The organism is Extibacter muris (assembly GCF_004345005.1).
Taxonomy (GTDB): Bacteria; Bacillota; Clostridia; order Lachnospirales; family Lachnospiraceae; genus Extibacter; species Extibacter muris.
Window position 1 is genome coordinate 1 of the sequence record NZ_SMMX01000014.1, and the last position, 56993, is coordinate 56993.

The following is a 56993-nucleotide window of genomic DNA, read 5'->3' on the forward strand; positions in this document are numbered from 1 at the left end:
AGCTGAAATTCCATGATAAAAGTACGGAGATTAGAAGAATATCCGAAAAAAAGACCCGAATACGCCGATAGGCACTTGAAATCCATCGGTATCTGTAGTAATCTTAATGCATGGAGTATTGAGCTCTGCGAAAAGTATAGGGATATTTCATTATAATATGGTTCCCCAATATGCAAATAAAATACTGGCACGATGGCTGTAAATCTAAGCGTGCGCAATGTCGGGCTCTCAAGTTTCCATAGACGTATACGACAGGGAGGTTCAAGTATGATATATCATTATCCATTAAGAAGACGCAGATTGCTGAGATATATTCTCTCCATCTGCGTAATCGTGCTCATGTTCTGCAGTATTTCCACCTCCGTTTTTGCGGAAGGCGCAGAGAGCAGCACGTCCGATGAGGTGGGACAACAGCCTGTACCATCTGTTACCAATGATTCTGATCCGGAAGGAGAGACAGAGGCAGCACAAGCTGACGCCAGACAGGAGGGCGATGTCTCGACGCTGGCAGTCAGCGGCCCGAAGGAAGTCCGGGTTGGAGAGCAGATTACGCTCAGACATACATACGGGAGAGGCTGGAATCAGGGGACGGAAACATACACCATCCAGGTGACGGCAAATGACGGAACATACCCGCTGTACATCTATACGTTGATTCCGGGTGTCCAGGAAGGCGACTATCCGAATCTGGACAAGGTGTGGAATGGGATGGGGGTCGGCAGTGTGAGCGGCGTGAATGCGCCATCCTCATATCCGATCGGAACCATCGTGGATAACGGGTACGGGCAAAATGGCGTTTCCATTGATTATAACGAAGCACAGTTTCCTGCCATTACAGTTGACGGGAAATCCTATCAGTATGCACAGAAGGACGAACAGAAATACCAGGAAGGCTATTATACGGTTAACTGGATCAGGCTGAATGCTTCTGACGGCGCAAATGCAGGGGGCAATAACAAGAACCCGGTCGTCAGCAGCGGTATAATGACGTTCCATCTGGACGGCGTGGTTACGTTAAATGAAAGAGACCGTTATACGGTGAATTTTGCACTGAAAGATGCGGGACAGGAGACCTTCTCTATCGTGGATCCGGAAGTGTACAGCAAGCGTGTGGACGCCGGATTCGCGGCGAGCCAGCTGAAACGTCCGGATACGAACAAACCTCAGAAATATCCCCAGACAAAAGTGGCGGATGGGAAGACCTATACGCTGGACGGATGGTATAAAGACGAAGCATGCACGATTAAGGTGGACTGGGATTCGGAAACAATCAACCGGAATACGACCTATTATGCAAAGTATATACCAGCCGGCAAAGCGGTAAAGGTGACAAAAGAAGTGACAGGAGGCCTGGGTGACATCGAGAAGGCTTTTACGTTTACCTACAGCTATGCGGATGCATTCGGAGCGCCGCAGTCCGGGCAGTTCAGCCTGAAGAATGACGGCATGTATACCATTCCCGATGTTCCTGTTGGTGCCGTACTTACCTTACAGGAGACGAATGCAGAGGGATATGCGACTTCCGCACAGTATGGAGCAACAGGCGCAGCCGCTTCCGAAGATAAAGCAAGCGATGTAAAAACCATGCAGGTTACGATTGACGCAGAGCATGACTTGGTTGTGGTGACAAACTGTAAAGACTATACGCCGGATACGGGAGTTGATTTAAAATCCACGCCATATATACTTCTGTCTGCTCTTGTGATGGCAGGAGCGGCCGCGCTGATCGCCCGCAGATACAAAAGACGGCATGTTTAAAAGACGGAGGACGGCAGCAGAAGTGAAGACGACCAGGAATAAGCAGAAACGTGGAGGGACAACAGGACCATTACAGGCGTCCGGCCGTGCGGCAGGCGCTGAGACACGGCCTGTGAACAGGGAGCAGGAAAAGCTTATTGAGTGGATGCAGACAGTGAAGTTTCGGAACGTGCTGATCGGCGGGGTAGATGAGGCCCAGGTATGGAAAAAGTTAGAGGAACTGAATCAGCTCTATAACGCGGCGATCCGGGCGGAACGTGCGCGTTATGATGCCCTGCTCGGCGCCCATAAAGAGGCTTCCAACACGCTGCTTCACAAGTATAAGCGGAAATTGGCAGAGCAAAGTTCTGAGAGGAGCAGGCGGGAAGCCGGGGCAGAGACAAATGAAACGGATAGGAGCAGAGAAGATGCATGCAGATAAAACACCTGACTGCTCACACGTCATCCGGACACGGCGGAATCAGGCGGAAATAAAGAGAGGCTATGTCAGCCTGGCTGTGCATGCCACATTGCTGGCGGCCCTCGGACTTCTCTTGTTTACCCGTGTATTCCTTATTACCCGGGCATCAGGCAGCGACATGTTTCCGGCGGTGAGGGACGGAGACCTTCTGCTTGGCTTCCGTCTGGAAAAAGAATTTTTAAAAAACGATGTAGTTGTCTATGAGGTGGACGGCAAACAGCGGATTGGCCGGATACTAGGAAAAGAGACAGATGTGGTTACATTAGATGATACAGGCTCATTGCTTGTTAACGGGACGGTACAGGCAAATGAAATCTTATTCCCGACGTATGCAAAGGAGGGGATGGAATATCCTTATCAGGTTCCGGAGGGCTGCGTGTTTATTCTGGGAGATTACCGGACGCAGGCCGAGGACAGCCGCGATTTTGGCTGTATAAGACTGGAGGATGTGAAGGCGAAAGTGATTACCATTCTCCGTAGACGGGCAATATAGCCCCTGGTTGTATATAGGCCGGACAATAGACGGTTTATATAAATAAAATATAATTATGGAGGTACCTTTCTATGAAAAGGACAAAAAAATTATTTGCAGTTCTTCTTACGGCAGTCATGACGGTTTGTATGGGCGCTACTGCCTTTGCTGCCGATGAGAAGCCGACGGATACGGCGTCAGTCACGATTAAGAAAAATTACGTTGCAGCCAATAAAGGCACTACTTCACCGGCAGAAACATTCACACTGGCTCAGGTTGAAGAGGGGCGCGTAACAGACGGTGACGCGGCATCTGCCCCGGCCCTTGGAACGATTACAGGAGCAGCCTTTGCCGAGGGCGAAGCATCAAAGGAGGGTGCGCAGGCTGATATTATCGTGGATCTTCCGCAGTATACGAGTGTCGGCGTATACGAATATACGCTGAAAGAGATTGCCGGCACAACCGCAGGTGTCACTTATCACAACGGCAATATCATTCTGAAAGTCACTGTCATCCAGGCAGAAGGCGGCAGGCTGAGAGTAGCGGCCGTGCATACAGAAGAGGCGGGTGGTGAGAAAAACGACACATTCACCAATACATATTCTGCCGGAACGCTTAGTGTGAAAAAAGAAGTAACCGGCAATCTCGGCGATCAGGATAAGTACTTTACATTCAAGGTGAAATTAGAAGGAGAGCAGGGCAAAACCTATGCGGAATCCTATGCGGTTACCGGTGGATCTTATGGGGAGAATCCCGAACGTGTAAAAGTTGGGGAAGAGGCTACGTTCCGGCTCAAACACGATGAGACAATCAGCATTGCCAACCTGCCCTATGGAGTGAAGTATACAGTTACCGAAGAGAAGGCGGACGGATACACCACCACAAAAGCAGGAGATGCAGGAAGCATCCGTTCTGAACTTGCCACAGCAAGCTTTACGAATGATAAGACAGGTTCCGTCGATACAGGAATCCATCTGGACAGCCTGCCTTATATCTTAGTATTGGCCGCAGTGGCTGCTGCCGCCGCCGTATTGATTGTCAGAAGGCGCAGGATAAGTGATTGATGACAGGAAAGTTAAAGTGAGGAAGACGGTATGAAAGCCTCAAAGATGTTATTAAAAGCGGCAGATTCCATTGTCCGCGGGGCGGCTATTCTCTTTCTTGTGGCCGCTGGCCTCTACTCGGGTTATGCATTATGGGATAACGCACAGGTATATGCGGCCGTGGATGATATCCAGTCCGAACTGCTGAAGTTGAAACCGGATGCCGCGGACGATAGAGGGGCTTCCTTTGAAGAGCTGCGTAAGCTGAACCCGGATGTATGCGCATGGCTGACACTGGACCACACAAACATTGATTATCCGGTCTTGCAGGGAAAAGACAATCTCAGCTATATCAATACGGATGTATATGGAAACTTTGCCTTGGCGGGGAGCATTTTTCTCGACGCCGGATGTGATAATACCTTCCGGGAACAGTATTCCCTGCTGTACGGACACCATATGGCCAACAATAAGATGTTCGGAGATCTGGATCTGTATGAAGACGAGGCGTTCTTTGACAAGAACACCACGGGCGAGCTCATACTGCCGGACCGCGCTTACAAGCTGGAGATATTCGCCTGTCTGCGGGTTCCGGCATCGGACGATGTCATCTTTACGCCGCAGCGGTGGAAGACAGACAATAGGGGCCTGACGGATTATGTGAAAGACAATGCGATGCATGTCCATACCGGCACCATGGAACAGATCGGGACATCGGAAGCATTTTCGCAGATTCTGGCGATGTCTACGTGCTCTTCGGAGTATACGGAAGCGAGAACAGTTCTTCTGGCAGTTATGGAACCATATTCATCGGAATAGTAAGGAGGAGATGAAAACGAAGAAAAGAAGAATTCCCTCGGTGTTCCTGCTGACGGCTCTCATTCTGGCAGCTTTTCCGGTTACGGCTCTTGCGGCCAAAGCGGCAGAAGTGAAGATACCTGTCAGAGTGGAGCTGTCCGACGAAACACCGGCTCAGGAAGAAACGTACATAGTAAAACTCGAGGCGCGCGATCAGGCCCCCATGCCGGAGCAGGATATGATAAAGGTCACCGGAACCGGCATAGCAGAGTTTCCGGCCATCCACTATACCGCCCCGGGCATCTACTGCTACAAAGTCAGCCAGCAGGCCGGCACCCATGGACGGGGCCATTATGACGGAACGGTTTATTATGTGAAGGTCACCGTTACCAATGCAGAAGACGGGGGGCTTGAGACAGCGGCAGCAGTACATACGGACCCCGCAATGACGGGTGAAAAGCAGGATATTGTTTTTCATAATACATATGATGCGGCCCCACAGCCGCCAAAAACAGATACGTCTGATACACCGGGAACCTCCGCCAAGAAAACAGCGGATTCCGCCAGGACAGGAGACACCGCAGACGCGCTTTTATTTGGGATACTGTCGGGAATATCAGGGCTTTTCCTGTGTCTGGGGGCAGTCGTGAATGTTAGGAAGCGCCGAAAAGAAAGGTCGGGGCAGGCGTGAACAGGAGGATATTAACTTTTATAGAAGAAGCAGCGCTCACGAAAGCGCTGCTTCTTCTATAATTATTATGGGTCGTGACCCTGTTGAGTACGCGAAGCGTACGAAATATAAACCACCCGCTGCTTGTTGTCAAAAGATACGATGTCCCATGTGTCGAGGTAGCAGGAAATCTGGCTGACCTGTTCCGGCCTGATAGCTTCTACCGTCAACTCCGCTATCCGTGTCAGTAGTTCCTGTTTTCGCCCGTCCAGTTCCGTTATCTTCACATTCACATAGGAGAGCAGAACATTGTTTGCGCCTGTCAGACTGTCCACCAGCTTTTCAATCTCCCTGTCCACATCAGCAAGTTCTACTTGCAGGGCGGCAATTTTCGGGTTAGCCTTTGCTGCTTTCTTTCTGTCCGTCAGCGTCTTGTAGCTGTCCAGTTTCTTTACCATCAGCTTCTTTGTGTTGATACCGTCCACTTTGAGCTGTACTCTTTGTCTGAAAGACCAGTACGCCAGCAATCCCGAGCGGCCTTGCCGGGTTGCCCTTGTGCTTCTCAAATCGCAAGATTGCGTGTTGTGCCATAAGCTCCTTTCCCCATTCCTTTCCTATCTGGGACTTTTCCACAGGGAAAATCCCGCCGGAATTATCTCTGATAGGATTTGAATTGATAAGATATAAATAAATCATTTTAATTTCTGTATTTCTATATACCGTCCGATTTCCGTACTTCAAGAGGATTGATTATCGTACTCCATAAGTACGGTTTTCAGCCCTCCGGCGTTCCATAACCGGATTTCTTGAAGTCGGCGTTTGGAACCGCTTCATAGGATTTTGGGTAAATGCGGTTGGGTTTTCCACAGCCCTGCTCCTGTATCTCCACAAGCCCCGCATACTGCAATTCCCGCAAGGTATTGACTGCCTTTTGCCACCCACAATGGAGCAGAGCGGCCACCTCGCAGATTGGGTAATACAGGTAAATACGCCCGTATTCATCCGTCCATCCGTTTTTCCGGGATAACTCCGTCCGGCGCAGGATAAACGCGTACAGCACCTTTGCTTCGTTGGACAGGGGCGTGAATGTAGGGGCTTCAAAGAGAAAATCGGGTAGCCGTGTGAAGCTGACCGCTCCCCCCGGTTCTGCCCTCTGGAAGCCTTGCATATCAAGGACTTTTCAGCCCCTAACTGTCCACTCTCGACCTCCTTTTCCGTTCACTTTCTGTTTCCTGCCGCCGGTGAACTCTGGCGGCGCAGTCGGGGCAGTATTTCTCATGGTTGGACTTCGGGACGAACACGCTGCCGCAGACCGCACAGCGTTTCAAGTCCCGTCCCTGGTAAATCTCCGCTTCCAGTGTCCCCGCCAGCGGCAAGACCGCCCAACGGAACCACTTACAGCAGACCGAGAAAGAAATCATCTGTGGGCAGGTGTAGGTGTCCCAGTTGTTAAGGGCGATACAATTCCCGTTTTCCTGTTGCCGTTCTCCCCGAAAAGGCCTCCTGCCCCATTCCTGCGGCGTGTTCAGGCGTTGGCACGCTCCCCGGACTTCGGGACAAGTTGTACCGAAGCTGGCTCGTTGCGGTGCTTCCCCTGCCGGGGTATTCCTTTTCAGCCGGTCATTCTGTTTTCAAGGTGCTGTCCACCGATGAACTACCCTAAGTCTACACAAAGAAATGCAATTCTCGGAATCTTGCGAGAATTGCATTTTGATGAAGTTTACACTTTGAGAATTGCGTTTTTGCAATTTTTCTGTATAATGGAGGTATGCTGAAGAGGTGCGTATCTATGGCTTTACCCGGAACACCCGGACAGAGGATTTCCGACTTGTGCAACGGAAACCACATCACACAAAAGGAACTTACGAAAAAATAGGTGTTTCCGCTTCGCAGTTGAGCCGGATTGTCAGCGGGGAAACAAAGACGGTCAGCAGCGATATTCTCATAGGGGGTGCAAAGGAATTTAAGGTGTCTACCGACTACATACTGGGCTTTTCTACCGTGAGCGTCCGAAAAAGCTATGACATCTCCGGGCTGGGCTTGTCCAGCGGTGCAGTCAGAGGGCTTGTAACGGGAGAGGTAGATGTGGAAATCCTTAACCGCTTGTTGGAACATAAATATTTCCCCAGTTGATAAATCTGATACGGATTAATTTTGAGGACGCGGCGGCAAGGGGCGTTATGGCGAGAAACCAACTCATAGATATGGCAACGGCTTTCCTGTCCGATTTAATGAAAGACCACCCGGAACAGCGGGCGCGAGCAAGGCAAGACAGGCAGTTTTGAACGCACAGAAGATAGGCGAGCATGAAGCGGAAATCGAGAAAATCAAGAGCGTGTTTATATCTATCCTGCGGGATATTAAGAAAGATATGGACAGTGGAGAACAGCCGGGAGAAACCGTTACCGCCACCATACTTCAAAATATCCAAAACACCGCAAAGGAGCAGAAGCAGGAGCTACGCACTGTTGATGATGTGACGGCGTTGGTTGCAGAACAGATAGAGAAGGTCATGCCACTGGACGAGGAAACAAGCGAACAATTCCAGCAGTTGATGAAGAAGATGATTGAGCAGGCGGGGAAGGAAAGGACAACAACCTATGAAAATGCCAAGAGAAAAGATTGATATGATTATGTTTGCCCCTTGCGGAATAAATTGTAAGGTTTGTTATAAGCACTGTTACCACAAAAAACCGTGTGCCGGTTGCTTGAACAGCGACAAAGGAAAACCGGAGCATTGCCGCAAATGCAAAATAAAGGATTGCGTCAGAGAAAAGACCTTATCCTATTGCCTTGAATGTTCCGAATACCCATGTAAGCTGATAAAAAATCTTGAAAAGAGCTACAACAAGCGGTATCAGGCAAGCCTTATGGAGAACAGCGAATTTGTCCGTCAGCATGGTTTAGAAATATTCATGGAGAGACAGAAAGAGAAATATACTTGCCCGAAATGTGGCGGAATTATTTCAATCCACGATGGAGAGTGTAGCGAGTGTAAGACTAAAAAGAATAGATAAATCGGGAGTTGCAGAGGTACATGATGAATAATAAAGACATTGTAAAATATTTCTATGAAGTTATTGTTTCAGAAAATCTACTTGATGAGCTTTCTAAATACATATCAGAGGATTGTGTGCAGAGAGCTGGTGAAAAAGGTATTTTTATAGGAATAGACGGAATGAAACAACATCTTTTAGCATTGAAAAAAACTTATCCAGACTATACTATGAAAATTATTCGTCAATATGTAGCAGATGATTATGTTATTTCGGAATTTATTATGAGAGGAACACACAAAGGAGATTTTATCGGAATAACACCTACAAATAAGGTTTTGGAGATTACAGGAGTGGATATTGATAAGGTTATAAACGGAAGAATTGTTGAACATGGTGGTGCTGCGAATACTTTTGAAACCTTTTTGGAACACCGCTTAATTAAACCTGTATAAAATACAAATCTAAATTTACGGAGGTATTCTGCATGGAAGTCAAAAAAAATAGATGAGTTACAAATCAGTTGAGGGTGTACAGTCGTTTAGAGCTTTTATCGAAGATAAAGAAATTATTCAAACATTAGAATTTTGGGGAGCTTATGATTACAATGAGTTAAAAGGTGTTATTGCTACAAATGAGAATAGAAAACACATTTGCTGTTTTTTTGTAATACCGAAATACTCAAACAGTGCCATAAAGAATTAGATGGTAATAAAGCTGTAGGTATAGATAAAGTGACGAAAGCAGAGTATGGGGAACATCTGGAAGAAAACATAACAAATCTTGTAGAGCGGTTGAAGAACAAGGCGTACAAGCCGTTACCATCTTTAAGGGTATACATACCTAAGAGCAATGGGAAAATGAGACCGCTTGGTATCGCTTCCTATGAGGACAAGATTGTGCAGCTTGCAGTGAAGAAGATACTGGAAGCTATTTATGAACCGAGATCCCTGAACTGTATGTATGGATTCAGACCAAACAGAGGGTTGAAGTGCTATAATAAAGTTGTAACGATAGTGGCTAATAAGATAAAAACAATGAGAAAAGAGGTTCTTATCATGCCACAGAATTACACACCAGAGTTTAAAAAGAAGATTGTCCGTCTCCACGAAGAAGAAGGACGCACTTACAAAAGTATCACATCTGAATATGGCGTCTCAAAAGCCAGTATCTCCAAGTGGTGCAGCCAATTACGCGAAGAATGCCAGACAAGCCCGGAAATAAAAGAAGAATACGATTATATGAAAGAAATGCTTAAGCTCCGCAAAGAGAATGAAGAACTCCGTAAGGAGAACCTCTTCTTAAAAAAGCGGCGGCATTCTTTGCAAAAGAAATCGATTAGAGGCTTATCGGTTTATTGAAAAATATCATAAAGATCTAGGGCTGCGCTGGCTGCTGCGGCGATTGAATATCTGTCCCAATGCTTACTATAACTACCGGAAACACCGGAAGGCTGATTTCTGTACCCAAAAATCTAAAGTACAGGCGCAGATCCGTGAGATTTACCACAAGCACAATGGCGTGGACGGATACCGGAGCATGGCCGTTTATCTGGCACGCAAAGGGTTCCGTTACAGTCCTGTGACCATTCATAAGTATATGAATAAAGAGATGGGGCTGTATGCGATTGTCCGTCCGAAAAAGCCGGAGTATATGCATGGGAAGCCACATAAGGTATTTGATAATAAGCTGGCCCAAGACTTCACTGCTGAGCGGACGAATCAAAAATGGTGTACAGATATTTCAATACCCTAAAGAATGAATGCACGAATCTATATGAATTTCGTACCGAGGAGGCGCTCTATCAGACTGTGGAGGAATTTGCATATGTCACTTATAATTACGTGCGTCCCCATAGTTTCAATGGGTATCAAACACCTTATCAGGCTCGGATTGCGTAAAAAGATATTTTTAAGCCACAACTGTTACAAAAAGGTTTGACCACAACAACTGCAAAGCTGCAATGTCACGCCGATGCTGGCGCTTGGAACCATTGCAGATGCCTTATTTTTAGGTTCCATGGGTATGCTGACCTCGGCGGTTACGAGAAACACAGTCATCGGATACATGCCGCCGCTGCTGTACTATGCGCTCAATATTGGTATGGGGCCAAAGCTGGGAAGTTTTTATCTGTTCTCTATGGTTACAGGCAGCTACACAGCAAAGCTGTGGCTGTTTGCTACAGGAATTCTGATGATTGTAGCAGCGGTATTCTATCAGAGGTTGCGTAAGCGGAGTGCTTAATAGAAGGGCATCAATACACAGTGGTTCACTGTGTGTTGATGTAGCTTTTTTGTTGTATTTGCTTTAGAATACAGTCCTTGATATCTATATGAAATCCTAACAAAGGTAAAGAAATTTTAAGATAATGTAGAAGTTTTTAAAAGATTAATTTGATAAAATAAGTCTGCAACAATTATTCAATCTTTACATCGAAAGGAGAACAAAATGAAAAACAGAGTAAAAAAAGTTCTTATGCTGACAGGAATCCTGTGTATTATGGGTGTTTTTCTTTGTGCATGCCAAAATACAAAAGAAGTTCCAGATGAAAATCAAGAACAAGAGGAGGTAGGCGGAACAACTTCCGGAGATAATGCAGCAGAGGATGCTTCAAACCCTGAGCCGGACATACAAGATACAGACGATACTAATAAAGAAAACCAGTCTGAAGCAAATGATGGAGAAATTACAACCACTATTCCCAACTTAGAAGGAACAATAAAGGACATTCAGGGGAAACAGCTTACTGTGGTAGAAGCTATTACAGAAAAAGGCGATAACAGCGGAGATGTTATAGTGGGACCAGGGAGCGGTGATGATTCCGAATTCAACAAGATCACGGTTACATATGATGATAATACAGTGTTTGTGATAAAAAACATTTACGACGGTGGTACTAGGTCCGAGTCTGAAAATGGAACAGTATCCGATTTGGCAGCGGGACAAATGGTGGAAATATGGGGAACTTCTGCGGCAGATGGTCTGCAAGCAACACAAATCTGCATTGTTAATGTGGTGTCAGACTGATTGATAAAAGAGATGGTATCCTTTTTGTCAAATGGATTATGTTAGATTACAGGATTTTGTAAGAAGTCAACAGACAGCCATTATAGGAGGCTGCCGACTCATTGCAGAACATACCGCTTTCAAAAGCAAAATTGCTCTTACCTTGGTCGGCTTATATCCAATTTTTCTGAAAAAGGAGGACAAATGAGCGAAAGATATACATATTTAAAATTCTCTAAGAAATTGAGATATCGTATTTTGCGTGGCTATTATAAACCAGGAGAAATGCTGCCATCCATTCGGCTCTGGCAAAACAAGAAAATTATAATCCGGCTACAGTTCAACGGTCTCTTGAAATTTTGACACAGGATGGTTTGATTGTCTGTAAAGGCACATTTGGATTTCAAGTAAAGGATGATTATGTGTTTATTGAGAATGAACGCATAAAGGAAACTCATGTTGCCAAAAATCAGTTGATTTCAGGACTCACTGCATTGGGTTTATCAAAACAGGATATTCTGCTTCTTATCAAAAAATGCTATGTTGAGTGTGAAAATATGAATTAGTGGACAGAAATATTAGTGTATTTTGGGATATGAAACTGTATTGTCATTTTAGAATGATATGGATAAAGGCAAATAAGAGAAATGATGCGGAATTGGTGATATCCCGATAACTATACTGCAGTTTTCTTGTATGTTTCAGATATCTGAAGTATAATAAATGCAGGAGGGATGGAAATGAATTATTTCACTGCTGCAGAAATGGCAGATAAATGGAAGATATCCAGCCGTATGGTTGCTTATTATTGTGAATCCGGAAGGATAGAGGGCGTTGTAAAAAAAGGAAAGACATGGTTTGTTCCTACTGATACCCCAAAACCTCTGGATAAGCGATATTTCAGAGACATTATCAAAGCGAAGGAAAGCCAGGCAACTGGAGACACACTTGCTGCAGATGCCGCGGAATCGGCGGTTTATCATACGAAAGATATTTTTGAACATTTGGGTCTTACCCGTGAAACCCTGCGGTATTATGAGGAAATTGGACTTATCAAGCCGAAAAGAGGGCAGTATAGCAGATACCGTGAATTTGACCTGTTTGATATGTCCCGTCTGATGGCGATTGATTTCTATAAGAAACGGGGATTTTCACCGGTTGCTATCAAAGGAATACTGGAGGCGGAAGAACCGGAGGAATATGCAATAAAGCTTCAGCAACAGTCAGATAGTCTGCAGGAGCAGATTGACCGGCTTTCCCAGATGCAGAAGCGTCTGAAGGAGACACAGCGATTCTATGAGGAATTTTCAGAGAATCTCGGAAAGCTTGAGATCCGGGATCTATCGCCATATTATGTAGCGGAGCGGTTTCCTTCCGTAGCGTCCTTTGGAGAGTACAGGGATAAAGTGTTGCGGTTTCTCAACGTAGAGAACGAGGATATTCTTTCAAGCTTGGTTCGGACGCTTACTTTTGATGAAACAGGTTACAAAGGCTCTGAAATGTATGTAGTAAAGCCCGCCGGAAAAGCTGATCATGAAAAGCAGAATGTCTATCTGGAGCATGGAAAATGCCTTTATGCTACATTGCTTGCAGACAATGATGACACTTCGGTTCCTGAAAGGATGTTTTCTCTTTGCCATGCATGGGCAAACAAAAATCAGGCAGTGTTTCGCGGCATGGTGTATATCTTTGTCCGTATGGCCATGCAGAATGAGGATGCGGACAAACACATTTACGAAGTATGGGTTCCTTTGAAATAAGATTAAAAATAAATTGCGCTTCCCTCTTGACTTGGGGGTTCCCACCGACCTTACAGTATTATTTGTAGGGCCGGTGTTTTTTCTTCGGCCATATGGAGCAGAAGGGAGAAAAAGAATGCGGCTGCTAATTATCAATACATTGCCCAAAGATCATCCAGCGGCGGAAAAAGCAATCTGCTGCCTTACAGAAAAGGCATCGGAGTGTACGACATTCTATACGGAAGATATGAGGATAACGCCTTGTATTGGGTGCAATGCCTGTTGGTTAAAAACGCCAGGTATTTGCGCTGTCAAAGACGATTACGAACAAATTCTGAAGGCTTACCTGCAATATGATGTTACCCTATTCATTTCTGATACGGCGCTGGGATTCGTTGATTATAAAATGAAACATGTAATAGACCGGATACTGCCTATGGCGACCATGTATACAAGAATTGAAAACGGGCAGACACGTCATGTCACCCGTTATAATAAAGAATTTCGGTTCGGGCTTTTGTATGCGGGTAAGGGAAACCAGGATTATTTGGCACATTGGATGAGCCGGTTTTGCCTGAACTTTCATGGAATCAGTCTGGGTGCATTTCCGATTGAAGCGTGGGAGGAGGTGTGCGCATGCATTTCGTGATAGTCAGCGGCGCTGCCCGTACCCAGTCTAAGAGCAATACAGCGAAGATCATCGTAGCCTTTTGTGAGGGCTTGCATAACGGTGGGAATACATCGGAGATTTGGTATCTCTCAGACCGAAAACAGTGGAAGAGTGCAAAGACAGCTTTTGAAGAAAATGAGAATATCCTGTTTGCCTTGCCGCTCTATGTGGAGAATGTGCCGGGAATCATGCTGGGGTTTTTAGCAGGTCTGTCCGCAAAGGAACAGCCGAGAACCCGGGTATCCTTTCTCCTGCAGGGAGGGTTTCCGGAAGTATCGCAGGGGCGATGCTGCGAGGAATTTTTAAAGACGCTGCCGGCGCAGCTGGGCTGCGGGTATGGCGGGACGTTTATCAAAGGAGATATGTTCGGTCTCAGTCTGATGGGGGAGAAAATGGAGGCAAAGCTGTTGCAGCCGTTTATTGAAATTGGATTTCAGTTTGGAGAAAACGGCGCTTTCCGGTCGGAGATCATAGAAATATTCTCCACGCCGGAATATTTTTTAGAGAAACAGATCCGTATGGCGAATGGCCCGTTCCGTTATGTGCAAAGGTTTGCGATGTGGTATTTTGCCAAACGGCTTGGGTGCAAGACGAAATTGGATGTAAAGCCGTTCTGTGAGAAAAAATTATAAGAGATGCGGGAGGAAAAGATGGTTTCAGGCAATAAGAAGTTAAATAACATAGAGCGCCAGTCAATTCTGTTATTCCTGCTTTATTCTTTTCTCATTGCATGGGGAACAGAGGTTACGCTGATTCTGCTGTATCATTTTCAACTGATCCGTGGAGGGGCTGCGCAGATACTGCATTTTGCAGGAAGAATACTTCGGTAATCCGTGGTATATGTTTATCCTCTTTATGCCGATGATGATTTTGGGCGGTGGCTTGGAAGAGATTGGCTGGCAAGGTGTTTTTCAGCCTTTACTGCAGATGAGATTTCCCTTTCTTATTGCGGCTTTGATTGAGGGAATCATATGGAGTATATGGCACCTGCCATTGTGGCTGGTTCCAAACACGGCACAAAGCTCCTATCAGTTTGTTGCGTTTACGCTTTTTTGCGTTACATTAGGAATTACCTTAGCGGCAGCTCACAAAATTACGAAAAGCATATGGGTTTCTGTGCTGCTTCATGCATGGTCCAATACTGTTTTAGGAGGGATGTATACCCTAACTTCCTTGTGCGGTTTCCCAAGTCTGAAAACCTGGATTGTCAGTCTGGTTCAAACAGCGGTGATTATGCTTATATTGCTTGCTTTTTTTCGGAGAAGGACTGAGTAGTTTCATAATTCTGTTACAGGCTTTTCCAGGCCCATTGACAAATAGGTGTTTTTCTATATAATTAAACTGTAAGTTTAATTATTGGAGGGCACTATGGGAAGGAGAAAAAAAGAACCGAGAAGCGTACATCGGGAAAATATCTCCTCTGCGGCAGCCACACTTTTTATGGAAAAGGGAATTTCTCAGACGTCGATGGATGATATTGCAAAAGCGGCGGGCTACAGCAAAGCTACGTTGTATGTATATTTTGAAAGCAAGGAAGAAATTGTCAGCGTATTGGTGTTGGACAGCATGAAAGGGTTATGCGCCTATCTTTCTTCGGATATACAGCGGCAGGAATCTACAAGGGAAGAGTATAATCTCATTTGTCAGGAGCTGGTGCGGTATCAAGAGGAATATCCGTTTTACTTTAAAATGACGCTGAAAAAGATCAATATACAGCTTGAAGACCAGAATACCTATCCAAAGGAGAAGGAGACCTTTCAGGTAGGAGAAGAGATCAACGAGATGATAAAATCTGTTTTGCTGTCAGGCATGGAAAGGGGCGACCTGCGGGCAGACTTGGAAGTTGCGCCTACTTCGTTCGCCTGTTGGGGGATGCTGACGGGGCTGATTCAGCTTGCAGCAAGTAAGGAAGAATATATCAAACAGTCCATGGGACTATCCAAAGAGCAGTTTCTCCAATATGGATTTGATATGCTCTACCATTTTATTGCAGGTACGGATTGAAAAAGATCTTGGCTTCACTGCTTAGGGAATGTCAGGTTGTAATCCTTGTAGCTCTTGTATACAGGGTGAATGTTCCGGCGTCTGTGCAAAACTTCTTTGACCGGTTGTTGGGAATTGTCATGGAAAAACGGCGACCTTCCCAAAACCGAGATTGAGCGGGAAGAAATATATGAGGTTGACTGCCTGCAATACGCCCGCACCGTATTCCTAAGATGTCTTGAATCAAAATTTGATTGAATTATGCAGTGGATTGTTCAATAAAACCTACCAGTATGGAATAAGATGTCAAGAAGATGGAAAACACATAAAAAGGCAATTGCCGTAATGGAAAGCAGGCTGACAGAGGCAGCACTGTCGGGTGGAGGGGAACAGTTCTCTGGTGTTCAGTAAGGAACTATTGGGTGGATTATGTATAATATTATAATTTGTGATGATGACAGAGAGTTTGTCGATTATATAAAAGGAGTTATCGCAAAAAGCGGAATGGATAAGGAAGAGATTCTGTTTAGCGAATATTTTTCAGGTGAAGAGCTAGTGCGAGGGATCCGGAACAGGAAGAAGTGCGATCTACTGATTTTGGACATGCAGATGGAAAATCTGGACGGACATGAAACGGCGGCAAGGTTCCGGGAGGTTTTTCCAAAAAGTATCCTTGTATTCTGCTCCGGTGTGCGCATGCCCACAGATGAGTCATTTAGAGCGACTCCGTTTCGGTATTTGCTTAAGAGTTATTCAGAGGAACGGATGATTTCGGAGATGTGTGCAGTAGTCAGGCAGATTAAGGAAAATCAGAGGGTCCCCTGCATTGTTGGAAATTATTATCATAACAGTGTGGCTCTCGTTCCGGATGATATATTGTATATAGAGAATACAAAGCATGGGAGCAGGATTCATGTGGGCAGGGAACAGATAGAGTATTCTTTTGAACATAAGCTGACCACAAGGCAGAAGCTGGGGGAATTATATGAGATTCTGCATCCCTTTGGGTTTGCATACGCACATAACAGTTATATTGTCAATCTGAGGTATGTGGTCAAGATGTGCTCGGACGGGGAGATGAAATTAAAGGATGGCACGATTCTGACGATTTCCCGCTCCAGGCTTAAAGAATTCCGAAATTCTTTTGCAGAATGGGTCAGCCGTAAATATATGGAGTGATGCTATGAATGGTATGAACTTTATAGATAAATATATACTATTGGTATACTGTGTCGTGGAGATATATCTTGTCTATACGTTTTTTGAATGTTTTTTTGAAAAGAAGTCCTGGGCACTGGAAACTAAGAGACTTTATCTTGCGAACGCAGGGGCGGTGTTCAGCCTGTATGCAGTAAATCTGGTGGGGAAACGGGAACTGAACCTTGTTATGTTCACATTCATAACCTTTGTCTTTGTGATGGCTTTGTTTGAAGGAAAGACAGAGAGCAGGGTTTTATGCTACGTAGTCGCATATTCCATTATATTCGCGAGCGAATGTCTGTTTGCGATCATCTTCAATCAGACGAATGAGAAGAATATGCTGATGTCAGGAGTTCATCTGGAGATACTGTCCCTAAAACTTTTAACATATATTATGTTTGTACTAGTAGAACAGTTTATCGGGACATCGAAGAGGAAGATGGATAACCATATCTTTTTAGAATATCTGTGCCTGCCGGTGGCCGGTTTTGGTATCATGGCAGGAATTTTCTATTCGGGTTTTGATTTTGGTACGAATGTCTATGTGAAAGTTCTGATTACCGTTTGCTTCAGCCTTCTGCTGATTGGAAATATCCTTGTGTTCTATGCATTTAACAGATATTCGGAAGAAATGTACCAAAATGCGGAAAACCAGATTCTCATTACAAAACAACAGGCAGATTTAAAATATTATACACAGATGGACGAAGTGCAGGGAAGCCATAACGAGTTTGTCCATAATATGAACCATTACCTGTCTATGATTCATAACTTTGCCAGACAGGGTGACTGTAAAAGTATCATGAAGGCAGTGGAGGAAATGAGCGGACATGTGGAGAACAGCGAGACGGAAATATTCTGCAGCCACCATGTACTGAACATGATATTATCTGAGAAAAAGGGACGGGCGGAAAAGAACCAGATTGAATTTGATGTTTATGTGGAGCCGGGAGTAAGATTAGATATGGTCTCCGATTTAGATCTGGTCGCATTACTGGGGAATTTGCTCGACAATGCACTGCGTGCTGCCGGAGAATGCCGGGGACAGAAATACGTGAAGGTACGCATTTTCATGCAGGATATCGGAGGGTTTTGTGTTTTTAGGATTATAAATGGATACTCTGGGGATATTGCCGTGCATGGGAATACGCTCCTGTCAACAAAAAGTGAAAAGGGTCTGCATGGGCTGGGAATTGGCAGCGTAAATAAGATGGCGGAAAAGTATGGAGGTTATCTCTCATGTAAAATAGAAAAAGATGTATTCACAGCAATATTGTTATTGTCAACACAGGATTAAAAATGAGATGCCTGATAGCAGGATATCTTTTTTCATTATAATTCCAAATAAAATGTACTTCCGCCGCCATCCGTATCCTGCACGCCAAGCTTTATTCCTTGGATTTTTGCAAGGGTAATGGCAATGGACAAGCCAAGTCCGAAATGGTCTTTTTTATTTCGGGATTTATCACTTTTATAAAAGCGTTCAAAGATAAATTCTTTTTCCTCGTCAGGGATTCCGGGGCCGTGGTCCACGACATAAACCAGTGTATGGGGATGGCAGTGTTCAGCCCTAAGAAGGATTTTTCTTGAAGGGCGCGTTAGAGAATATGTGATGGCGTTATCGAGCAGTATCGTCAAAATCTGCAGGCACAGCTCAGGGTCTGCTGATACTGGCAAAAGCGGCTCTTCCGGGAGGCGTAACTGCAGGGTTCCGTTTTTGGACAGGCAGAGCGGTTCATAAAGTTCCAAAAGGCTTAGGAGGAGATCATCTATTTCAAATTTCCGTTTTCTTACAGCCCATTCCCTCTGTTCGGCAGAAGCAAGGAGCAGAAGATTTTTAATCAGGGCGCTTCCCCTGCGGCACTCGCTTTTAATAACAGAAAGCAGACGGGTATCCTCCGCTGAATGGGAAGATACTGCATCTGCGGTCATTTGGATGACTGCAATCGGTGAACGAAGCTCATGGGAGGCTGCGGCTACAAAGTCCTGTTGCTTTTGGTATGTTTCTTCCAGAGGGCGCAGGGAACGGCGGACGAACCAGCGGCCGCTCAGAAAGAGGAGCAGGATTCCAAGCAGGTCTATAAACAAATAGAAATACCCGGTTTCCAGGGATTTCTTCCTGCTGTCAGTGATGTCCTGCAGCAGTGTGAGCTTCTTATATCCGGTAGGGGTCTGGAGGACAAGGACATTCCCAAGATAGACATCCCGCCTGTCTCCATGGATTTGAAATATGGAGGTCTGCAGCATGTTTGAGGAGATAGGGTAGGAATCTGTGAAAATGCCTTCCTTGTCCGCGGCTTTCTCTGCATATGAAAGAAGAGCCTCCCGTTTCGTATCCGGCCTGTATGAACCGGGAAAGAAAAGGGGCGTGTTATTTTCTTCTATATGAATTATGAGCTGGTTTTTCTCCTCCATCTGTGCCAGAAACAGATCCGTGAACCGTAAACTACCCTGAAGCTGGGACATCAGAGTAAAAAGATGTTTTTGAAACAGTGATTCCTGGCGGTTTTCCTGTGAGGTAAAGTAGAAAAGAAATGTTATGGACAGGATAAATGTTATAATCAGTCCGGTACTTATGGTATAAAGAAAAACTAACTTTCTCTGTAGTTTAGGAAACATTGCTGTCCTCCAATCGGTATCCCATGCCATGTACTGTGGCAATATTTGCCCGGCTCCCCAAAGAGCGCAGGTGTTTTCTGAGAAAATAAATGTATGTATCAAGATTTCCGTCCTCTACGGCGCTTTCCGAGCCCCAGACACGCAGGAAGATCTGTTCCCGTGTCAGGGGCTTCCCCGGATTACGTAAGAAGAATTCCATAAGGAGAGCCTTCTGTTTGGAAAGGTGCTGCTCTTTTTCGTTGCAGGTCAGAATCCTGGCCTCCATATCGAACTGGATATCCAGAAAGGAAAGACGGGTCTGGTCTGAAAATTCATGCGGCCTTCTGGAGAGGGCACGGATACGGGCAAGGAGCTCACCTATTGCGTAGGGTTTTACAAGATAGTCGTCTGCCCCGCAGTCTAGGCCGACAATCCGGTCATCCACGGAACCCAGTGCAGTTGTTAGGATGATGGGAACATGGATGTGATTCTGGCGGATGGCTTTTAGGATAGCCAAGCCGTCAAGCTCTGGCAGCATGCGGTCCAGAAGAATCAGGTCGTAGGCACCGGATATGGCAAGATAGATTGCCTCGCTTCCAGCATGGCAGCAGTCAGCGGTATATTTTTTTGCAGAAAGCTGCCTTTTTAAGGTGTTGCATAATTCTCTGTCGTCTTCTACAATTAAAATGTGCATTTTTTATACTCCTTCCTTACTTTGTTCATCATATAAATCACAATGTGATTTTATCATCAGGGCAGGCTGTGGACAATAATTCTGTTCTCTTTTGCAAAATGAGGGGCCGTTTTTGTGTTTCCTTAATCCGTGAAGTTTACTTATTATTTCATGCGGATTGTCAGTAGAGATAGAAGAAGTTTTGGAAACTTCTTTTACGGGAAAGGAGATTCAGACAGACGATTAAGGAGATGCGGGGCAGGTTGCAGTGCTTGACCCAGGGGAAACAAAACAGTTGGAGATTATATTTACAGAGCAGACAAATTTTACAGTACGTTTATCTACGGATATGGAAGCAACGCATACAGATACACCTTGAAGCAGTGCCGATTTGGTAAATGCAGGTCAACGGAAGTTTCAAGTACGAGGGATGGAGATACCGTGTATGCTTCTTCCGTAATGATTATGAATTTTGGCAATTAAGCGGTAAGCTGCTTTAATTGACAGGCCTGGTTTGATGTATATAATATGAGATAAGAGAGAAACAACCTCTGTTGGAAGAAATTCCAGATAGGGGTTGTTTTTTATATATACAGACAGAAATCTCAAAAAAACCTTAACAAAGGGCGAAAAAGTATTTTTATTCGTTGGAAGTCTTTTTGAGGAAAAATGTGTATAGTAGTAGATAGCATTTATGGCCGGCTTGATTTCTGTAAGAATGGCATACAGATTTTCATAAGCTGTGCAATATGTATGAAGGGAGACTTATGTGAATGAAAATGGGAAGGCATGAAAAATACGTAAGGCGTACGGTGGCATTTTTATTACCTGCCGTACTGGCAGTCGGCTTATTATCCGGCTGCGGCAAGGGAAAAACAGAGGAACAGGATAAAGAGAATACTTCCGTGAAGGGCCGTTATGTGGAAGAGGATATAGAACTGCCTGTACAGGAGGGCGAGAAAATCCTGAATATGGTGAAATCAAAGGATGGAACCCCGATTTTATTCTCAGAGGCAGAAGGGGCGAGGGTATTCCGTTATGAATACAAGGAAGGGAACTGGGAACAGACTACGCTGGATTGGATCACCCAGCTTTATGGAGGGCAGCATCTCCGCCTGCAGGAGATACAGGAAACAAAAGAGGGGGCACAGATTGCAAGAAGTACGGACGAAGAGATGCTTACGCATATCGCAAAAAGTGAAGATGGACAGACGGGTGCTGAGCAGTCCATTCCTTATCTTAGCCAGCAGGGCGATAACGGATATCCCGCGGTGACCAATCTTCAGGTTGACGGTGCAGGGAACTACTGGCTGAGTGATATGTACCAGTCAAAGGTGGTAGTAATCGACGCATCTTCAATGGAGGTTATGCAGGAGCTTAACAGTGTAGAAGGCAGTGCTAGTGAGCAGAGGATGCTCTTTGCGGCAGAAAGCGGGGATATGGCAGTAAATACGGAGGATGGCGTCGTTACGGTCTATGATTCCGAGGCAGCAGAGAAGGGGACGATGAAGATAGACCAGCAGGAAGAGATGATGATGTGCGGTAATGAAGAAAACTGGTATATCATTTCTGGGGAAGGCATCATGTGGATGGTATTGGGCAACGAGGCTGGAGAAGTAGTCCTGGATGGTGGAATGGCGTCAATGGGGTCTTCTTTGAACCATATAGCGGGGGTCATAAAAGGGCAGGAGGATGATTTTTATGTCCTTTACAGCCAGCCAAAAGCGTCAACGTGGAGCCTTATGCATTATGCATATGATGCTGAGGCAATGGCGGTTCCTGAGAACACGCTGAGAGTATTCGGCCTTTCGGAAAATGCGACGGTAGAGGATGCGCTTCTCGGATTCCAGAAGGCACACCCGGATGTTAAAGTAGAGTTTCTGACTTCTGGAAAAGAGGAAGGGATTACGATGGACGACATCCGTACTCTGAACACAGAGCTGCTTGGAGGAAACGGGGCGGATGTGCTTCTGTTAGACGGACTCTCTGCAGAGTCGTATATTGAGAAAGGAATCCTGGCTGACCTCACAGACCTGGCAGATGGGCTGACAGCGCAGGAGACATACCTGGAATCAATATTGAAAAGCACGGCGCAGAAGGACGGGAAGATATACGGGATGCCGGTGAAATTCAGCGTGCCGGTTATATACGGGGATGAAAATACAAAGGCAGCGCTGTCATCCCTTGACAGCCTGAAATCTTACTTGGAAGAACATCCGCAGGCAAGCATTTTTGGAATTGCGCAGAGGGATTATATCCGTGATTTCTTATTTCAGATGTATCAGGATGAGATTATTAAAAAGGACGGCAAGGTTGACCAGGAAAAGCTGGCAGATCTGCTGGAGCTAGAAGTAAAAATTGCGGCAAATGCCAGGGCAGAAATATTCGACGAGGACGGGTCAGCCCAGATGGATATGGGAACGGCGGCAAAGATCTTTCAACAAGATATGTTCAGCAATGGAGGAAGCGCCGCCATTATCAACCATCCGGACAGTGTTGCCACCAGTAAGATTGCAAGCGTGACGGATATGATGACCCCGTATACGCTTATGAGCCAGATGAGCCTTTCGCCGGACACACTGGATGGGCTTTATATACCGAAAGGTATCATAGGAATTAATAAAGACACAAAGCTGAAGGAAATAGCAGAGGAATTTGTGAAGTATCTGTTTTCGCCGGAAGTACAGGGCAAGCCAGTAGGAGATGGACTGTCGGTATTGGAATCCGGAATGGGAATCCTCAAGGATGAACTGGCAAGTGAATATGCAACAGGACTTGTGACCACGTCAAGCTGGAAGTTTGAAGGCGAGGAAGAGATTGTGCTGGATGTAAGCTACCCGACAGAAGAGGAGGTCGATGGCCTGATTGCCATGTGCCGCACATTAGAGAAGCCGGCTACACAGGACTGTGTCATCTGGAATATTTATCAGACAGAGGCAGATGAATGTCTGGGAGGAAATGTTGATGCAAAAACGGCAGCGAAAAACATCGCACAGAAAGTGGATACGTACCTTGCGGAATAAGAAGAGGTCTGCAGGACGGGGCAGGGAGGTCAGGAACGGATATCTGTTCCTGCTCCCAAGCCTCCTGGGGACGGGGGGCTTTGTGCTCATTCCATTTATGGATGTGGTCAAAAGGTCTTTCCAGCAGGCAGTAGGCAGCGGGTTTGTCGGCGTGGAAAACTACCGGATGGTGGTGGAGAATGAGGCATTTCGCCTGGCAGCAGGGAATACGGCAAGATTCATGGCGGTCTGCCTTCCCTTACTTCTGGTCCTGTCGCTTGGCACGGCGGTTTTAGTAGGCCATGTGACAAAGTTCCAGAGATGGATGAAGACAGGGTTCCTCCTTCCGATGGCGATTCCGGCGGCATCTGTAGTGGTTTTCTTTCAGATGGTATTTGATGAAAAAGGATGGCTTGGGCAGCTTGTAGGAGTATTCGGGATTACAGGGCGTGATTGGCTTGCGTCTGACTCGGCATTCTGGATACTGGTTGCCTGTTATATATGGAAAAATCTTGGCTATGACATGATACTCTGGCTTGCGGGTCTTGGCGCAATCCCGGAGGAGCAGTATGAGGCGGCAAGGGTACAGGGGGCGGGAGAATGGGCTTGTTTCTGGTATATTACCCTGCCGCAGTTAAAAGAAACGACATTTGTAACGGGGCTTCTTTCGTTTGTGAACGCATTCCGGGTATTCCGGGAGGCGTATCTTTTGGCGGGAGACTATCCCCATGAGAGTATTTATATGCTGCAGCATCTTTTCAACAACTGGTTTGTGAATCTGGATATCCAGAAGATGACGGCGGCGGCTGTGATGTTAGTCATTCTGACAGGAGGGATACTGGGTGCGGAAGAATGGTGGAAAAATCATACAAAGAAAATCGAAGAGCGGAGGATATAAAGTGCTGGTGCAGTGGAGTCTTAGGCTGTTCCTTCTGATTGTCCTTGCGGTTATGGTGTTTCCGCTCTTTATGCTTACTGCAAATTCCCTGATGGGAAGACAGGAACTTCTGGAGACATGCGGCGCGGTGCTTGCGGATTACGGGGAAAATGCAAAGCTGCGAATTTTCCCCATGTATCCGACACTGCGTGCGTATGTGCGCCTTTTGCTGGATTCGCCGGAGTATTTTACCGCTTTCTGGAATTCCATGATACAGACCATCCTGGTGCTGGCAGGGCAGCTCCTTGCAGCGGTGCCTGCGGCATGGGCATTTGCCCAGTTCCGTTTTCCGGGGAAAAAGGTGCTGTGGTTTCTGTATATGCTTCTGATGATTCTGCCGTTTCAGGTAACAATGGTATCAGGGTATCTGGTTCTGAATACGATGGACTTAATGGACACCCGTGCGGCGGTGATCCTGCCGGGTATTTTCTCCACACTGCCGGTATTTATCCTGCAGAAGACCTTTGCCGATATTCCAAAGGAACTGCTGGAGGCGGCAAAGATTGACGGGGCCGGGAATCTGAGGATATTTGTATCTATGGGCATACCGTTGGGAATGCCAGGTATTTTCTCTATCCTGATACTGGGATTCCTGGAATACTGGAATACAATCGAACAGCCAATGACATACCTTAAGACAGAGGCACTGTGGCCCCTGTCGCTTTATCTGCCGCAGATGGTAAATACGGAGATTGCAGCGGCTTTTGCGGCATCCATCGTAACACTGCTTCCGGCTCTGCTCCTGTTCTTCTATGGCCAGGACAGCCTGGAACAGGGGATTGTGGCATCCGGAGTGAAGGCTTAGCCCTTTTTACAGGGATATGCAAGGGTTCGCTTGTCTATCAACGAGACAAGACACTAATTATGGAAGGATTGACGAAGTGGACAGGAAAAAAACGATAAATCAAAAATGGATGATACGGATTATCGCCGGCTTTCTGGTCATTATGGCGGCCGGCGGGGTTATTTCCAGAGCGGCAGCCTCTATGCGGGTAGCTCAGGTGGGAGTAGAGAAGGTGGGACGGGGAAAGCTGTCTTATTCTTGCGATGGGAACGGTACTGTGGTGACGGTACAGCAGGACCAGATATTTTTATGGCCTGAGCAGCAGGTGGAATGGGTAGCAGATCCGGGAAGCACGGTAAAAGCAGGGGGAGCTCTGGTTCAGTTCCGTAAGGAATATCTGCAGCAGTCAATTGATAAGAAACAGGCTGAACTGAACCAGTTAGAATTGCAGGTATCACAGCAGAAGGCATCTGCCAGGGAACCAGCGAGGGTTCCGGCAACGACAGGGGCAGGGCAGACGCTTTCCGAGGCGCAGCTTGGGCTTCAGACGGCCCAGCAGAAAGCGGCGGAAGCGGAGGCAGCCTACAACCAGTTTATCAATTCATCTGTACCGGATGGGGAAGATGGCGACGTTAATGCGAAGAAGCAGGAGCTGGAAGCTGCACTCCAGGAAGCCAATGCAGGAGTACAGACAGCCCAGCAGGCGGTAAACCAGGCGCAGAATGCTTATGAACTGGCAAGACAGGAGGACGCGGCTCAGAATACGAATGCAGCAAATGAGGCCCAGGCGGCGCTTTTGGGGGCTGAAGCAGCGCAGGTGCAGGTTGAACAGGCCAGGAAGGAGCTGGAACGCCTTTTGTCCTATCAGGCAGCAGACGGTAAGATCTGCGCTGTTTCAGATTGTACCGTATTGCAGGTTGGCGTGCAGGCCGGCGCAGTTACTACAGGCTCGGAAATTTTTGTGACTGGGAGCGGCGGTTTCCAGCTAAAGGGCATGGTCAAGGCAGAAGATAAAGAAAAGTTAAAAACCGGTGCCGAAGTAGAAGTCCAGCTTGCAGCAGGGAAGAAAAAAACCGTAAAGATTGAGTCCATAGGAATGGAGACGGGAGAAACAGCCGGGGCAGGCAGCGGGGATGACGCGGCCGGCGGGGATGACGCGGCCGGCGGAGGTGTTTCTTCTATGCAAATGTTCTGGCGGGCGCCGCTTCCGGAGAATACCAATGTGGGAGGCGGGGAACAGTTTACCTGGAGTATTGAGATATCATCAGAAAAAGAGTATGATCAGATTATTCCGCTAAGCGCACTGCGGGAAGATGCAAATGAAGCGTACTGTCTGATTCTTTCCGAAGAAGACCGTATGCTTGGCACGCTACAGACTGCAAAACGCGTTCCGGTTACTGTGTTAGAAAAAGATTTGAAAAGTGCGGCGATCACCTCCACACTTACAAACACGGATCAGGTGATTGTATCATCCGAAAAGTATGTGGTAGAAGGAGACCGGGTGCGGCTAAAAGAGTAAAAACAGATATGCGGCTGATAATTATTTATTAAAAAAATAAGAATGAGATTAATGCTTTTTGTATGGAAACAGGCGTAGGAGAGAGAATGAAAATTAGATGGCAGAAAATTCGGATTTCGGTATTGATGCTGGTATTTGTCATGGCGAATATCTGGATTATAAATGGGCTTTTGCGGTTAAAGGAACAGGCTGATATGATTTCCTTATCTTATCCGGCAGGAGCTGTGACAGAAACATCCTTTGAGCAGTGGAAAAAAAGTGAAGACTGTGAGATCTTTTCAGAAGGGACAGTCTGGAAAGCATGCGGGGACTTCAAGGTACTGTCCGAGGATACCGGCCACGACCAGAAAGTGTCCTGCTATCGGATGAAAGGGCAGCCGGCCGCCATCTTTGGAAAGGAACTGGCTGTTGGGAGATATTTTACAGAAGGGGAAGAGAACGTCTGTCTGCTTGGCCAGGATACGGTGCGGCAGTTGTTTGGCTCAGACAATGTGCTGGGGCTGGAAGTCAAAATGGATGAAAAGATCTGGCAGATTGTCGGGGTGTTGAAGGGGGATATCCCTGTCTGTGTGATTCCGGCAGAAAAAGGAGAAGTATTTGACGGGATTACGGTGCGCAAAAAGGAGGAGAATCAGTCTGTAAATCAGGCAGTTAGTATCATAGAAGCGTTATTTGGAAGCACTGACGGCCAGCAGGTTGACGGCCAGCTGTACTACGTTTTGGATAGTCTGCTGTATTTTATGATTCTGGCAGTTTCCCTGATCGTGATTGGAATTATGGCTTTAAAGAGAACTCGTAAGATACCAAAAGCGATAGGGAATAAAAAGACAGGGGAACTGAAGGACGTCAAAGTGGCGGAGATAGGCAGGCGGTGTATCCTGCCATGCTGTCTGGTAACAGCGCTTGTGATTATGATAGCGGGAGTGAATGCGGCGAATCCAGGAAGTGATTACCTGCCCACTTACTGGTCGGATTTTGAATTTTACAGCAGGCTATTTAAGGATAAAGCAGAGCAGATACAAAGTCTTGCCATTCATCAGGAATTTTTTGTATGGCAGAAGATGTTTGATCTCTGGCGACGGATTGTTTTGGCAGAGATTCTGTCAGGAACTTTGATATTATGTGTCTGCATGGATTTCCTTTTGCATTTACGAGTTGGCCGGAAGAAAAAGAGGAAAAGTCGGCTCTTTTTTCTTGGACATCGAATCAAGGGAGAAGTCCCCAAATTGAAAATAGGATTTAAAAAGTAGGGATACGACATCATAATCCAGACATTTAAGAAATGAAGTAAGGGTGAATATGGGGATAGAAGTTGTACAAGATGAAAAAGATGTCCAGATACAAGCAGAAGACATCAAATATAAAGACTGGTAGCCATACAGCAAGCTTTCTCATAACTAACAGCATGCAAAAACCGCCCTACAATCTGCAAAAAAGGAACATTTTGTTGTAATGTGTGTGTAGAAATGATAACATCAAATGGCAGTTGGCATATATAGATTGGCAGATTTCTTTAATGGCCATTCCTTCTCGGTTATGGAGGTACAGATAATGGAGACCAAGTGGATTTTAAAGTACTTGACCGACTTGAATGAGCATAACAATCGGGGATGGTATAACGCACATAATGCGGAAACGAAAGCAACAACCGAACAGTTTGAAGAGTTGATTCATGAGCTCATTTTGCGTATCGGGAAGTTTGACAATAGCATTTTACATATTCAGCCAAGGGATAATACCTTTACATTGATTCGATATCCTCGGTTTGGAAGTGATAGAACCCCATACAACCCAGCGTTCCGCGCACATATTTCCTCTAAAGGGAAGCTGCCTGTTCCGGTGGGGTATTATCTGATGATTAAGCCGGGAGGGCAGTCCTTCCTTGGAGGAGGACTGTTTGCAAGTTCGTTTCGAGATGCAACCGAAATGATCCGCGACTATATTACAGAACGCGGTGAAGAATTTGAGGAAATCATTCATGCCCCAGAATTTGAGAAACACTTTAGGGTTCAGGGGACATCGCTTTAGAATGTTCCTTCAGGGTATGGCAAGGAGCATCCCCAGGCAGAATGGTTAAAGTTCAAAAGCTGGTATTTGGAATACCCGTTGGCAGATGAAGCGCTGGCAGATGCAGAGGTATTTGTAACAGAAGCGGTAAAGCTGTTCCGCATTATGAAGCCGTTTAACGATTATCTGAACAAAGCGCTGGAAGGGTTTCAGATGCCGGAAAGATAAAGCCAAACCGGATGAAAGGAATATAATAGTGAAGCAACGCCAGGCCGAACAGCCGATTTGCCAATTCACACAGACATGGTATAATAAATTAAAAGCAGGGGGACTACTGCGTAGTTGAGAAGGTAAAACCTGACCCTTTGAACCTGTTGGTCAATACCAACGTAGGGAGCTGAATGAATACGGCATTTGTATTTTCAGGACGCTCCTTGTGGGCGTCCTTTTGTTTTCAATTTAATACTGATTATCTGTGTTTGCGAAGGAACTGAACAAGTTGAAAAAGGTTAAGACCTGATCTCTGGACCTGTCGGCTAATACTGGCGTAGGGAAGTAATTTTTTATGCCTGTACTGCGTCTGAAAGAGCTTCCGATTATCCTCGGCGGCTGTACAATGGTACAGCTTCGGGAAAAGGACAGCTCTTCCCTGGCATTTTACCGGCAGGCACGGGAAGTAAAGCGGATTACGGATCAGTATCAGGTGCCGCTAATCATAAACGACCGGTTGGATATTGCCTTGGCAGTCAAAGCTTCAGGTATACATATCGAGCAGAGCGACCTGCTGGTTCCAGTTATCAGAGAGATTATTGGTAAAGATATGCCGCTGGGTGTCTCCGTATCCTCGACTGAAGAGGCGGGCCAGGCTATGGAGGACGGCGCCGCCAATCAACCGTCTTCCGGAAATCAGAAGGAAGAGCCTGCTCAGCACAACCTCATGCCTGACTAAAATGTAGTAGAATTTGCTATCAAGCCCAGAGGGGAACAACTTCCCTTCTGGGCTTACCTGCAATCCCGGCTTACCTGGAGATATAAGGAAAGCTATCATTAGATGGGGTTGAAATGCTACGCAAAGAGATTGGAAATCTGTTATACTAAGCTATTAAAACAGAACATTTAGGATACGGGCATGAACCAAAAGCGAGGTGAGCAGCTTATGCGAGGAGAGCGGAATATAAAAGCCGGATGAGCGTATCCTGGCGAATGGAACGGCGAAAGTGGGTAGAAAATGGCAGGCGGTCTATAGATTGCAGTTGTTCATGTGTATACTAAGGATAAGAAGATGTCCTTTCATGTGATTTTCTTCCTATTGTGAAAAAGATGGCAAGATCTGCTCTCTGGAAAAATACTGTAGAGACGACGAGCTTGCCCCGCAGCGGAAATCAGACGTGCGGATTAGGACAACAAATACTAAAGGATGGTTGAAATGTAACTGCAAGAAAAGTGACACATTGGAAAGGAGCATTTTCAATTATGAAAATAGTCTTTATTTTAGCTGCAATCTTCATTTTCGGTTTTTTGATAGCAATCCACGAGCTGGGGCACTTTTTGGCAGCTCGACTCTGTGGGGTGAGGGTTAATGAATTTTCCATCGGTATGGGTCCCTGCATCTGGCATAGGGAAACGGAAGAAACCCAGTATTCCATTCGCCTCCTGCCAATTGGCGGTTTCTGTGCTCTGGAGGGGCAGGATGAAGACACCGGGGATGAGCGCTGTTTAGCCCGTCAGGGATTCTGGAAAAAATTCGTGATTTTGGCTGGCGGGTCTTTCATGAATCTTCTCACAGGTATTGTGATTATAGCTGTACTCTTTGCAGGAGCCAGCAGTTTTTATGTAGATCAGGTATCTGGGTTCAGCGAGGGGTTTCCTTTGGAGGGTGAGAACGGCCTGATGGTTGGAGATGTTTTTTATAAAGTTGATGGCTGGCGAACTTATATCCGAGGGGATGCAGCGATGTTTCTGAGTTTTAACGATGGTCAGGGGATCGATATAGAGGTTATACGAAACGGCAAGTTAATTGTCTTGGAAGATCTGCCTCTCTACCGCGGAACCTATGGAGAGAAACAGAATAGTTTTGGCCTACAGGTGGGAGCGATGCAAGTCCCCGCAGATTTTTTAACAAGTTTGCGTTTCATCGGCTATCAGACCTTGGACTTTGTTCAGCAAATGTGGTTCAGCATAACCCAAATGGTACGTGGAACCGTAAGTGTGAAAGAACTGAGCGGTCCGGTGGGAATCATGTCTATTATGACAGAGGTAGGAACATCTTCTGAATCTGCATCCAGTGCGGTGAGAGACATTGCCTTTCTTGCTGCTCTGATTGCAATCAACCTGGCGGTAATGAATATGCTGCCTATTCCGGCTCTGGATGGAGGAAGAATTTTCTTTCTGCTGGTGGATATCGTAGCACTGCTGTTGTTCAAACACAAAATTCCTGAAAAGTACCAGGCAGCGGTGAACGCGGTGGGCTTTGTATTGTTGATGGGTATGATGGCATTAGTCACCCTGCAGGATGTAATAAAGCTAATTAACTGATTAAGACGACTGAGTTTAATTCAAACCAAACGAAAGGATGGACAAAAAATGAAAATCGAGAGATGCGTAAAAGAGTCCTTTGTGGTAATCGGAAAAGAGGGTTCCACTAAAGACGGTGCAGGATTTATTCAAAAGCTATGGGATGACGCGAACTCTCATTTTGGAGAGGTTCAACATTTAGCCAAGAAGGATGAGGACGGTAATATCAGTGGGATATGGGGAGCGATGACTGATTTCTCACGCTCATTCCGTCCATGGGAGAATTTCAGTGACGGGCTGTATCTCGCCGGTGTGGAGTGCAGTGACGATGCAGAGGCTCCTGACGGCTGGACAAAGTGGGTGGTTCCGGGCTACGAATACATTTACGCGGAACGTGAAAATGACAGCAGCTTTCCAGAAGTAATCAAATATTTGGAAGAAAATAATATTCCACTGGTCGGCGCTGTTCATGATTTCACCTGCCCGCGGACCGGGAAAGGCTATATGTATTTCCCAATTAGGAAGCTGTGATTGTCCATAACGCTTTCCACTGCGCCAAAAGATGAGAATTCATTCTGTTTTCCCCGCCTTGACGCAGGCGGGGAGAGCAGAAAGATATTATGCTAAGGTTTGGATGCAGGGGGAAACAGAAAACAAAATCAGAAACGGAGGATTGAAGATCATGGGATCGATTTGTGGAATTGACTGTATGAATTGCGAGTTAAGCAGCGGCTGCAAGGGATGCGATGCGACAGGTGGCCGTCCTTTCGGCGCAGAATGCATGGTCGCTTTATGCTGCAAAAAAGGTGAAGATGAGCTTTGCAGATTCAAGAAAAAACTGCTGGCGGCATTTAATGCCCTGGATATTCCGGACATGGAAGAGGTAACAGAACTGAACGCACTTAAAGGCTCTTTCGCCAATATTGAATATTCCCTTCCAAACGGTGAGGTTATTAAGTTCTGGGATGACAACAAAATCTATTTTGGTAACCAGCTGCAGAAGAAAGGCAGCGACAGATGCTATGGCATTATGGCAGATGAAAAGTATCTGATGGTATCTGAGTATAGCGGTTACGGTGAGGACGCAGAAATCGTTGTATTTAAGCAATGGAACTGAGTCGTTTTCCTTAAACTTGGAACCAGCTAAGAAGAGGATGAAGTGGCAAATAAAACTGAAGGAAGTGGCGAAACAGTGAAATTAGCGGATATATCACATGGCCCAGGCTATGTAGAACCGTTGGAGTAGGAATATCTGTAATAGCACTTCTCGTCCTTGCTTCAGGGTTGTTTGCAAATGTGTTGCCCGCAAGCTTCGCATATGTTTAAGTGACAGCTTCCAGCTTATCTGGCTAACACAGAACTAAATTCCAGTATGGAAGAGACCCGATATGAAAAAATGGTACGATGAAGAATACGAATGGGAAATTGAGGTTATCAACTTTCTGCGCGGAGATAGTACAGAACGCTATTGCCGCAACGGTGAAGAAATTGGCGACAAGTACACCTGTACCTATGGATGCCCGGTAAATCAGGATGGGCAGGGTATTTGCTCTAAATGTATGATGGTTATGTTTCCCATTATGGAAGCCGTCAGGAGTGGCGGTGATTTAGAAAATATCGGCGGGGACGGAAAGTACACCAAGACTCTTGTGTGTCCCGATGGCTGCGTTATGTTTAGACTTACCGCCAAACCGACGGGAAAGCCAAATTGCTTTAAGGAGAAACTTTTTGGCTAAGGTGTTTGTTATGGAGAAAAAGCAAATGATTAAATTAGTGCTACCAACTATCGAATTGAAAGAAAAGGATCGGCAGGGTGGTTGTTTATGAAGCAATCAACGATAACGGCACAATTCCCCTGTGATATCAAAACAGTCTGGGATATTGTTGTGGATAATGAAAATTATAGATGGCGGAGTGATTTGTCCAAAATCGTAATCATAGATGAAAATCGGTTTGATGAGTATACAACGAGTGGGTTCATAACACATTTTCGCATCACAGCGAAAGAGCCGTACAAGGAATACCGATTTGCAATGGAAAATGAGAATATGAGCGGAAACTGGAGCGGAATATTTGAGAGGCATGACGGTGGTACTCAGATTACTTTTACAGAGGAGGTTCAGGTAAAAAAGGCAATCATGAATCTCTTTGTGAAGGGGTACCTGAAAAAACAGCAAACAAAGTATATTGACAATCTTAAAGCTGCGATAGAACAACAAACAAATAAAAGATGAAAGGTTAGAAATTTATATGGCAAGAAAAATTAAAACAAAGAATTTAGTGAATACAAGGCTGGCGGCAAATTACGGCGGCTGGACCTACTGTACTGAATGTGGAGAAAATATCGGATATCTCTGCTACGCAACCTATGACAAGGTGGAATTTCAGTATGAGTGTAACTGTGGCAATCACGGCAGTATCCTGATTGATTTCGAGGACAGTGTTCCGGGCAGTCCTTGTGATGAGGAACTGATTACGATAAAAAACCGCTTATGCTGCCCAAAAGACTCTTCCCCGCTGATCACAATTCTTTCTAAAAAGCTGAAGGATTACAGGTTGGCGATTACCTGTAAGGAGTGCGAAAGTATATATAAGAAGAATGCAGAGGTATCATAAATAGAATTCCAGAACAAACTAAGGAGAAGGAAGGCTGCTCTGGAAAGAGACAGCCTTCCTTACTATGTTCAGAAAGATTTGTAATTTGTGTGTTTAATCGTATATAATTGTAAGGGGCATCTTGAATACCAAGCTTTCAGAATGGAAAAGGCGGACCTGCATAAAATAAAAAGTAGATAAAATGTTGAAAATTGCAAGATAAGTTTAAATCCATATATTGGAGGTGCGCAAAATGAGGGATACAATTTTAATTGTGGACGATGAAGCGGATATCGTTTCCACGCTGGAAGATTATTTTATGTACAACAATTACGACGTAATGACCGCAACTAACGGCATGGAAGCGATCCATAAGGCGGGAAAACAGCCGGATCTGATCCTTCTGGATATCAATATGCCCGACATAGATGGATTAGAGGTTTGTGCCCGGATACGGGATTTTGTCAGCTGCCCGATTCTGTTTTTAACTGCAAGAGTGGAGGACCGCGATAAAATCAAGGGATTTGGCCTTGGCGGAGACGATTACATTGTAAAGCCGTTTTCACTGGATGAGCTTGGCGCACGGGTGGCCGCGCATCTCAGACGGGAACGCCGCAGAGGAGAGACGCCGAAAGTCCGGCTTGACGATAAATTGGCAATTGACTATACAGAACGGCGCTTGTACTTTAATGGCGAGGAAGTCTCCCTTGCCAAAAAGGAGTTTGATATTATTGAGTTACTGTCCAGTTATCCGGGACAAATATTCAGCAAGGAACGGATTTACGAGCTTGTCTGGGGATATGACAGCGAAGGGGAATCTTCGGTTGTGGCAGAGCATATCCGCCGTATCCGCACAAAGCTTGCAGCGGCAGACGCAAAGCCGTATGTGGAAACAGTCTGGGGAGTGGGATACAAATGGGCAAAATAAAAAATCTCTTCTCCAAAAGATCCATCAAGACCATATTTATATGGTATATGCTGGGGTGCATTGTAACGGCTCTCCTCTTTTCCCTGCTGCTGTCCAACACATGCCAGTTTGTCCAGTCCCGGATATATAACAAATATCAGATCATTTATGAAGAAACACATAAGGAAATCGAGGTTGAGAAAGGGCATCTGATTGCCTACTATACCAGGGATCTGCGTTCCTACTTCACGCCGTTTGAACAGCGGCTGGATGACGCAATGAGCTTTTTCAGTATAGCCGTCTATCCGATTTGCTTTATCTTCTGCATTGTGGGGACCAGTGTTTTGTTTTACCGGCGGCAGCTGCAAACGCCTCTTGCCATACTGGATCACGCCGCCGGGCAGATTGCGGACAACAATCTGGATTTCAAGGTAGTCTATAACAAAGAAGATGAATTGGGAAAGCTGTGCGCCTCTTTCGAGAAGATGCGTGTGGCTTTGCAGGAAAGTAATGAGGAAATGTGGCGACAGATGGAGGAACGCAAGCGGCTGAACACAGCGTTTTCCCATGATCTGCGGACGCCGTTGACGGTCCTGAAGGGGCAAAGCGAACTTCTTCAGCAATATGCGCCGAAAATGTCGGCAGAAAAAGTGAGCGGCACATCAGAAATAATGCACCGGCACATTGTAAGGCTGGAGTCCTACGTGCAGACTATGAGCGATCTGCAGAGACTGGAGGACATTGAAATCATCCGGAAGCCTATCAGTATGGAGATGCTCTATGAGCAGCTGCAGGAAACCGGAGAGGTCGTATGCATAGACAAAATGTTTTCCTGTGAATGTAAGGTAGGGATGGATACCGCTCTGTGTGTGGACACTGCCATTGTGCAGCGTGTATTTGAAAACCTGCTTGCCAATGCGGCGCGTTTTGCAAAAGAAAGAGTGTCGGTTTCGGTAGACTCATCCGATGGATACCTGTATCTGATGGTTTCAGATGACGGAACCGGGTTTGCCGAGAAGGATTTGGAGAACGCAACAAAGCCGTTTTACAAAACGGTAAGCGAAACAGACAATGAGCATTTCGGTATGGGGCTGAATATCGGTAAGATCCTCTGCGAAAAGCACGGCGGATATATCCGGCTGAGCAATCGGAACGGGGCTGTGGTTACTGCGGCATTTAGGCAGTGACATGCAGGCAAGTTTGAGAAGAGCAAGAGAATTTGCAAGTGACCGATATTGAGAATGTGGTTATAGTGAGGTGAATGAAATGGTTGGGATCTATTTAAGCGGGACAGGAAATACAAAGCATTGTATAGAAAAGCTATTGCGCCTATTAGACGAAACGGCGCAGGCCATTCCTATTGAAAGTCTTAATGCAATGGAAACACTGCCGCAGCACGATTTTATCGTGCTGGCATACCCTGTGCAGTTTTCCAATGCGCCTATTATGGTAAGAGATTTTATCAAGCGTTATTCATCGCTTTGGAAAGGAAAAAAGATTTTGTGTGTTGCCACAATGGGATTGTTTAGCGGCGACGGTGCGGGCTGCTCTGCACGCTTGTTAAAAAAATATGGTGCAAAGGTAGTTGGCGGTTTACATATTCAGATGCCGGATTCGGTTTGTGATGTGAAACTGCTAAAAAAGTCGGTTGAACAGAATCGGGAAATCATTAAAGCGGCTGACAGGAAAATTGAAGAGACTGCCGAAAAGATCAAAAAGGGCAAGTATCCCCATGATGGTATTTATTTCTATGACCGAATCGCGGGACTTCTCTGCCAAAGGCTTTGGTACTATGGGAAAACAAAGGACTATGCGAACGATTTGAAAATCGGGTCAGAGTGTATTGGATGCGGTTTATGTGAAAAGCTATGTCCTATGAGAAATCTTCATGTGGAAAATGGAAAGGTTGTTGCAGGAAATCGCTGCACAATGTGTTACCGCTGCATTAGTTCCTGTCCCCGAAAGGCAATTACGCTCTTAGGAAGCAAAGTAGTCGAGCAATGCCGCTTTGAAAAATATATTCCATGATTTCGCTAAAATGAAACGGCGACTTTGAGAGATCAAAGTCGTCGTTTTTTGTGGATATTTGAAATCTATTTAGGTTACCTGGTGTTTTGCAGTTTTTTTCATCCTGTAGATAAAAAGTTGAAAATCTCTTTCTATCCTATACCCATCAGATGAGAGACGCATCTGAGGAAAGGAGCTTTTTCAAATGAATAATTCCATTGAAATCAAAAATCTGAATAAATTTTATGGAAAGAAACAGGCGCTGTATGATGTCAGTCTTTCAATCCATCAGGGGATGTTCGGACTGCTTGGCCGCAACGGTGCGGGTAAAACTACGCTGATGAAAACCTTGGCTACACTGCTTCAGAAAAAGGACGGCGAAATTACGGTTTGCGGCGTCCCCATCGAAAACGCTGGAGAAATCCGTAAGATTATCGGATATCTTCCGCAGGAGTTTTCCATGTACCCATCCATGAATGTGGGAGAGGCCATGGAATATCTGGCGATTCTTTCAGGGCTGAACGGCGATGAAAGAAAAAAACGCATCGACGCATTGCTGAAAAAGGTGAATCTGTCAGAACACAGAAACAAAAAAGTAAAAGCGCTTTCCGGCGGCATGAAGCGAAGGCTTGGAATTGCCCAGGCGTTATTAAATGATCCTAAGGTACTGATTGTTGACGAACCCACTGCCGGCCTGGACCCGGAGGAGCGCGTTCGTTTCCGAAACCTGCTGTCCGAAATTGCAGAGGATAAAATAGTCATTCTCTCCACACACATTGTAGGAGACATAGAAGCCACATGCGAGGATATTGCCATTATCAACGAAGGCAGAGTCATCTATAACGGTACAGTAGATGAGCTGCTGCAGGCATCCGAAGGCAGAGTCTTTACCATGACAGTTTCTAAAAGAGAGCTGCCGCAGCTCAAAAGGCAGCTTTCCATTACCAGCATGCACACACAGGGCAATAAAGTTCATATCCGGTTTATTGCGGATACCTTGATGCAGGGCGCCAAAGCCTGCGAGCCGAACATTGAGGACGCATATATGCTGTATCTCCATACCAGCGGAGTACGCGATATCCTGGGCGAAATCGGAGGTGAGTGGTAATGCTGTTTGTACGGGAAATGAAGAAAATCGTGGTATCCATTCCCTATCTCATCTTTGTTGCGGCTATTGTGATTGGATTGTTCTCCCAGGGTGTTTTTCAATTTAAGGATGACTTGCTGCAGGAGCCGCAGCCGGGTGGGGTCAGCGGCAGTTATGGGTATAAGTATGAGGAAATTCCGGAGATGGTCATGCCGTCTGCGCTGCGTAATCTGCTGTCTGAGTTCAGCGATAATAACTATACCACCTATCCCATTGGGTTTATCAAACATGTCAAGCTTAGTGAAGGTGAGCAGACGGGAATGGCTGAAATCCTTTCTGAGATTACGGGAATCAACAAAGAAACACTTTTACAGGAAGTGGCGGGAATTGATTCCGGCAGCCCTGACAATTACACTTTCCAAATCGGTGGAGACAATATGCGGCAGGGAGAGGATGGCGGCTTTACCATAGACTCAGATGCAAAGCAACAGAGCGAACCGGAAAAGCTGGTCTTTGCCGTGCGTGATGACTTAGAATATTCCCGCTTTCAGGAACTGATGAAGCAGGCGGACGACTTACTGGGCGGCGGTTCAAAGTATGCGTCCGATTCCCTGTCTCAGTATGGGACAGTTCCGCTGACCTATGAGGAGGCAAAGGAACGGTATGAGCTTGCTTTAAGCTCGGATCAGATCACCGGTGGATACGCTCGCTTGTTTTCAGACTATGCAGGCGTGATGGTACTTTCCATTCTGCCGGTATTTCTGGCGGTGATTCTGTGTATGAAAGACCAGCGTGCCAAAATGGAGGCGCTAATCTATACAAAGAAGACATCTGCTGTCAAACTGACATTGGTTCGTTACCTTGCGCTGGTCACGGCAGCAATGCTCCCGGTGATCATCCTGTCATACCTGTCGAATATGCTTGTCTGGAGCACCTACAGCGGAATGGACCTGGATTACCTGGCTCCGCTGAAATACGATTTGGGCTGGCTTATGCCAAGCGTAATGATATCCACGGCAATCGGCATGTTTCTGACGGAGCTGACCGGTACACCGATTGCGGTTGCCGTGCAGGGGCTGTGGTGGATGTTCGATGTCAATCTGGGCATCAAAACTGTCCGTTCAGGATATTCCCTGTTCCGTCTGGCTCCCCGCCATAATGTTGGCGCAGACAGCTGGTTCCGGACGCAGGATTACCTTGACCATTTTCAGAACCTGATGCAAAACAGATTATTGATGGCAGGACTTTCTCTGCTGCTGGTTATCTTCACAATCCTGATTTATGAAGCAAAAAGAAAGGGGAAATTCGGTGGAAATGAATCAATCAAAAGAGCGTTTTCCGGTTTTAGAAATCGCAAAAATCAATCTCAGGCATAACTCACTTTTGTCTATTGCCGTAGCTGCAGTCTTATGCCTACTGGTGCCGCTGCTGATTGGCACGTCCAATCTGGATCAAAAATCCGCCGCCATGCCGCTGGAAATGTTTGTATCCCTGATTGGTATTGTGCTGTTGACGCCGGTATTTCAGCCGGAACAAAATGAGGAGATCAACGATCTGGTATCTTCCAAGTATTGCAGCACAGAACGGGTTTATCTTATACGAACGGTGTATTCCGTGACAGCGGCAGTCTTGCTCATTGCCATATTTACAGTGTATATGAAAATGTGCAGCTGTGATGTGACGCCGGTTATGGCTTTGGGAACGGCAGCAGACGCTGTATTCTTAGGTTCCATAGGCATGCTGACCTCGGCGCTTACTGGAAACACAGTTATCGGATATATGCCGCCGCTGCTGTATTATGCGCTCAATATCGGTATGGGACCGAAGCTGGGCAGCTTCTATCTGTTCTCCATGGCCATTGGTGATTACAAGGCAAAAATCTGGTTGTTTGCTGCAGGCGTTGTGATGACGGCAGCGTCGCTGCTCTATCAAAAGATTCGTAGGCGTACCATATAAGAAAAAGTGCCAATGCCCGGTATTTACTGAGCATTGGTGCTTTTCTTTTGTAATAAAGTTTTAGAACATATCAGATACAATCATAACAGATTATAAATTAAAGGTTTTTTTAAGCTGGTTTAGAGGACAATTAGAGATTGCTTTGATACAAGACTTGGGAACTGCTGGTAAATGTCAAAATGGAAAGGAGATCAAAATGAAAAAAAGCAAGTAAAATACTGATGCTGACAGGAGTATTGTGTGTCATAGGAGTTACGGTTTGCGCCTGCCAGAGTACCAAGGAAGCCCCTGATCAAAAGCAGAAACAGGAAGATACGGAAGGCGCGGACTTTAAAGAGGATGCAGCAGATGCTGACTTAAACATAGAACCGGAAAAAGATGATGTGGATGAGAAAAACGGTAACGAACCTTCCTCTGAAACAGAGGAACCAAATGATAGCAAAGAAAAACCGGTTGAGACAGAAAAACCGACTGAAACAGGAGAATCAAACAATGGCAGCATTAAAAAAGATTCCCCAAACCTGGAAGGCAGCATTAAAGAGATTAAGGGAACACAGCTTACGGTTGTGGAAGCGATCACAGGACAGTCGGAATGCGGCGGGAATATTATGGTCGGTCCAGGAAGCGGTGATGATTCCGAGTTTAGCAAGGTTGGGGTTACATATGATGAGGATACGGTATTTGTCATAAAGACCATTTATGATGGCGGCGCAAGGAAATTATGATCTTTGGCTGGAAACAAATGGATCGAACGATGACGGATGCGGCTGTATGTGTCAGCGGATATGAGGCGTTAGAAGCAATCTGCCGTGCGTTCTATCAGTACGCAACTGAAAATCCGGGCGTGTTCAATGCGATGCTTTGGTATAACAAATTTCAAAGTGAGGAAACGCAGAATGCAACCGAAGGGATGTTTTCCATGATATACAGAGTCTTTTCGACGCTCAACATATCAAAGGAAAACAGCGACCACCTGATTCGCACATATCGCGGATTCCTGGAAGGCTTCGCCTTGCTGGTAAATAACCATGCGTTTGGGAATCCGATATCCATTGAGGAGAGCTTTGAAATTTCATTGCAGGTTATAATAGCGGGAACGAAGGCTCTGGAGGGGAAAAAGTAGGTTTTTTGATATAAATCAAAATTTCTTGTCACACAGACGGGAAAGGGTTGTCTAATGATATATACGGATAAATTCTGCGTTGAAGCGCCGCAGGGTCTGATGTTGGGACTCAATCGTTTCCTGATATGTTCTCGTATAAAAATATCATTAGCACTTCAGAAAAGAGGAATCATGAATCAGTTTACGAACGAAGAATTATTGGATTTAGTCCAGAAAGCGACATCAGGGGATAAAAAATCCCTTGAGACCATTGTGCTTGGCATACAGGACCTGGTTTTTAACCTTTCCCTGCGTATGCTTGGAACTTTCCATGATGCAGATGACGCAACACAGGATATCCTGCTGAAAGTCATCACCCACCTGTCTTCCTTTAGAGGTGAGAGTTCATTTTCAACATGGGTATTCAGTATTGCAACCAACCATCTGAAAAACTACCAGAAGCATATGTTTGCCAAGTTCCCTCTCAGCTTTGAGTTTTATGGGGACGATATCAAAAATGCAAAAATCAACGATGTGCCGGATCTGACACAGAATGTGGAGCAGTCTATTCTGGCTGAAGAACTGAAGCTTTCCTGCACCAATGTTATGCTGCAGTGCCTGGACGCTGAGAGCCGCTGCATCTTCATACTGGGTACGATGTTCAAGCTGGACAGCCGTATTGCCGGAGATATTCTGGGGATTACGCCGGAAGCCTACCGCCAGCGTCTGTCAAGGGTTCGCAAAAAGGTGGCGGATTTCTTAAAGGAATACTGCGGCGAATATGGAAACGGGGCATGCCACTGTGCAGACAGGGTAAACTATGCTATCCAGAATCGTAGAATTAACCCGGCGCAGCTGGACTTTACCACTGCTGTACCAAAGGAAATGACGGATTTTAAGGAAGCAATGGAGGAGATTGATGGAATTTCCCATGAATTTTCCTTCTGCAAAACCTATCAGTCTCCGGGAAGCCTGAAAAAATTCATTGAGGATTTCCTGAACGGTTCCTCCTTTTCGGTTGTTGGAAGTGCATAAGGGAGGTTCGGAAAATGGATACAAAATGGATTTTAAAGTACCTGACCGATTTGAGCGAACATAATAACCGGGAATGGTACCATGCCCACAAAGCGGAAAACAAAGAGGCAAACGCGCAGTTCGAGGAACTAATCCAGACTCTCATTCTGCGTATTGGAGAGTTTGACAGCAGCATTCTGCATAACCAGCCCAAGGAGCTTACTTTCAAACTGGTGCGGGACACGCGGTTCAGTCATGACAAGTCTCCGTACAATCCTGCATTCCGCGCACACATTGCTTCAAAGGGCAAGCTGCCCGTTCCGGTAGGATATTATCTGATGATTAAACCGGGCGGTCAGTCCTTCCTTGGCGGCGGACTGTTTGCAGATATGTTCAGAGACGCAACGGAAATGATCCGCGACTACATTACGGAACACGGCGAGGAGTTTGAAGAGATTATTCATGCGCCGGAATTCCAGAAGTATTTCAGAGTACAGGGTACATCACTGAAGAATGTTCCTGCCGGGTATGACAAGGAACATCCGCAGGCGGAATACTTAAAGTTCAAAAGCTGGTATTTGGAATACCCGGTAGCGGACGAAGTTATTGCCGACCCATTTGGAAGGACATGATCGTGAAGCAATATCGGACGGGATAGCCGATTTGACAAATCTACACAGAAATCGTATAATAGCCATAAGCAGGGGGACTACCATGTAGTTGAGAAGGCAAAACCTGACCCTTTGAACCTGTTGGTTAATACCAACGTAGGGAGCTGAATGAATACAGCATTTGTATTTCCAGGACGCTCCAAGTGGGCGTCCTTTTTGCGTAAATTAAATACTGATTATCTGTGTTTGCGAGGGAACTGAACAAGTTGAAAAAGGTTAAGACCTGACCTCTGGACCTGTCGGCTAATACCGGCGTAGGGAAGCAATTTCTTACGCCCGTATTGCGTCTGAAAGAGCTTCCGATTGATTTGGAAGCTCTTTTTTGTTTATCTTCTGGCAGCATAGATGATCGGAACAAACACACAGGAGGAATCAAAAATGTCATTTATGAACGAGGTGCTCGAAAAGAATATCCCTATCTGGGATGAGTGCATTACAACGCCATTTGTCCAGGAGATGAAGGCAGGGACGCTTCCCTTTGAATGCTTTAAAGAATACATGATACAGGACAGCATTTACCTGAAGCATTACGCCCGTGTCTATGGAAAGGAAATCTATCATGCAAAAACGCTGCGGGATATCCAGCTTTATTACTCTGTCCTGAGCTTTGTTACGGATACGGAGTCTGCAGTGCGGCTGCGATACTTAGAACAGTTCGATATGACGGACGATGATATCGAATCCATAGCCCCGCTGCCGGAGAACCAGCGCTATATTGACTTTTTGCTGGAAACCGCGGAGCGTGGCGATGAAAAGGAAATGCTGATGGCGGTACTTCCCTGTATGATGAGCTACAGCTATATTTTCCGCAGACTGGCGGAGGATCCGAAGAGCAAGGAATCAAGATACTGGGATTTCATTGAGGATTATGCCGATGAGCGCTATGCAGAGAGCTGCCGGGAATGGTCGCGGTTTACAGATGGAAAGTGCGAAACTCTCTCGGATACTGAAAAGGAAAAGCTGAGCCATATTTTCAAAAAGGCAAGTCTTCTTGAACTGGATTTCTGGAAAATGCCATATCGGAGGTAGCGCCTTGAAAAACGGAATTTGTTATGTTGTCGGTGCGGGAGACTGTCTCAGTCTGGAGTTCCATCCGTCAGAAGAAGACTTGGTGATCGCCGCTGACGCAGGGTTACGGTATCTGGAGCAAAGCGGCATCGCTGCCGATTTGATTATCGGGGATTTTGATACGCTGGAGAACGCTCCGATAGGCGGAAACGTCATCACACTGAGCTGTGAAAAGGATGATACGGATATGCTCGCAGCAGTCCGGGAAGGGATAAAAGCCGGATATACGGAATTTCACCTATACGGCGGGACAGGCGGAAGGATCGACCACACCATAGCGAACCTGCAGGTGCTGGCATATCTTGCTGAAAATGGCCGGAAAGGATACCTGCATTGTCCCCAAAACCGCTTCGTGCGTCCAGTAGACAAAAAGTTGAAAAAGGTCGGTTACTCTGAAACGACTGGGAATGCGCCTGGAAGTGAAAACATTATTACTGCAGTTACGAATGGAGTGCTGTCTTTTTCACCGGTTCCCTCCGGTTATATATCCGTTTTCTCCTATTCAGAGAAGTCGGAAGGGGTTTATTTACAGGGCTTAAAATATCCACTGGCAGATGCAACGCTGACCAATACCTTCCCAATCGGTACAAGCAATGAGTTCATTGGTGAGAAGAGCCGGATATCTGTAAAGAATGGGACGCTGATGATCGTATTCCCGAAAGAAGCAAAGGAGAAACTTATATGATAAAGAAAGTATTGACGATTGCCGGCTCAGACTGCAGCGGCGGTGCGGGCATACAGGCAGATTTAAAGACGTTTTCTGCCCATGGAGTGTTTGGTATGAGCGTGATTGTTTCAGTCGTTGCAGAAAACACCAGCCGCGTGATTGATATTCAGGATATTACACCGGAAATGATTGAAAAGCAAATCGATGCGGTATTTGAGGATATCGAAGTCGATGCGGTCAAGGTGGGAATGCTCTCCACACCGGAATGCATGAGAGCAGTAGCGGGAAAGCTGCGCCAGTATAAACCTGAGCATGTGGTCATAGACCCGGTTATGTATGCAAAAAACGGTTGCCCCCTCATGGATCCCTCAGCAGTGGATGCGCTGATCGAAACGATTCTTCCCTTGGCGGACGTGCTTACGCCGAATATTCCGGAGGCGGAGAGGATTACCGGTGTGGAGATTCGGTCTGTGACGGATATGGAAGCAGCTGCCCGGAAAATCCACGATATGGGTAGTAAGACTGTTGTTGTAAAGGGCGGCCACGCCATTGGAAACGCACTGGATGTCTTGTTTGACGGAAAGCAGATGTACCACTTTGAAACCGAGCGGATTGCCACTAAGAACACTCATGGCACAGGCTGTACTTTTTCTTCCGCAATCGCATCACAACTGGCGCTGGGCATGGATATCTGCAAAGCGGTGGAGAAAGCGAAAGTTTATGTTACTACAGCAATTACCCACTCCCTTGCCATTGGAAAAGGCTGCGGACCGACCCATCACTTTTATGAGTTGTACCGGCATGGTTTGCCGACACAGGAAAGCGAGGTGGCAGAATGCAGATAGATTACTCCCTATATCTCGTGACAGACCGAGGGATAATGAGTACACAGACACTGACAGATGCGGATGCAGTCTCGCTGGAAGAACTGCAGAGAATCCGGCGCGTAACAAATCTGCCGATTGTCGTGATCGGCGGAATCAATCTGGAAAATGCGGGGATGTTTCGTCCGATAGGGATTGACGGTCTGGCCGTTGTTTCCGCCATTATTGGACAACCGGATATCCGAAAGGCCGCAGCGCAGATAAAAGAAGCATTTTACACAGAGGTGAGCCATGAGATTTGAGGCAGCTATTTTGGATCTGGATGGAACACTCCTGGATTCCATGGATGTTTGGGAACAGATCGATATTATGTTTTTACAGAAGCGTGGTCTGCCGGTTCCCGAAAATTATGTGACAGAAATCTGCGCCCGCAGTTTTGAAGAGGCAGCGCAGTATACGATAGATTTATTTGGACTTACTGAAAAGGTAGACGATATGGTACGGGAATGGAATGAGATGGCCGTTTATGAGTATGCCCGCCATGTGAAACTGGTTCCTTATGCACGGGAGTATTTGAAAATGCTCAAGGAGTCAGGAATCAAGCTGGCAGTTGCTACCGGATTGCCGGAGAAACTGTTCGTACCGTGTCTTGAAAACAACTCGGTTTTGGGGCTGTTTGATGCACTCTGCTCCACAGACGAAGTAGTACGCGGCAAGGAATTTCCGGATGTATTTGAGCTTGCGGCACGCAGATTAGAAGTAGCTCCGGATCGGTGCCTTGTTTTCGACGACGTGCTTCCGGCAGTCAGAAGCGCAAAGCAGGCGGGAATGCTTGTTTGCGGTGTGTATGACAAGTATTCGGCTCACCACCAGACTGAGATAGAAAAAATCAGTGATCGCTACATAAAAGATTTCACAGAAGCGCCGCTTCCAGGATGGGAGATATGACAATGACAGAGAGATGGGATTTATATAATGACGCCGGCGAGAAAACGGATGTGACGATATTCCGGGGCATGCCGATTCCGAAAGGATATTATCATCTTTCCGTAAGCGCATGGATCCGCAACAGCAAAGAACAATATCTTCTCTCGCAGCGTCATCCGAATAAACAGTACCCGCTTTTGTGGGAATGCACCGGCGGAAGTGTTCTTGCCGGTGAAGACAGCCTTGCCGGTGCGCTTCGGGAAGTGAAAGAAGAGCTGGGAATCACGCTGGATCCCACAGGAGCGGAGCGGCTCTGTCATACAAGAAGAGATTCTGTTCAGGATTTTTATGATGTGTGGCAGTTTCATGCAGATATTGAGTTGTCCGAGATCCGAATGCAGGAGACTGAGGTTGTGGATGTAAAGTGGGTATACCGGGACGAGCTTCTTATGTACGAAAAGGGAGGGCTTCTGCACCCTCTGCTCACTGTAATTTGACAAAAATAGTCGAGAAGGACACTTTGAGAAAAAGTAAAATAGGAAGAGAACTGTAAAATACAAGAATAAACCAAGATTCCGGCATGGTTAACGCAAGGCTGCTGTGATACTCTTTTTACCACAATAAACGCAATTTCAGAACAAGCTGTCAGCTCTATACCAGCTTTGTCTGGATTGAATCCTGCGGGGTGAAAAGATAATCTCAGCTCCTGTGGGACGTATTCGCAGGGTAAGGCTATCAGTTGATACGGTCTGAATGCGAGGAAAACTAGGAAAGGATCAGCTATAATGAAGTGATATAATAGCGCAACTGTATTATGGAATGGATGCAACGATTGAACCAGTCAATTGAATACATAGAGCAGCATATAACGGAGGAGCTGGATTATGAAAAGGTGGCGGAAGTGGCTGGTTGCCCGTCATACTATTTCCAGCAGATGTTCCTTTATATGACGGATATGACGCTGCGCGAATACATACGACGGCGCAGGTTATCTCTGGCGGCAGTAGAGCTGCAAAGGGACACCGGAAGAGTCATTGATATCGCTGTCAAGTATGGGTATGAATCCCCGACGGCGTTTACCAGGGCGTTCAAAAGCTTTCATGGGATTGTGCCTTCTGTCCTGAAAACAGAAAATGTTCCCCTGCGGGCATATCCGCCGCTGCAATTCCATGTTTCTGTGAATGGCGGACTACCGCTGAAATTCAGGGTGGAGGAAAAGACTGCGTTTCGTATTGTAGGTATTTCCTGTCCGCTGGATCGGGATCTCAGCAGAAATTTTGAAGAGATTCCGTCGGTATGGGACAATGCGCTCACAGATGGAACGCTGGATAAGCTGGGTTCCCTCATGAGCGGAAGGCCCCAGGGACTGCTGGGGGTCGGCGTACACCATACGGAGGACTGGAAGTATCTGATTGCAGTCTGTTCAGACAAAAAGAGCAATGAGTTTGAAGAGTATTATATTCCGGCCTGCAAATGGGCGATTTTTGAAGGGCGTGGCTCAAACCGTTCCCTGCAGGAGTTGGAAAAGCGCGTGATTACGGAGTGGCTTCCTACTTCCGGCTATATATATGCCAATACCCCGGATATTGAGGTGTATATCAAGGTAGATCCGCAGGATGCCATCTATGAATACTGGATACCGGTTCTATAACTACATTTAACGCTTTGAGAAGATGACCGACAAGGAGACGGTAAGAGCCATTCTCTGTAAGGTGCGGCATGGACTGCATCCGTCCCAATCATCCTGGGCGCATGACGAGTTTCTGCAAATCGGTGATCTGGATGCGTTTCTGAAGGTTCACCATGATGCGGAATTAGAGAATTTTGTCAGACTGAATCAGCAGAATAAAGATTTCTACGGGCAGGAAATCACCGATGAGGTTCTGGAGTTTATCAGAGAAAATCCGGCGATGCTGGCTCCGGTACGAAAGGGCAATAAGCTGATCTGTATGGCCTTTCCTTCCAATATGAATGCGTAACTGGAAGCAGAGGACAGTATGATGAAACGCTATCATGCGTGCCATTGTCCCTTTGCCAAAGAATCCATCCTTGCGGAAGAAACGGTATCGGCAGAGCTATGCTATTGCAGCCTGGGGCATGTAATGAACTTTTCAGAAGCCTTCTTAAACAGAAAGCTTGAGGGAAAGGTAGTGCGCTCCGTACTGAATGGAGATATGACCTGCGAGTATGAGATCACGATCCCGGAGGATATTATGGCGCAGTATGTAACTCCCCAAGAATCTCAAACCGTCATAGCGAATTATTATCGGTATTATAAAGCTTTCTGTTTGTCGGGAATTATTGAGATGCATGAAGGAGCGGTAGACTGGATTACACCGAAGAAAGGAAAGACCGGACCGTCTTTAGCATTCCATGTGCAGCTTAGTAATGACCACTGCCAGGAGGAGCTGCAGGAATTGATTGCGGGAATAAAGGAAAAGACCGTTCCGAACCGGTGGATAATCACGCCTGACGCCCAGCCGGGAAATATCCGTGCATTACTGAAGGCAAACGGGTTTCAGGATCTTACAGAAAATGCAGAGCAGCCCGAGCCGGGAATGCTCCTGAAAGCATCTGATTTTACACCCTGTTCGCCGGACGAAAACCCCGATGTTGTGTGCAGAGAGGTGCAGACACGGGAGGACTTTTCCACCTGGGTAGATGTGGTAAACACTGCCCTGCACGGATGGGAAATGATTGATGCAGAGAACTACTATACATGTATAAAGCAGAAGAATATGCGGTTTTATCTTGCTGAGATTGATGGAAAAGCGGTTTCTACAGCGGCTACAATCCAGACCGGGGAACCAGATTAAATGATTAGAAAAATGGCTGGTCGAGATACGGGGATCCGGAGTATGTACCGGACGTTCAGCGGTATTATTCGGGTGGGGGCTTATTTGCCGGTCTATTCGAGAATGACCAGCTTGTGACGATCGCAAAAAGCCAGCTTGAGAATGAGGGCGGAGAGAAATATTGGTCATGGTATGGATTTGCACAGAGAGAAGAATGGTGCGCTTGTTTTGTCAGCTGGTGCGCGGAGCAGTCCCGAAATTTTCTTTATGCAGCGTCGGTGTGGAGTGGTTTCAGAGCAAGGGGAAATGGCAGGCTACGATAGATGGAAATAGCGGCGATGCGGTAAAACAGAACACTCATTCAGTAAATGCAACGTCTATTATGGGATATGGAATAGTTAGTGGATAAAAATCCTCTAACTATTCCAATAAAAGCCAGTACATTCAGCGCCACGCAGATTTATCCTATCATTTTTATACTATTTATTCTGCTCAGAGAAATGCTGATGAGGCGCATATTTCTGCCTGTATTCACTGGGGCTGAATCCAGTGTATTTCTTAAAAATAGAAGAAAAATAGGTCGCATCATTGTAACCAACCTGATTTGCAATTTCATATGTGAGCATATTGGAGTCTTTTAAGTACTCTTTCGCCTTTTCAATCCGGGTTTTATTTACATATTCAGTCAGAGATTCATCACAATATTTTTTAAACGTACGGCTCAGATGAGAAGCTGATATATGTAAATGCTCGGCAATGACTTCCAAAGATAAAGCGGTCGCTAAGTTTTGATGGATAAATTTTATCGTGTTTTCAATGATCCTGTTCTGCGTGCCGTTAGAACCATTGAACTGATTTTTCGTATATTGAAATAATTCATTTACCGTGTTTTCCAGTATGAAAATATCCGGAGCGGAGTGGATCCTTGCAAGCAGCTCGCTGGATGGCGGTATGGCTTCTCTTTTTTTGAGAACGCGGTAACAGATATAATATATCTGAAAACAAATATTTTTGGTCTCTATGGACGATACAAAGTTGCTTTTAAATTTAGAAAAAATATTTTTTAAAACCTGTTCTGCATCTTCAAATAAGCGGTTGAAAAGATGGTTTTCAAATTCGAACAGATCAAAAGTATTTTCAGCGGTCAGATCATACTCTGAAGATTCTACACAATCAGAAAAAAGAAAAATATTTTTTTCTGAATAAAAATTTTGCGTTAAGGCATGAATAGATTCCGCCACGGCAGAACGAAAATCCGCAGCGCCCCGGTGGCAATGGCTGATGCCGATCGCTACGTGCTTAGAATCTAACATTTCTGTAATCGTACTGATCTCCTGACAGTTTTGCAGTATATGTTCAGGTATTTGTCCCTCAAATTTTTCTAAAAAGTAAATAGTTATGATCAGATTATTATAACGGTAACAGTAGGCGTTTTTCTTCTCGTCAATGATTATTTTTTTCAATGCAGTAATATCGTTTTCCAGAGGAACCAATTGAAATGCGGCGACATAATAATCGTTTAAACTCAAATTCAGTTTAGACAGCCGCTTCACAAAAGACGGGACATAGGGCATGGTCGTCATTTCGAGCAGCAGCTGATCGCGGAGAAAAGCAATTTCTTCTTTGGCAATGGAGGAACGGTTTCTTGAGATTATGATTTGTTCCTGCGCCTTTTTGACCGCGTCAAATAAATCTCTTTTATTTGTTGGTTTTACAATAAAAGAAACGACGTCGTATTTTATAGCGGTTTTCGCGTATTCAAAATCTGCATATCCGGTTAGGATGATCACTTTTATCTGCGGATATTCGTCGTGTATGAACCGTGCAAGTTCCAAGCCGTCCGCTCCCGGCATTTTAATATCTGTCAGGACGATATTAACGTCACTATTTTTTAGAAAGTCCATTGCGGCCAGACCGTTTTCAACGGCTCCGACAACCTGACAGTCTAAAGAGTCCCAATTCATAAAATTGGTGATGCCTTTTCTCATAGTAGCTTCATCGTCAACAACTAATATTTTAAAGATCATGTAAAGATACCCCTCCCCCCCGTGAAATAGGTATTTTGAATGATATGCTTGTACAGACGCCGGGCGTACTGTCAATACTTAAATGCGCCATGTCTCCATACAGCAGGAAAAGCCGTCTGTCCAGGTTTTTCAGACCGATATGTGTATGACTGTCGGTATCAGAGGAGGCAATGTCCCTGACCTGAAAGTCTTTCGGGAATCCGACTCCGTTATCAATGATCGAGATTTCCATACAATAATCGTCAGTTTCTAAAATTTGCACGATTAATTTCCCTTTGCCCGTTTTTGGCTCCAACCCATGTACGATCGCGTTTTCCACTAGCGGCTGGATACTGAAACAGGGGATTAGAAAGTGCATAAGCGTTTCCGGCACGCGGATATCGCAGGAAATTTTATCTTCAAAGCGCTGCTGTTGTAAATAAATATAAAATTTCACATATCTTAGTTCTTTTTCAAGAGCAATACAGTCCTGTTCTTTGGACAGAGTGTTAGCCTTTAAAAATTCGCCTAATGAGATTACCATCTGATAGATTTCCTCGTTATCACTGATCTGTGCTTTCCATGCGATCGTGTTTAAAGTATTCAGCAGGAAATGTGGATTCATCTGTGTCTGCAGCGCATGGATTTCCGAATTTTTAAGTAATAATTGTTTTTGGAAAATATCATTATAATATATATCCAGTTGTTTCAGCATTTTGTTAAACGAATCCGCCCAGACATCAAACTCACGGTATATTTTCATTGGCGGCAAAGCGCTCTGTTTCTTTTCGGATATCTGATTAATATTGTAAATCATTTTATCTATTGGTTTTGTAATCGCGCGGCTGATCGCAATAGCGGTAAACAGACCAATCAGAACGATCCCCGTTAACAATAGTAAATAAGATTTCAGGATACTGTTCAGGTCGGCAAACATTAAAGATTTCGGCGCGGCGACGCTGGAAGTCAGATCAAGTCCCGACAGTTCCTGTGAAGCGACGAAATATTCCCTGTCATTTAAGCGGGCTGTCTGGAATGAAAGTTCTCCGATCCTCTGCCCGTGTTCTTTGAGCGCCATACATTCCTTCTCCATATCAGGATCAGAGAAAACAGCCATAGAGGAATTATACAGGCACAGAAACCAGGACGGATCCAGATCTTTGGTGTGGTAAGATAAGAATCTGTCTTTATCAATATTAATTATGAAAGTTCCAATATAGTTTCCGGTGTTAGAGCTAAACAGGTTCCGGATAAAATAGATATTCCCATCGTCCCGGGGCAAAGTCTGACAGATCAGTTTCGGTTCTTTTTTGTCCAGCGTTTTTAATAGTTCCCGGCATTGAAACTCCGCAGGCTCAGGAGAACTGGAGGTTCCAATCTTAAAAATGGTCTCGTCCTGTGAAATAATATAAATGCTGTTAGTAAAATTTTTGCTTGCAAGAGACGTACTATAATATAAGTAGGACATCTGTTTCTCGATCTGCAGCCTGTTTTCAGCCGATTGCTTACCGGTTTCTACGGATTCCAGAGGTTCCGAGATAATGGTATCTGCTAAATAAAGCGGGATAATAGAATCAATCAGGTCTATTTGCTCAATAAATTGATGGTTTATTAACTCCAGGTTTTGTGTAATACTGTTTTCATAATTTTCAGTTAAAATCGCAGATGTTCTTGAATAACAAAACCAGATTGAGCATAGCAAGACGACGGTTACAATGATAGAAATCGCGGCGGTTATAAACGTACGGAGAGATGGTATTTTTGTTTTTTTATATTTATCCATAGTCATATAAATCACTCTTACTCGGTTATTATCGTAAAATAATTATGACATATCCAAAATGAAGATTCAATGTATGTCAAATAAAATGCGGAAATATTCAAATGAAACAACAAAATATTAAAAGAATCAGAATTTCATATATTTTTTTCAAAAATATGACATCTGTTTTGAACTTTAAAATGTAAGAAAAAGGCAATGTAATTTATTAAAAAAATATAAAATTGAATATATAATAAATGTAAATTTATTACGTGAGGAGGAAAAATTATGAAACGTAAATTTGTGAAAAGGTTAATGGCATCTGCCCTGATCGGCAGTATGGCGCTTGGACTTGTTGCCTGCAGCGGCGGCGACAACGACAAGGAAACCTCAGATGATTCAGGGAAAATAGTACTGAATGTCATCAACTATCATGTCGGAACAGATTATGCGGCAGATTACTACTCATATCTGTTTGAAGAATTCCAGAAAACTGAGGCGGGTAAGAATGTAGAATTCAATTTCGAGGAAATTCCTACTACCGACGCGTATAACCAGAAGATCAAACTGCTGATCTCCAGCGGCGATCTGCCGGATATTGTGTTCAACGGCGGAAACAATATCACAGAATTAGCGGCAAAATCAGGAAAGGTAGCAGATTTAACACCGTACTTTGATGAGGATCCGGAGTGGAAAGCGCTCTTTGATGATACGTCATTAGAGTTTAACACCGTAGACGGCAAGATTTACGGCGTTCCGGTTTCTAAAGAGATCTCTTACATATATTATAATAAAGAACTGTTTGAAAAGGCAGGGATCGAAGCTCCGGAAACAGCATTCGCATCCTGGGACGAGTTTTTTGAAGTATGCGATCAGTTAAAAGCAAAAGGAATCACCCCGCTTGGAATGGATACCGCGGATTCAGGCTGGCTGACAAACCTCTGGATGAGCGCGTTGATCGGAACGAACGGTGAAGCTGGAAATGAGTGGATGAATACCATGTATCCAACAGATTTCAATACGCCGGAAGTAGAGGCTGCCGCTGAGAAGATCCAGACAATGTTCAAAGAATATACGACGGCAGACGCAGTTGGCGGGAAATACGATCCGATGGCAACACATTTCTTTAACGGCGAAGTAGCAATGTTCCCGAATGGTCCATGGATGATCCCGGACTTCCAGGAGCCGGAGAAAGCGCCGGAAGGATTTTATGACAAAGTTGGTATCATGTTAATGCCTGGCAACGGTATGGAAATGGTTCCGACACCTGGCGATATGGTAGGAGCAACAGAGGAAGAAAAGATTGAAGCGGCAGTCGCATTCCTGAAATTTGAAACAAGTCCTGAGAACCAGATTAAGGCGCTTGAAATGACAGGTCTTCAGCCTGTATCAAACGATCTGGAAATTCCAGATACATTGACAGAGAGCGATCCTCTTATGGCGCAGGTATTAGAAATTCAGAATAAAGCAGAAGTTACTTATGGACAGAATCAGGCATATTGGTATCAGAATACGATCGATACATTTTCAACAGAGCTTCCGGAACTTGCATACGGAAATATTACACCAAAGGAATTCTGCGAGAAATTGACAGAGTCAGCGGCAAAAAATCAGGAATAGCTTGAATGAGTGAAAGGTCCGCAAGTATTCAATACTTGCGGACCTTCTTTTGTAGGAGGTAGAACGTATGAAGGTAAAGAATAGAGGGGTCTGGATCGTACTGTTTACAATGCCCTGCATGATTTTATTCGCAATTGTCTACGCGGCGCCCATTATAACAGTTCTTTACACATCCTTTTGTAATTATACGACATTTTCAGGACCGGAGTTTGCCGGTTTGAAAAATTTTACACAGATATTTGGAGATAAAGACTTCCTTATGTCTATAAGAAACACATTGGTATGGGTTCTTTTGCAGTCTACGTTCCATGTGACTCTTGGACTTGTGATGGCGCTGGTTTTGAGACGCAAGCCGAAAGGATGGAAAATTGTGCGTACAGCATATATGATCCCCAATATCATCCCGACGGCGGCGACCGGCGTTATGTTCACACTGCTGTTAAACCCGACATTTGGAGTGGTCAATCCATTTCTTGAGGCGATTGGTATACACATGAATCAGGTGCCGAACCTGTTCGGTAATTCCAGATATGCGTTTTGGACAGTGACCGTTACATGGATGCTGTATTCCGGTTTTAACACCATTATCTTCCTGGCGGAAATGGGAGCTATTGATAAAGAGATCTATGAAGCGGCGAGAATAGACGGAGCAAGGCCGTGGCAGCTGGATCGTTATATCACACTTCCGCTTATGAGAAATATATTCGGAACCTGTGTGACCTTAGCATCGGTAGCGATGGTATCCCAGTTTGATATTATCTATATGACAACGAAAGGCGGACCGGGAAATACAACGCTGAACCTGCCGATCTATCTGTACAAAGCGGCGACGCTGGAAAACAATTACGGAAAAGCCAATGCGGTCGGAGTGATACAGATTATCATCGGTCTTACGCTTGTTCTTGCAATACAGCGATTATTTAAGGAAAGAAATGAAGTGGAAAGGAGGAAAAATAAATGAAACAGACATCACAAATTTCAATCATAAGTGCGAAAACGGCAAAATATATTTTCATGCTATTTTTCTCTCTGATAGCAATAGGACCTATTGTATGGGCGTTTATCAGCTCGTTTAAAACATATGCGGAGATCAATTCTTCGGCGCTGTCCTGGCCGTCCTCATTTAATCTGGACAATTATAAGGCGGCGTTTATGTACGCGCCGATTGCTAAATATTTCTTAAACAGTGTAATTATTGTCGGGACAAGCGTGCTGGTCACAGTGACATTAGTAGCGATGTGCGCTTATATTATTTCCAGGTTTAATTTCAAATTAAAGACACTGATCATATTGCTGATATCCGCATCTTTAATGTTACCGGCGCAGGCAATATCACAGCCTCTGTTTGCGATTTTCCAGAAATTAGGAATATTCGACACAAAGCTGGGACTGATCATTGTTTATTCAGCGATGGGAATCCCGATGTCATTCTTTGTTATGACAAGTTATTACAAGACTATATCTATGGCGTTAGAAGAATCTGCCTATATTGACGGGGCGTCGTTTTTGCAGACGTTCTGGCATATTATTCTGCCATTGGCGAAACCGGGACTTGTAACGATCGCCCTTTTGCAGTTCATCAATACCTGGAACGAATTTTACTTTGCGTTGATGCTTACGAGCGGCGATACGGCGAGAACCGTTCCAATCGCGCTGAATTATTATATGGGAACATTTGCAAATAATTATTCGGCGTTGTTTGCGGCGGTTGTTATGACTGTTTTGCCTACGATATTCGTATTTATTATTTTACAGAGACAGGTTATGGAAAGTCTGACGGCTGGAGCAGTGAAAGGATAAGACAATATGAGATTAGATAAGAAAGCAATTTATCCGATTCAGGAGTGGGATATTACAGAAGACAAGTTCGACCGGAAACATAATTATCGGAATGAGACGACGTTTTCGTTGTCAAACGGCTATATCGGAACAAGAGGGACTTTTGAGGAGGCGTATGCGTTTGATATTGATACCGGACTGGAAGGCAATTTCGTGAACGGTTTTTACGAGCGCGAGAAGATCCGGTACGGGGAAGCGAACTTCGGCTCTCCCTTATTCAGCCAGTCCTTATTGAATCTTCCGAACCTGAAAGAGACGAAGTTATACATAGACGGCGAAGAGTTCGATATGGAACAGGGGACGATGGAAGATTATCAGAGGACGCTGCATATGAAAGACGGCGTCCTGGAGAGAAAGATGGTCTGGCGTTCGCCGCAGGGAAAACGGATTAAGATTGAAATTAAACGGCTTGTCTCTTTTGAGATGAAAAATATTATGAGTATTTCTTATGAAGTTACGCCAATGAATTTTTCGGGAGAGATCAGGTTTGTCTCCAGGCTTCAGGCGGATGTGGAGAACCATACGCGAAAGACCAATCCGATCGTGGACTATGGACCGTTTGGGCGGAAATTAGAACCGGAGAAACTTTTCGGAGATGAAAAACGCTTATATTACAAAGGTATTACACAGAACAGCCGTCTCACCGTAGCGTGCGGAAGCGCCCACAAGATCGTTTCAGAAGACGCCGTTGTAGAAACGTCAACGGAGTTTGGAGAGCTGGACGCGGCGCTGACCTTAAAAATAACAGGCTGTGAAGGGAAAAAGATCACGCTGGAAAAAATGATCTGTTATTCTACCAGCCTGGATATGGATGAGGAGAAGCTGGAGACCTTTGTGGAACAGACGTTGTATGCCGCACAGGAGAAAGGCTATCTGAAACTGGAGCAGGCGCAGAAACGGTATATGCAGAGTTTCTGGAACGTAGCCGATATCGAGATCCGGGGCGAGGAGAGCGCGTCGCTGCAGCAGGGGATCCGGTTTAACCTCTTTCATGTTTTACAGTCGGCGGGCAGAGACGGAAGAACCGGAATGGGCGCGAAGGGTTTGTCTGGCGAAGGGTATGAGGGGCATTATTTCTGGGATACAGAGATGTATGTCCTTCCGGTGTTCGTATATACCGAGCCGGAGGTAGCCGGAAAATTGCTGGATTTCCGTTACAGTACACTGGATCAGGCGAGGGCGAGGGCAAGGATCCTGGGTCATGAAAAAGGCGCTCTGTATCCGTGGAGGACGATCAACGGCGAGGAGGCATCCACCTATTATCCGCTGGGAACGGCGCAGTATCACATTAACGCAGATATCGCGTACGCCCTGTCT

62 protein-coding genes, 5 pseudogenes and 2 riboswitches (1 of these 69 running past the window's edge) are annotated in these 56993 nt (G+C 45.5%); of the genes and pseudogenes, 60 read left to right on the plus strand and 7 right to left on the minus strand.

Annotated elements, in window-relative coordinates; all coding sequences use genetic code 11:
* Positions 1-267: 267 nt before the first annotated feature.
* The 6 genes from E1963_RS14505 (at position 268) to E1963_RS14530 (ending at position 5222) form a co-directional block, all read left to right on the plus strand.
* Positions 268-1758 (plus strand): DUF5979 domain-containing protein, encoded by a 1491-nt coding sequence (locus tag E1963_RS14505; protein WP_132279366.1) that lies wholly within the window; start codon positions 268-270, stop codon positions 1756-1758.
* A complete protein-coding gene (locus E1963_RS14510) occupies positions 1751-2179 on the plus strand; it encodes a hypothetical protein (RefSeq protein WP_132279368.1) in 429 nt (142 codons plus the stop codon). The genes E1963_RS14505 and E1963_RS14510 overlap by 8 nt, the downstream gene beginning before the upstream one ends.
* Positions 2142-2711, plus strand: a complete 570-nt coding sequence (gene lepB / locus E1963_RS14515) for a signal peptidase I (RefSeq protein ID WP_243117747.1) — start codon at positions 2142-2144, stop codon at positions 2709-2711. Before E1963_RS14510 ends, lepB begins: the two co-directional genes overlap by 38 nt.
* 71 nt (positions 2712-2782) lie before the next feature.
* A complete protein-coding gene (locus E1963_RS14520; RefSeq protein ID WP_132279374.1) occupies positions 2783-3754 on the plus strand; it encodes a DUF7601 domain-containing protein in 972 nt (323 codons plus the stop codon).
* 30 nt (positions 3755-3784) lie between these two features.
* On the plus strand, positions 3785-4552 hold the full coding sequence (gene srtB, locus E1963_RS14525) for a class B sortase (RefSeq protein ID WP_132279377.1): 768 nt from the start codon (positions 3785-3787) through the stop codon (positions 4550-4552).
* A 10-nt stretch (positions 4553-4562) separates the two neighbouring features.
* Positions 4563-5222, plus strand: coding sequence for a Spy0128 family protein (locus tag E1963_RS14530; protein ID WP_132279380.1), 660 nt, complete (start codon positions 4563-4565; stop codon positions 5220-5222).
* Positions 5223-5287: 65 nt separating this feature from the next.
* Here the strand turns inward: E1963_RS14530 and E1963_RS14535 are convergent.
* From E1963_RS14535 to E1963_RS14555, 3 genes and pseudogenes are all read right to left on the minus strand, one after another.
* Positions 5288-5659: pseudogene (locus tag E1963_RS14535) on the minus strand (hypothetical protein); the annotation flags it as partial.
* Between the two features lie 317 nt (positions 5660-5976).
* Positions 5977-6369, minus strand: coding sequence for a replication initiator protein A (locus tag E1963_RS14550; RefSeq protein WP_132279389.1), 393 nt, complete (start codon positions 6367-6369; stop codon positions 5977-5979).
* 19 nt (positions 6370-6388) lie between these two features.
* Positions 6389-6676, minus strand: a pseudogene (locus E1963_RS14555) (cysteine-rich VLP protein); the annotation flags it as partial.
* Positions 6677-7031: 355 nt separating this feature from the next.
* Here E1963_RS14555 and E1963_RS23520 point away from each other — a divergent pair.
* The 17 genes and pseudogenes from E1963_RS23520 (at position 7032) to E1963_RS14635 (ending at position 18092) form a co-directional block, all read left to right on the plus strand.
* Positions 7032-7334 carry a helix-turn-helix domain-containing protein gene (locus tag E1963_RS23520; protein ID WP_330570843.1) on the plus strand — a complete coding sequence of 101 codons (303 nt, stop codon included), beginning with the start codon at positions 7032-7034 and terminating at the stop codon, positions 7332-7334.
* Complete coding sequence (locus tag E1963_RS23525) at positions 7331-7486, plus strand: hypothetical protein (protein ID WP_330570844.1); 156 nt, start codon at positions 7331-7333, stop codon at positions 7484-7486. The genes E1963_RS23520 and E1963_RS23525 overlap by 4 nt, the downstream gene beginning before the upstream one ends.
* On the plus strand, positions 7483-7827 hold the full coding sequence (locus E1963_RS23530; protein WP_330570845.1) for a hypothetical protein: 345 nt from the start codon (positions 7483-7485) through the stop codon (positions 7825-7827). The genes E1963_RS23525 and E1963_RS23530 overlap by 4 nt, the downstream gene beginning before the upstream one ends.
* Positions 7802-8218: a DUF3795 domain-containing protein gene (locus E1963_RS22785; protein ID WP_132279560.1), complete on the plus strand. Its 417-nt coding sequence runs from the start codon at positions 7802-7804 to the stop codon at positions 8216-8218. The genes E1963_RS23530 and E1963_RS22785 overlap by 26 nt, the downstream gene beginning before the upstream one ends.
* A 23-nt stretch (positions 8219-8241) precedes the next feature.
* Positions 8242-8652 carry an ester cyclase gene (locus E1963_RS14575; protein WP_132279563.1) on the plus strand — a complete coding sequence of 137 codons (411 nt, stop codon included), beginning with the start codon at positions 8242-8244 and terminating at the stop codon, positions 8650-8652.
* Positions 8653-8704: 52 nt separating this feature from the next.
* A complete protein-coding gene (locus E1963_RS14580) occupies positions 8705-8902 on the plus strand; it encodes a GNAT family N-acetyltransferase (RefSeq protein ID WP_132279398.1) in 198 nt (65 codons plus the stop codon).
* Between the two features lie 332 nt (positions 8903-9234).
* Positions 9235-10098, plus strand: a pseudogene (locus E1963_RS14590) (IS3 family transposase).
* 73 nt (positions 10099-10171) lie between these two features.
* Entirely contained in the window at positions 10172-10441 is a 270-nt protein-coding gene (locus E1963_RS14595; RefSeq protein WP_132279401.1) for a hypothetical protein, read from the plus strand.
* 204 nt (positions 10442-10645) lie between these two features.
* Positions 10646-11224, plus strand: a complete 579-nt coding sequence (locus tag E1963_RS14600) for a DUF5666 domain-containing protein (RefSeq protein ID WP_132279404.1) — start codon at positions 10646-10648, stop codon at positions 11222-11224.
* A gap of 719 nt (positions 11225-11943) precedes the next feature.
* Positions 11944-12963, plus strand: coding sequence for a MerR family transcriptional regulator (locus tag E1963_RS14605; protein WP_132279408.1), 1020 nt, complete (start codon positions 11944-11946; stop codon positions 12961-12963).
* Positions 12964-13078: 115 nt separating this feature from the next.
* Positions 13079-13591 carry a flavodoxin family protein gene (locus tag E1963_RS14610; RefSeq protein WP_132279411.1) on the plus strand — a complete coding sequence of 171 codons (513 nt, stop codon included), beginning with the start codon at positions 13079-13081 and terminating at the stop codon, positions 13589-13591.
* Positions 13579-14244: a hypothetical protein gene (locus E1963_RS14615; RefSeq protein WP_132279414.1), complete on the plus strand. Its 666-nt coding sequence runs from the start codon at positions 13579-13581 to the stop codon at positions 14242-14244. The genes E1963_RS14610 and E1963_RS14615 overlap by 13 nt, the downstream gene beginning before the upstream one ends.
* An 18-nt stretch (positions 14245-14262) precedes the next feature.
* A complete protein-coding gene (locus tag E1963_RS20765) occupies positions 14263-14442 on the plus strand; it encodes a hypothetical protein (RefSeq protein ID WP_243117748.1) in 180 nt (59 codons plus the stop codon).
* Positions 14420-14887: a CPBP family intramembrane glutamic endopeptidase gene (locus E1963_RS14620; RefSeq protein WP_243117749.1), complete on the plus strand. Its 468-nt coding sequence runs from the start codon at positions 14420-14422 to the stop codon at positions 14885-14887. The genes E1963_RS20765 and E1963_RS14620 overlap by 23 nt, the downstream gene beginning before the upstream one ends.
* A gap of 93 nt (positions 14888-14980) precedes the next feature.
* Positions 14981-15616, plus strand: coding sequence for a TetR/AcrR family transcriptional regulator (locus tag E1963_RS14625; protein WP_132279417.1), 636 nt, complete (start codon positions 14981-14983; stop codon positions 15614-15616).
* A gap of 408 nt (positions 15617-16024) precedes the next feature.
* Positions 16025-16774, plus strand: coding sequence for a LytR/AlgR family response regulator transcription factor (locus E1963_RS14630; protein WP_132279420.1), 750 nt, complete (start codon positions 16025-16027; stop codon positions 16772-16774).
* A 13-nt stretch (positions 16775-16787) separates the two neighbouring features.
* Positions 16788-18092, plus strand: a complete 1305-nt coding sequence (locus E1963_RS14635) for an ATP-binding protein (protein WP_167482215.1) — start codon at positions 16788-16790, stop codon at positions 18090-18092.
* A 35-nt stretch (positions 18093-18127) separates the two neighbouring features.
* On the opposite strand, the gene E1963_RS14640 is transcribed toward E1963_RS14635, so the two are convergent.
* Entirely contained in the window at positions 18128-19261 is a 1134-nt protein-coding gene (locus E1963_RS14640; RefSeq protein ID WP_243117750.1) for a sensor histidine kinase, read from the minus strand.
* Positions 19262-19403: 142 nt separating this feature from the next.
* Entirely contained in the window at positions 19404-20087 is a 684-nt protein-coding gene (locus E1963_RS14645) for a response regulator transcription factor (RefSeq protein ID WP_132279429.1), read from the minus strand.
* Positions 20088-20839: 752 nt separating this feature from the next.
* Between E1963_RS14645 and E1963_RS14650 the strand changes: the two genes are divergently transcribed.
* The 33 genes and pseudogenes from E1963_RS14650 to E1963_RS22795 all read left to right on the plus strand — a co-directional run.
* Positions 20840-23089: an ABC transporter substrate-binding protein gene (locus E1963_RS14650; protein ID WP_132279432.1), complete on the plus strand. Its 2250-nt coding sequence runs from the start codon at positions 20840-20842 to the stop codon at positions 23087-23089.
* The gene (locus tag E1963_RS14655; RefSeq protein WP_132279435.1) at positions 23031-23966 is read left to right on the plus strand and encodes a carbohydrate ABC transporter permease; all 936 of its coding nucleotides are present in this window, start codon (positions 23031-23033) and stop codon (positions 23964-23966) included. Before E1963_RS14650 ends, E1963_RS14655 begins: the two co-directional genes overlap by 59 nt.
* Positions 23967-24018: 52 nt before the next feature.
* Positions 24019-24810 carry a carbohydrate ABC transporter permease gene (locus E1963_RS14660; protein WP_132279566.1) on the plus strand — a complete coding sequence of 264 codons (792 nt, stop codon included), beginning with the start codon at positions 24019-24021 and terminating at the stop codon, positions 24808-24810.
* Between the two features lie 76 nt (positions 24811-24886).
* Complete coding sequence (locus E1963_RS14665) at positions 24887-26308, plus strand: efflux RND transporter periplasmic adaptor subunit (protein WP_243117751.1); 1422 nt, start codon at positions 24887-24889, stop codon at positions 26306-26308.
* 86 nt (positions 26309-26394) lie between these two features.
* On the plus strand, positions 26395-27558 hold the full coding sequence (locus E1963_RS14670; RefSeq protein WP_167482216.1) for an ABC transporter permease: 1164 nt from the start codon (positions 26395-26397) through the stop codon (positions 27556-27558).
* Between the two features lie 301 nt (positions 27559-27859).
* Positions 27860-28543 (plus strand): annotated as a pseudogene (locus E1963_RS14675) (DUF2461 domain-containing protein).
* 86 nt (positions 28544-28629) lie between these two features.
* Positions 28630-28728, plus strand: a riboswitch (TPP riboswitch).
* Positions 28729-28880: 152 nt separating this feature from the next.
* Entirely contained in the window at positions 28881-29264 is a 384-nt protein-coding gene (locus tag E1963_RS14680; protein ID WP_132279441.1) for a thiamine phosphate synthase, read from the plus strand.
* A 524-nt stretch (positions 29265-29788) separates the two neighbouring features.
* On the plus strand, positions 29789-30850 hold the full coding sequence (locus E1963_RS14685) for a M50 family metallopeptidase (protein ID WP_132279444.1): 1062 nt from the start codon (positions 29789-29791) through the stop codon (positions 30848-30850).
* Positions 30851-30898: 48 nt separating this feature from the next.
* On the plus strand, positions 30899-31360 hold the full coding sequence (locus E1963_RS14690; RefSeq protein WP_132279447.1) for a GyrI-like domain-containing protein: 462 nt from the start codon (positions 30899-30901) through the stop codon (positions 31358-31360).
* Positions 31361-31511: 151 nt separating this feature from the next.
* Positions 31512-31946, plus strand: a complete 435-nt coding sequence (locus tag E1963_RS14695) for a DUF3795 domain-containing protein (RefSeq protein WP_132279450.1) — start codon at positions 31512-31514, stop codon at positions 31944-31946.
* Positions 31947-32217: 271 nt separating this feature from the next.
* Positions 32218-32565, plus strand: a complete 348-nt coding sequence (locus E1963_RS14700) for a TIGR04076 family protein (RefSeq protein WP_132279453.1) — start codon at positions 32218-32220, stop codon at positions 32563-32565.
* An 87-nt stretch (positions 32566-32652) separates the two neighbouring features.
* Entirely contained in the window at positions 32653-33063 is a 411-nt protein-coding gene (locus E1963_RS14705; RefSeq protein WP_132279456.1) for an SRPBCC family protein, read from the plus strand.
* A gap of 16 nt (positions 33064-33079) precedes the next feature.
* On the plus strand, positions 33080-33445 hold the full coding sequence (locus E1963_RS14710) for a hypothetical protein (protein ID WP_132279459.1): 366 nt from the start codon (positions 33080-33082) through the stop codon (positions 33443-33445).
* A 232-nt stretch (positions 33446-33677) separates the two neighbouring features.
* Positions 33678-34352, plus strand: coding sequence for a response regulator transcription factor (locus E1963_RS14715; protein WP_132279461.1), 675 nt, complete (start codon positions 33678-33680; stop codon positions 34350-34352).
* Positions 34340-35518 carry a HAMP domain-containing sensor histidine kinase gene (locus E1963_RS14720; RefSeq protein WP_132279464.1) on the plus strand — a complete coding sequence of 393 codons (1179 nt, stop codon included), beginning with the start codon at positions 34340-34342 and terminating at the stop codon, positions 35516-35518. The genes E1963_RS14715 and E1963_RS14720 overlap by 13 nt, the downstream gene beginning before the upstream one ends.
* A gap of 79 nt (positions 35519-35597) precedes the next feature.
* Positions 35598-36359 carry an EFR1 family ferrodoxin gene (locus tag E1963_RS14725; RefSeq protein ID WP_132279467.1) on the plus strand — a complete coding sequence of 254 codons (762 nt, stop codon included), beginning with the start codon at positions 35598-35600 and terminating at the stop codon, positions 36357-36359.
* 184 nt (positions 36360-36543) lie between these two features.
* Positions 36544-37446, plus strand: a complete 903-nt coding sequence (locus E1963_RS14730) for an ABC transporter ATP-binding protein (RefSeq protein ID WP_132279470.1) — start codon at positions 36544-36546, stop codon at positions 37444-37446.
* Positions 37446-38801 carry a hypothetical protein gene (locus E1963_RS14735; RefSeq protein ID WP_132279473.1) on the plus strand — a complete coding sequence of 452 codons (1356 nt, stop codon included), beginning with the start codon at positions 37446-37448 and terminating at the stop codon, positions 38799-38801. Before E1963_RS14730 ends, E1963_RS14735 begins: the two co-directional genes overlap by 1 nt.
* A gap of 43 nt (positions 38802-38844) precedes the next feature.
* Positions 38845-39381, plus strand: a complete 537-nt coding sequence (locus E1963_RS14740) for an ABC transporter permease (RefSeq protein ID WP_145964193.1) — start codon at positions 38845-38847, stop codon at positions 39379-39381.
* A 221-nt stretch (positions 39382-39602) separates the two neighbouring features.
* Positions 39603-40106, plus strand: a complete 504-nt coding sequence (locus E1963_RS14745) for a hypothetical protein (RefSeq protein ID WP_132279479.1) — start codon at positions 39603-39605, stop codon at positions 40104-40106.
* Between the two features lie 17 nt (positions 40107-40123).
* Complete coding sequence (locus E1963_RS14750; RefSeq protein WP_243117752.1) at positions 40124-40504, plus strand: TetR-like C-terminal domain-containing protein; 381 nt, start codon at positions 40124-40126, stop codon at positions 40502-40504.
* Positions 40505-40675: 171 nt separating this feature from the next.
* On the plus strand, positions 40676-41518 hold the full coding sequence (locus tag E1963_RS14755) for an RNA polymerase sigma factor (protein WP_132279485.1): 843 nt from the start codon (positions 40676-40678) through the stop codon (positions 41516-41518).
* Between the two features lie 14 nt (positions 41519-41532).
* Entirely contained in the window at positions 41533-42129 is a 597-nt protein-coding gene (locus E1963_RS14760) for a DUF2461 domain-containing protein (protein WP_132279488.1), read from the plus strand.
* A 60-nt stretch (positions 42130-42189) separates the two neighbouring features.
* Positions 42190-42288: riboswitch (TPP riboswitch) on the plus strand.
* A 258-nt stretch (positions 42289-42546) separates the two neighbouring features.
* Positions 42547-43197 (plus strand): thiaminase II, encoded by a 651-nt coding sequence (gene tenA / locus E1963_RS14765; protein ID WP_132279491.1) that lies wholly within the window; start codon positions 42547-42549, stop codon positions 43195-43197.
* Between the two features lie 4 nt (positions 43198-43201).
* Positions 43202-43921 carry a thiamine diphosphokinase gene (locus E1963_RS14770; protein ID WP_167482217.1) on the plus strand — a complete coding sequence of 240 codons (720 nt, stop codon included), beginning with the start codon at positions 43202-43204 and terminating at the stop codon, positions 43919-43921.
* Entirely contained in the window at positions 43918-44748 is an 831-nt protein-coding gene (thiD, locus tag E1963_RS14775) for a bifunctional hydroxymethylpyrimidine kinase/phosphomethylpyrimidine kinase (RefSeq protein WP_330570849.1), read from the plus strand. Before E1963_RS14770 ends, thiD begins: the two co-directional genes overlap by 4 nt.
* Positions 44739-45029 carry a thiamine phosphate synthase gene (locus E1963_RS14780; RefSeq protein ID WP_132279497.1) on the plus strand — a complete coding sequence of 97 codons (291 nt, stop codon included), beginning with the start codon at positions 44739-44741 and terminating at the stop codon, positions 45027-45029. Before thiD ends, E1963_RS14780 begins: the two co-directional genes overlap by 10 nt.
* Positions 45019-45675, plus strand: a complete 657-nt coding sequence (locus tag E1963_RS14785) for an HAD family hydrolase (protein WP_132279500.1) — start codon at positions 45019-45021, stop codon at positions 45673-45675. Before E1963_RS14780 ends, E1963_RS14785 begins: the two co-directional genes overlap by 11 nt.
* Positions 45676-45677: 2 nt before the next feature.
* A complete protein-coding gene (locus tag E1963_RS14790) occupies positions 45678-46151 on the plus strand; it encodes an NUDIX hydrolase (protein WP_243117753.1) in 474 nt (157 codons plus the stop codon).
* A gap of 326 nt (positions 46152-46477) precedes the next feature.
* Positions 46478-47305 carry an AraC family transcriptional regulator gene (locus E1963_RS14795; RefSeq protein ID WP_330570851.1) on the plus strand — a complete coding sequence of 276 codons (828 nt, stop codon included), beginning with the start codon at positions 46478-46480 and terminating at the stop codon, positions 47303-47305.
* A gap of 22 nt (positions 47306-47327) precedes the next feature.
* On the plus strand, positions 47328-47633 hold the full coding sequence (locus E1963_RS14800) for a hypothetical protein (RefSeq protein WP_132279509.1): 306 nt from the start codon (positions 47328-47330) through the stop codon (positions 47631-47633).
* Between the two features lie 18 nt (positions 47634-47651).
* The gene (locus E1963_RS14805; protein ID WP_132279512.1) at positions 47652-48470 is read left to right on the plus strand and encodes a hypothetical protein; all 819 of its coding nucleotides are present in this window, start codon (positions 47652-47654) and stop codon (positions 48468-48470) included.
* An 11-nt stretch (positions 48471-48481) separates the two neighbouring features.
* Positions 48482-48858 (plus strand): annotated as a pseudogene (locus E1963_RS22795) (CHAP domain-containing protein); the annotation flags it as partial.
* Between the two features lie 70 nt (positions 48859-48928).
* Here the strand turns inward: E1963_RS22795 and E1963_RS14815 are convergent.
* Positions 48929-50476: a response regulator gene (locus E1963_RS14815; RefSeq protein WP_004606912.1), complete on the minus strand. Its 1548-nt coding sequence runs from the start codon at positions 50474-50476 to the stop codon at positions 48929-48931.
* Positions 50466-52244, minus strand: a complete 1779-nt coding sequence (locus E1963_RS14820) for a sensor histidine kinase (protein WP_132279515.1) — start codon at positions 52242-52244, stop codon at positions 50466-50468. The genes E1963_RS14815 and E1963_RS14820 overlap by 11 nt, the downstream gene beginning before the upstream one ends.
* A gap of 261 nt (positions 52245-52505) precedes the next feature.
* On the opposite strand from E1963_RS14820, the gene E1963_RS14825 reads away from it, so the two are divergent.
* From E1963_RS14825 to E1963_RS14840, 4 genes are all read left to right on the plus strand, one after another.
* Positions 52506-53837 carry an ABC transporter substrate-binding protein gene (locus tag E1963_RS14825; RefSeq protein ID WP_132279518.1) on the plus strand — a complete coding sequence of 444 codons (1332 nt, stop codon included), beginning with the start codon at positions 52506-52508 and terminating at the stop codon, positions 53835-53837.
* A gap of 67 nt (positions 53838-53904) precedes the next feature.
* Positions 53905-54798 (plus strand): carbohydrate ABC transporter permease, encoded by an 894-nt coding sequence (locus E1963_RS14830; RefSeq protein WP_132279521.1) that lies wholly within the window; start codon positions 53905-53907, stop codon positions 54796-54798.
* A complete protein-coding gene (locus E1963_RS14835; RefSeq protein ID WP_004606908.1) occupies positions 54795-55637 on the plus strand; it encodes a carbohydrate ABC transporter permease in 843 nt (280 codons plus the stop codon). The genes E1963_RS14830 and E1963_RS14835 overlap by 4 nt, the downstream gene beginning before the upstream one ends.
* Positions 55638-55643: 6 nt before the next feature.
* Positions 55644-56993 carry the 5' portion of a glycoside hydrolase family 65 protein gene (locus tag E1963_RS14840; protein ID WP_132279524.1) on the plus strand. The gene runs 1002 nt beyond the window's last position, so only the first 1350 of its 2352 coding nucleotides appear in the window; the start codon lies at positions 55644-55646; its stop codon lies beyond the right edge, outside the window.

Excerpts from the sequence above, each read along its gene's own strand:
- E1963_RS14505 (WP_132279366.1), top strand. The coding sequence starts at position 268 with ATGATATATCATTATCCATTAAGAAGACGCAGATTGCTGAGATATATT.
- E1963_RS14510 (WP_132279368.1), top strand. The coding sequence starts at position 1,751 with ATGTTTAAAAGACGGAGGACGGCAGCAGAAGTGAAGACGACCAGGAAT.
- lepB (WP_243117747.1), top strand. The coding sequence starts at position 2,142 with ATGAAACGGATAGGAGCAGAGAAGATGCATGCAGATAAAACACCTGAC.
- E1963_RS14520 (WP_132279374.1), top strand. The coding sequence starts at position 2,783 with ATGAAAAGGACAAAAAAATTATTTGCAGTTCTTCTTACGGCAGTCATG.
- srtB (WP_132279377.1), top strand. The coding sequence starts at position 3,785 with ATGAAAGCCTCAAAGATGTTATTAAAAGCGGCAGATTCCATTGTCCGC.
- E1963_RS14530 (WP_132279380.1), top strand. The coding sequence starts at position 4,563 with ATGAAAACGAAGAAAAGAAGAATTCCCTCGGTGTTCCTGCTGACGGCT.
- E1963_RS14550 (WP_132279389.1), bottom strand. The coding sequence starts at position 6,369 with ATGCAAGGCTTCCAGAGGGCAGAACCGGGGGGAGCGGTCAGCTTCACA.
- E1963_RS22785 (WP_132279560.1), top strand. The coding sequence starts at position 7,802 with ATGAAAATGCCAAGAGAAAAGATTGATATGATTATGTTTGCCCCTTGC.
- E1963_RS14575 (WP_132279563.1), top strand. The coding sequence starts at position 8,242 with ATGAATAATAAAGACATTGTAAAATATTTCTATGAAGTTATTGTTTCA.
- E1963_RS14580 (WP_132279398.1), top strand. The coding sequence starts at position 8,705 with ATGAGTTACAAATCAGTTGAGGGTGTACAGTCGTTTAGAGCTTTTATC.
- E1963_RS14595 (WP_132279401.1), top strand. The coding sequence starts at position 10,172 with ATGCTGGCGCTTGGAACCATTGCAGATGCCTTATTTTTAGGTTCCATG.
- E1963_RS14600 (WP_132279404.1), top strand. The coding sequence starts at position 10,646 with ATGAAAAACAGAGTAAAAAAAGTTCTTATGCTGACAGGAATCCTGTGT.
- E1963_RS14605 (WP_132279408.1), top strand. The coding sequence starts at position 11,944 with ATGAATTATTTCACTGCTGCAGAAATGGCAGATAAATGGAAGATATCC.
- E1963_RS14610 (WP_132279411.1), top strand. The coding sequence starts at position 13,079 with ATGCGGCTGCTAATTATCAATACATTGCCCAAAGATCATCCAGCGGCG.
- E1963_RS14615 (WP_132279414.1), top strand. The coding sequence starts at position 13,579 with ATGCATTTCGTGATAGTCAGCGGCGCTGCCCGTACCCAGTCTAAGAGC.
- E1963_RS20765 (WP_243117748.1), top strand. The coding sequence starts at position 14,263 with ATGGTTTCAGGCAATAAGAAGTTAAATAACATAGAGCGCCAGTCAATT.
- E1963_RS14625 (WP_132279417.1), top strand. The coding sequence starts at position 14,981 with ATGGGAAGGAGAAAAAAAGAACCGAGAAGCGTACATCGGGAAAATATC.
- E1963_RS14630 (WP_132279420.1), top strand. The coding sequence starts at position 16,025 with ATGTATAATATTATAATTTGTGATGATGACAGAGAGTTTGTCGATTAT.
- E1963_RS14635 (WP_167482215.1), top strand. The coding sequence starts at position 16,788 with ATGAACTTTATAGATAAATATATACTATTGGTATACTGTGTCGTGGAG.
- E1963_RS14640 (WP_243117750.1), bottom strand. The coding sequence starts at position 19,261 with ATGTCCCAGCTTCAGGGTAGTTTACGGTTCACGGATCTGTTTCTGGCA.
- E1963_RS14645 (WP_132279429.1), bottom strand. The coding sequence starts at position 20,087 with ATGCACATTTTAATTGTAGAAGACGACAGAGAATTATGCAACACCTTA.
- E1963_RS14650 (WP_132279432.1), top strand. The coding sequence starts at position 20,840 with ATGAAAATGGGAAGGCATGAAAAATACGTAAGGCGTACGGTGGCATTT.
- E1963_RS14655 (WP_132279435.1), top strand. The coding sequence starts at position 23,031 with ATGCAAAAACGGCAGCGAAAAACATCGCACAGAAAGTGGATACGTACC.
- E1963_RS14660 (WP_132279566.1), top strand. The coding sequence starts at position 24,019 with ATGGTGTTTCCGCTCTTTATGCTTACTGCAAATTCCCTGATGGGAAGA.
- E1963_RS14670 (WP_167482216.1), top strand. The coding sequence starts at position 26,395 with ATGAAAATTAGATGGCAGAAAATTCGGATTTCGGTATTGATGCTGGTA.
- E1963_RS14680 (WP_132279441.1), top strand. The coding sequence starts at position 28,881 with ATGCCTGTACTGCGTCTGAAAGAGCTTCCGATTATCCTCGGCGGCTGT.
- E1963_RS14685 (WP_132279444.1), top strand. The coding sequence starts at position 29,789 with ATGAAAATAGTCTTTATTTTAGCTGCAATCTTCATTTTCGGTTTTTTG.
- E1963_RS14690 (WP_132279447.1), top strand. The coding sequence starts at position 30,899 with ATGAAAATCGAGAGATGCGTAAAAGAGTCCTTTGTGGTAATCGGAAAA.
- E1963_RS14695 (WP_132279450.1), top strand. The coding sequence starts at position 31,512 with ATGGGATCGATTTGTGGAATTGACTGTATGAATTGCGAGTTAAGCAGC.
- E1963_RS14700 (WP_132279453.1), top strand. The coding sequence starts at position 32,218 with ATGAAAAAATGGTACGATGAAGAATACGAATGGGAAATTGAGGTTATC.
- E1963_RS14705 (WP_132279456.1), top strand. The coding sequence starts at position 32,653 with ATGAAGCAATCAACGATAACGGCACAATTCCCCTGTGATATCAAAACA.
- E1963_RS14710 (WP_132279459.1), top strand. The coding sequence starts at position 33,080 with ATGGCAAGAAAAATTAAAACAAAGAATTTAGTGAATACAAGGCTGGCG.
- E1963_RS14715 (WP_132279461.1), top strand. The coding sequence starts at position 33,678 with ATGAGGGATACAATTTTAATTGTGGACGATGAAGCGGATATCGTTTCC.
- E1963_RS14720 (WP_132279464.1), top strand. The coding sequence starts at position 34,340 with ATGGGCAAAATAAAAAATCTCTTCTCCAAAAGATCCATCAAGACCATA.
- E1963_RS14725 (WP_132279467.1), top strand. The coding sequence starts at position 35,598 with ATGGTTGGGATCTATTTAAGCGGGACAGGAAATACAAAGCATTGTATA.
- E1963_RS14730 (WP_132279470.1), top strand. The coding sequence starts at position 36,544 with ATGAATAATTCCATTGAAATCAAAAATCTGAATAAATTTTATGGAAAG.
- E1963_RS14735 (WP_132279473.1), top strand. The coding sequence starts at position 37,446 with ATGCTGTTTGTACGGGAAATGAAGAAAATCGTGGTATCCATTCCCTAT.
- E1963_RS14745 (WP_132279479.1), top strand. The coding sequence starts at position 39,603 with ATGCTGACAGGAGTATTGTGTGTCATAGGAGTTACGGTTTGCGCCTGC.
- E1963_RS14750 (WP_243117752.1), top strand. The coding sequence starts at position 40,124 with ATGGATCGAACGATGACGGATGCGGCTGTATGTGTCAGCGGATATGAG.
- E1963_RS14755 (WP_132279485.1), top strand. The coding sequence starts at position 40,676 with ATGAATCAGTTTACGAACGAAGAATTATTGGATTTAGTCCAGAAAGCG.
- E1963_RS14760 (WP_132279488.1), top strand. The coding sequence starts at position 41,533 with ATGGATACAAAATGGATTTTAAAGTACCTGACCGATTTGAGCGAACAT.
- tenA (WP_132279491.1), top strand. The coding sequence starts at position 42,547 with ATGTCATTTATGAACGAGGTGCTCGAAAAGAATATCCCTATCTGGGAT.
- thiD (WP_330570849.1), top strand. The coding sequence starts at position 43,918 with ATGATAAAGAAAGTATTGACGATTGCCGGCTCAGACTGCAGCGGCGGT.
- E1963_RS14780 (WP_132279497.1), top strand. The coding sequence starts at position 44,739 with ATGCAGATAGATTACTCCCTATATCTCGTGACAGACCGAGGGATAATG.
- E1963_RS14785 (WP_132279500.1), top strand. The coding sequence starts at position 45,019 with ATGAGATTTGAGGCAGCTATTTTGGATCTGGATGGAACACTCCTGGAT.
- E1963_RS14790 (WP_243117753.1), top strand. The coding sequence starts at position 45,678 with ATGACAGAGAGATGGGATTTATATAATGACGCCGGCGAGAAAACGGAT.
- E1963_RS14795 (WP_330570851.1), top strand. The coding sequence starts at position 46,478 with ATGCAACGATTGAACCAGTCAATTGAATACATAGAGCAGCATATAACG.
- E1963_RS14800 (WP_132279509.1), top strand. The coding sequence starts at position 47,328 with ATGACCGACAAGGAGACGGTAAGAGCCATTCTCTGTAAGGTGCGGCAT.
- E1963_RS14805 (WP_132279512.1), top strand. The coding sequence starts at position 47,652 with ATGATGAAACGCTATCATGCGTGCCATTGTCCCTTTGCCAAAGAATCC.
- E1963_RS14815 (WP_004606912.1), bottom strand. The coding sequence starts at position 50,476 with ATGATCTTTAAAATATTAGTTGTTGACGATGAAGCTACTATGAGAAAA.
- E1963_RS14820 (WP_132279515.1), bottom strand. The coding sequence starts at position 52,244 with ATGACTATGGATAAATATAAAAAAACAAAAATACCATCTCTCCGTACG.
- E1963_RS14825 (WP_132279518.1), top strand. The coding sequence starts at position 52,506 with ATGAAACGTAAATTTGTGAAAAGGTTAATGGCATCTGCCCTGATCGGC.
- E1963_RS14830 (WP_132279521.1), top strand. The coding sequence starts at position 53,905 with ATGAAGGTAAAGAATAGAGGGGTCTGGATCGTACTGTTTACAATGCCC.
- E1963_RS14835 (WP_004606908.1), top strand. The coding sequence starts at position 54,795 with ATGAAACAGACATCACAAATTTCAATCATAAGTGCGAAAACGGCAAAA.